At 68.0% G+C, this 54,062-nt stretch carries 45 protein-coding genes, 1 tRNA gene and 4 pseudogenes (1 of these 50 only partly in view); 27 read left to right on the top strand and 23 right to left on the bottom strand.

What is annotated here, in order from left to right; all coding sequences use genetic code 11:
* Both ABD329_RS26065 and ABD329_RS26060 read right to left on the bottom strand, forming a co-directional pair.
* The coding region (locus ABD329_RS26065; protein WP_344316975.1) for an undecaprenyl-diphosphate phosphatase at window positions 1-206 on the bottom strand (206 nt) is incomplete at its 3' end.
* Window positions 207-421: 215 nt separating this feature from the next.
* A pseudogene (locus ABD329_RS26060) lies at window positions 422-1,135 on the bottom strand (glycosyltransferase); the annotation flags it as partial.
* 240 nt (window positions 1,136-1,375) lie between these two features.
* Here ABD329_RS26060 and ABD329_RS26055 point away from each other — a divergent pair.
* The gene (locus ABD329_RS26055) at window positions 1,376-1,753 is read left to right on the top strand and encodes a BlaI/MecI/CopY family transcriptional regulator (protein WP_198277160.1); all 378 of its coding nucleotides are present in this window, start codon (window positions 1,376-1,378) and stop codon (window positions 1,751-1,753) included.
* 15 nt (window positions 1,754-1,768) lie between these two features.
* The gene (locus ABD329_RS26050; RefSeq protein WP_344316974.1) at window positions 1,769-2,701 is read left to right on the top strand and encodes a M56 family metallopeptidase; all 933 of its coding nucleotides are present in this window, start codon (window positions 1,769-1,771) and stop codon (window positions 2,699-2,701) included.
* 59 nt (window positions 2,702-2,760) lie between these two features.
* Here the strand turns inward: ABD329_RS26050 and ABD329_RS26045 are convergent, their stop codons facing one another.
* The 5 genes from ABD329_RS26045 to ABD329_RS26025 form a co-directional block, all read right to left on the bottom strand.
* Window positions 2,761-6,879, bottom strand: a complete 4,119-nt coding sequence (locus tag ABD329_RS26045) for a Pls/PosA family non-ribosomal peptide synthetase (protein WP_198277917.1) — start codon at window positions 6,877-6,879, stop codon at window positions 2,761-2,763.
* Window positions 6,880-6,948: 69 nt separating this feature from the next.
* Window positions 6,949-8,298: an aspartate kinase gene (locus ABD329_RS26040; RefSeq protein WP_198277916.1), complete on the bottom strand. Its 1,350-nt coding sequence runs from the start codon at window positions 8,296-8,298 to the stop codon at window positions 6,949-6,951.
* A gap of 13 nt (window positions 8,299-8,311) precedes the next feature.
* Window positions 8,312-9,676: an aspartate aminotransferase family protein gene (locus tag ABD329_RS26035; protein WP_198277915.1), complete on the bottom strand. Its 1,365-nt coding sequence runs from the start codon at window positions 9,674-9,676 to the stop codon at window positions 8,312-8,314.
* Between the two features lie 411 nt (window positions 9,677-10,087).
* Window positions 10,088-11,509, bottom strand: coding sequence for a sensor histidine kinase (locus ABD329_RS26030; RefSeq protein ID WP_198277914.1), 1,422 nt, complete (start codon window positions 11,507-11,509; stop codon window positions 10,088-10,090).
* 3 nt (window positions 11,510-11,512) lie between these two features.
* Window positions 11,513-12,190, bottom strand: coding sequence for a response regulator transcription factor (locus ABD329_RS26025; protein ID WP_198277913.1), 678 nt, complete (start codon window positions 12,188-12,190; stop codon window positions 11,513-11,515).
* A 206-nt stretch (window positions 12,191-12,396) separates the two neighbouring features.
* On the opposite strand from ABD329_RS26025, the gene ABD329_RS26020 reads away from it, so the two are divergent.
* The gene (locus ABD329_RS26020; RefSeq protein ID WP_198277912.1) at window positions 12,397-12,717 is read left to right on the top strand and encodes a hypothetical protein; all 321 of its coding nucleotides are present in this window, start codon (window positions 12,397-12,399) and stop codon (window positions 12,715-12,717) included.
* A 68-nt stretch (window positions 12,718-12,785) separates the two neighbouring features.
* On the opposite strand, the gene ABD329_RS26015 is transcribed toward ABD329_RS26020, so the two are convergent.
* A complete protein-coding gene (locus ABD329_RS26015) occupies window positions 12,786-14,093 on the bottom strand; it encodes a sensor histidine kinase (RefSeq protein ID WP_246618548.1) in 1,308 nt (435 codons plus the stop codon).
* A gap of 151 nt (window positions 14,094-14,244) precedes the next feature.
* On the opposite strand from ABD329_RS26015, the gene ABD329_RS26010 reads away from it, so the two are divergent.
* The 6 genes from ABD329_RS26010 to ABD329_RS25985 all read left to right on the top strand — a co-directional run bounded on the left by ABD329_RS26010 (window position 14,245) and on the right by ABD329_RS25985 (window position 20,295).
* A complete protein-coding gene (locus ABD329_RS26010; protein ID WP_198277911.1) occupies window positions 14,245-14,871 on the top strand; it encodes a hypothetical protein in 627 nt (208 codons plus the stop codon).
* Complete coding sequence (locus ABD329_RS26005) at window positions 14,871-15,575, top strand: ABC transporter ATP-binding protein (protein WP_198277910.1); 705 nt, start codon at window positions 14,871-14,873, stop codon at window positions 15,573-15,575. Before ABD329_RS26010 ends, ABD329_RS26005 begins: the two co-directional genes overlap by 1 nt.
* Window positions 15,572-16,330: an ABC transporter ATP-binding protein gene (locus ABD329_RS26000; RefSeq protein WP_309142751.1), complete on the top strand. Its 759-nt coding sequence runs from the start codon at window positions 15,572-15,574 to the stop codon at window positions 16,328-16,330. The genes ABD329_RS26005 and ABD329_RS26000 overlap by 4 nt, the downstream gene beginning before the upstream one ends.
* Window positions 16,327-18,987: an ABC transporter permease gene (locus ABD329_RS25995; protein ID WP_198277909.1), complete on the top strand. Its 2,661-nt coding sequence runs from the start codon at window positions 16,327-16,329 to the stop codon at window positions 18,985-18,987. The genes ABD329_RS26000 and ABD329_RS25995 overlap by 4 nt, the downstream gene beginning before the upstream one ends.
* A gap of 52 nt (window positions 18,988-19,039) precedes the next feature.
* Entirely contained in the window at window positions 19,040-19,786 is a 747-nt protein-coding gene (locus ABD329_RS25990) for a response regulator transcription factor (protein WP_344316971.1), read from the top strand.
* 421 nt (window positions 19,787-20,207) lie between these two features.
* Window positions 20,208-20,295 (top strand) — tRNA-Pro (locus ABD329_RS25985).
* Window positions 20,296-20,928: 633 nt separating this feature from the next.
* Here the strand turns inward: ABD329_RS25985 and ABD329_RS25980 are convergent.
* The gene (locus ABD329_RS25980) at window positions 20,929-21,996 is read right to left on the bottom strand and encodes an integrase core domain-containing protein (protein ID WP_309142911.1); all 1,068 of its coding nucleotides are present in this window, start codon (window positions 21,994-21,996) and stop codon (window positions 20,929-20,931) included.
* Window positions 21,997-22,489: 493 nt separating this feature from the next.
* Between ABD329_RS25980 and ABD329_RS25975 the strand changes: the two genes are divergently transcribed.
* Window positions 22,490-23,284 (top strand): hypothetical protein, encoded by a 795-nt coding sequence (locus ABD329_RS25975; protein ID WP_198281119.1) that lies wholly within the window; start codon window positions 22,490-22,492, stop codon window positions 23,282-23,284.
* 296 nt (window positions 23,285-23,580) lie between these two features.
* A protein-coding gene (locus tag ABD329_RS48290) for an IS630 family transposase (protein ID WP_425574381.1) occupies window positions 23,581-24,656 on the top strand; the annotation gives its coding sequence in 2 pieces (ribosomal slippage) (window positions 23,581-24,042 and window positions 24,045-24,656; 1,074 coding nt in all).
* Between the two features lie 46 nt (window positions 24,657-24,702).
* On the opposite strand, the gene ABD329_RS25960 is transcribed toward ABD329_RS48290, so the two are convergent.
* Window positions 24,703-26,112: an IS701 family transposase gene (locus ABD329_RS25960; RefSeq protein ID WP_344316970.1), complete on the bottom strand. Its 1,410-nt coding sequence runs from the start codon at window positions 26,110-26,112 to the stop codon at window positions 24,703-24,705.
* 234 nt (window positions 26,113-26,346) lie between these two features.
* On the opposite strand from ABD329_RS25960, the gene ABD329_RS25955 reads away from it, so the two are divergent.
* The 4 genes from ABD329_RS25955 (at window position 26,347) to ABD329_RS25940 (ending at window position 30,005) form a co-directional block, all read left to right on the top strand.
* The gene (locus ABD329_RS25955) at window positions 26,347-27,021 is read left to right on the top strand and encodes a VMAP-C domain-containing protein (RefSeq protein WP_198275339.1); all 675 of its coding nucleotides are present in this window, start codon (window positions 26,347-26,349) and stop codon (window positions 27,019-27,021) included.
* Window positions 27,011-27,580 (top strand): hypothetical protein, encoded by a 570-nt coding sequence (locus ABD329_RS25950; protein WP_198275338.1) that lies wholly within the window; start codon window positions 27,011-27,013, stop codon window positions 27,578-27,580. Before ABD329_RS25955 ends, ABD329_RS25950 begins: the two co-directional genes overlap by 11 nt.
* Before the next feature lie 598 nt (window positions 27,581-28,178).
* A complete protein-coding gene (locus tag ABD329_RS25945) occupies window positions 28,179-29,291 on the top strand; it encodes an integrase core domain-containing protein (protein ID WP_198275337.1) in 1,113 nt (370 codons plus the stop codon).
* Window positions 29,292-29,612: 321 nt separating this feature from the next.
* Window positions 29,613-30,005, top strand: a complete 393-nt coding sequence (locus ABD329_RS25940) for a hypothetical protein (RefSeq protein WP_198275336.1) — start codon at window positions 29,613-29,615, stop codon at window positions 30,003-30,005.
* A gap of 21 nt (window positions 30,006-30,026) precedes the next feature.
* Here the strand turns inward: ABD329_RS25940 and ABD329_RS25935 are convergent, their stop codons facing one another.
* Together ABD329_RS25935 and ABD329_RS25930 are read right to left on the bottom strand one after the other, a co-directional pair.
* A complete protein-coding gene (locus ABD329_RS25935; RefSeq protein WP_198275335.1) occupies window positions 30,027-30,293 on the bottom strand; it encodes a hypothetical protein in 267 nt (88 codons plus the stop codon).
* A gap of 10 nt (window positions 30,294-30,303) precedes the next feature.
* Window positions 30,304-31,395, bottom strand: a complete 1,092-nt coding sequence (locus ABD329_RS25930) for an integrase core domain-containing protein (protein WP_198275334.1) — start codon at window positions 31,393-31,395, stop codon at window positions 30,304-30,306.
* Between the two features lie 325 nt (window positions 31,396-31,720).
* Here ABD329_RS25930 and ABD329_RS25925 point away from each other — a divergent pair.
* Window positions 31,721-31,861, top strand: a pseudogene (locus ABD329_RS25925) (IS701 family transposase); the annotation flags it as partial.
* Window positions 31,862-31,948: 87 nt separating this feature from the next.
* Here the strand turns inward: ABD329_RS25925 and ABD329_RS25920 are convergent.
* The 7 genes from ABD329_RS25920 to ABD329_RS25890 all read right to left on the bottom strand — a co-directional run bounded on the left by ABD329_RS25920 (window position 31,949) and on the right by ABD329_RS25890 (window position 41,033).
* The gene (locus ABD329_RS25920) at window positions 31,949-32,707 is read right to left on the bottom strand and encodes a hypothetical protein (RefSeq protein WP_198275333.1); all 759 of its coding nucleotides are present in this window, start codon (window positions 32,705-32,707) and stop codon (window positions 31,949-31,951) included.
* A gap of 11 nt (window positions 32,708-32,718) precedes the next feature.
* Window positions 32,719-37,263 (bottom strand): putative T7SS-secreted protein, encoded by a 4,545-nt coding sequence (locus ABD329_RS25915; RefSeq protein ID WP_198275332.1) that lies wholly within the window; start codon window positions 37,261-37,263, stop codon window positions 32,719-32,721.
* A complete protein-coding gene (locus tag ABD329_RS25910) occupies window positions 37,260-37,814 on the bottom strand; it encodes a hypothetical protein (RefSeq protein WP_198275331.1) in 555 nt (184 codons plus the stop codon). The genes ABD329_RS25915 and ABD329_RS25910 overlap by 4 nt, the downstream gene beginning before the upstream one ends.
* Window positions 37,801-38,151: an SseB family protein gene (locus ABD329_RS25905; protein ID WP_198275330.1), complete on the bottom strand. Its 351-nt coding sequence runs from the start codon at window positions 38,149-38,151 to the stop codon at window positions 37,801-37,803. The genes ABD329_RS25910 and ABD329_RS25905 overlap by 14 nt, the downstream gene beginning before the upstream one ends.
* Before the next feature lie 422 nt (window positions 38,152-38,573).
* A complete protein-coding gene (locus tag ABD329_RS25900) occupies window positions 38,574-38,858 on the bottom strand; it encodes a tyrosine-type recombinase/integrase (protein WP_309142607.1) in 285 nt (94 codons plus the stop codon).
* Window positions 38,774-39,826, bottom strand: coding sequence for a site-specific integrase (locus tag ABD329_RS25895; protein WP_198275328.1), 1,053 nt, complete (start codon window positions 39,824-39,826; stop codon window positions 38,774-38,776). The genes ABD329_RS25900 and ABD329_RS25895 overlap by 85 nt, the downstream gene beginning before the upstream one ends.
* Window positions 39,827-39,944: 118 nt before the next feature.
* Window positions 39,945-41,033 (bottom strand): integrase core domain-containing protein, encoded by a 1,089-nt coding sequence (locus ABD329_RS25890; protein ID WP_198275327.1) that lies wholly within the window; start codon window positions 41,031-41,033, stop codon window positions 39,945-39,947.
* Window positions 41,034-41,524: 491 nt separating this feature from the next.
* Here ABD329_RS25890 and ABD329_RS25885 point away from each other — a divergent pair, with 491 nt between their 5' ends.
* Window positions 41,525-41,914 carry a hypothetical protein gene (locus ABD329_RS25885; RefSeq protein WP_198275326.1) on the top strand — a complete coding sequence of 130 codons (390 nt, stop codon included), beginning with the start codon at window positions 41,525-41,527 and terminating at the stop codon, window positions 41,912-41,914.
* A 628-nt stretch (window positions 41,915-42,542) separates the two neighbouring features.
* Window positions 42,543-43,853, top strand: coding sequence for a beta-propeller fold lactonase family protein (locus tag ABD329_RS25880; RefSeq protein ID WP_198275325.1), 1,311 nt, complete (start codon window positions 42,543-42,545; stop codon window positions 43,851-43,853).
* 834 nt (window positions 43,854-44,687) lie between these two features.
* On the opposite strand, the gene ABD329_RS25875 is transcribed toward ABD329_RS25880, so the two are convergent.
* Window positions 44,688-44,981, bottom strand: a complete 294-nt coding sequence (locus ABD329_RS25875) for a hypothetical protein (protein ID WP_198275324.1) — start codon at window positions 44,979-44,981, stop codon at window positions 44,688-44,690.
* A gap of 126 nt (window positions 44,982-45,107) precedes the next feature.
* Here ABD329_RS25875 and ABD329_RS25870 point away from each other — a divergent pair, with 126 nt between their 5' ends.
* Window positions 45,108-45,746: an integrase core domain-containing protein gene (locus tag ABD329_RS25870; protein ID WP_309142606.1), complete on the top strand. Its 639-nt coding sequence runs from the start codon at window positions 45,108-45,110 to the stop codon at window positions 45,744-45,746.
* A 70-nt stretch (window positions 45,747-45,816) separates the two neighbouring features.
* Window positions 45,817-46,491 carry a lytic polysaccharide monooxygenase auxiliary activity family 9 protein gene (locus ABD329_RS25865; RefSeq protein ID WP_179285571.1) on the top strand — a complete coding sequence of 225 codons (675 nt, stop codon included), beginning with the start codon at window positions 45,817-45,819 and terminating at the stop codon, window positions 46,489-46,491.
* Window positions 46,492-46,707: 216 nt separating this feature from the next.
* Here ABD329_RS25865 and ABD329_RS25860 read toward each other — a convergent pair.
* Window positions 46,708-47,153 (bottom strand): annotated as a pseudogene (locus ABD329_RS25860) (integrase); the annotation flags it as partial.
* Between the two features lie 229 nt (window positions 47,154-47,382).
* Here ABD329_RS25860 and ABD329_RS25855 point away from each other — a divergent pair.
* The 4 genes and pseudogenes from ABD329_RS25855 to ABD329_RS25840 form a co-directional block, all read left to right on the top strand.
* Window positions 47,383-47,952, top strand: coding sequence for a TetR/AcrR family transcriptional regulator (locus tag ABD329_RS25855; RefSeq protein WP_198275323.1), 570 nt, complete (start codon window positions 47,383-47,385; stop codon window positions 47,950-47,952).
* Window positions 47,953-48,324: 372 nt separating this feature from the next.
* Window positions 48,325-49,857, top strand: coding sequence for an AMP-binding protein (locus tag ABD329_RS25850; RefSeq protein ID WP_198275322.1), 1,533 nt, complete (start codon window positions 48,325-48,327; stop codon window positions 49,855-49,857).
* A gap of 85 nt (window positions 49,858-49,942) precedes the next feature.
* Window positions 49,943-50,089 carry a hypothetical protein gene (locus ABD329_RS25845; protein WP_198275321.1) on the top strand — a complete coding sequence of 49 codons (147 nt, stop codon included), beginning with the start codon at window positions 49,943-49,945 and terminating at the stop codon, window positions 50,087-50,089.
* Between the two features lie 304 nt (window positions 50,090-50,393).
* A pseudogene (locus tag ABD329_RS25840) lies at window positions 50,394-50,501 on the top strand (integrase core domain-containing protein); the annotation flags it as partial.
* A gap of 453 nt (window positions 50,502-50,954) precedes the next feature.
* On the opposite strand, the gene ABD329_RS25835 reads toward ABD329_RS25840, so the two are convergent.
* Together ABD329_RS25835 and ABD329_RS25830 are read right to left on the bottom strand one after the other, a co-directional pair.
* Window positions 50,955-51,374: a PIN domain nuclease gene (locus ABD329_RS25835; protein WP_198275245.1), complete on the bottom strand. Its 420-nt coding sequence runs from the start codon at window positions 51,372-51,374 to the stop codon at window positions 50,955-50,957.
* Entirely contained in the window at window positions 51,371-51,583 is a 213-nt protein-coding gene (locus tag ABD329_RS25830; RefSeq protein WP_014059306.1) for a type II toxin-antitoxin system VapB family antitoxin, read from the bottom strand. Before ABD329_RS25830 ends, ABD329_RS25835 begins: the two co-directional genes overlap by 4 nt.
* A 685-nt stretch (window positions 51,584-52,268) precedes the next feature.
* Here ABD329_RS25830 and ABD329_RS25825 point away from each other — a divergent pair.
* The 3 genes in view from ABD329_RS25825 to ABD329_RS25815 are tightly spaced (each overlapping or abutting the next) and all read left to right on the top strand, a layout consistent with a single transcriptional unit that may run on beyond the window.
* Window positions 52,269-53,231 carry a tyrosine-type recombinase/integrase gene (locus tag ABD329_RS25825; RefSeq protein WP_198275320.1) on the top strand — a complete coding sequence of 321 codons (963 nt, stop codon included), beginning with the start codon at window positions 52,269-52,271 and terminating at the stop codon, window positions 53,229-53,231.
* Window positions 53,224-53,748: a hypothetical protein gene (locus ABD329_RS25820; protein ID WP_198275319.1), complete on the top strand. Its 525-nt coding sequence runs from the start codon at window positions 53,224-53,226 to the stop codon at window positions 53,746-53,748. The genes ABD329_RS25825 and ABD329_RS25820 overlap by 8 nt, the downstream gene beginning before the upstream one ends.
* Window positions 53,717-54,062, top strand: partial view of a hypothetical protein gene (locus ABD329_RS25815; protein WP_198275343.1) — the 5' portion only. 44 nt of this gene lie beyond the right edge of the window; 346 of the gene's 390 nt are visible here — the first part of the coding sequence; the start codon lies at window positions 53,717-53,719; the stop codon falls past the right edge of the window. Before ABD329_RS25820 ends, ABD329_RS25815 begins: the two co-directional genes overlap by 32 nt.

Genomic DNA, 54,062 nt, shown 5'->3' with positions numbered 1-54,062 from the left:
ATGTCGTTGAAGAAGTACACCAGTACAGCGGCGATCGCGCCGACCTGGATGACGGCGGTGAAGCCGACCACGGAGGTGTCGTCGACCGGGATGCCCAGCAGCCCTTCGGTGATCTTCAGATGGCCGGTGGAGGAGACGGGGAGGAACTCCGTGATGCCTTCGACGATGCCGAGGACGGCCGCCTGGCCGATGCTGATGGCACTCATCTGGATCCGTTTCTGTGATGGCTGGAGCGGGCCGTGTGCGCAGGGGGGAAGCGGCGCGGTGCGGCCGCGGTCGGTGGGGTGGGGGTCAGCGGCGCAGGCGGCGCAGGGCCCGGCCCGCGCGGTTGCGCCAGCGGGCCTTGCGGCGCTGCCAGGCGCGGGCGGAACGGGTGGCGGCGAGGTCGCCGAACAGTTCCTCGTAGGCGTGCGCGACATGGGTAGATGCGCAGCGACCAGTCGGGGTGCTTGGCGGCGACATCGGTGAATGCCTCGATGAGCAGGTCGAAGCGCTTGGCGCGCACCAGTCGTCCGGCCGCGGCGATGACGGGGGCGCCGCCGTCGGTGGGCGGCAGGCCGGGGTCGGGTACGCCGTTGGGGACGGCCAGGATCCGCACGCCCGGCAGCCGCATCCTCGCCCGGTAGACGGCGGCGTCGGCGTCGGTCGTGGTGACCACGGCGTCCAGATCGCGATAGTCCCGGGCGAGCTGGGCGCGCAACTTCTTGGTGTGCATGTCGTGGGTGAGGTGTTCCTGGGCGATGCGCAGCGCCCGGGGCGGGGCGAAGCGGGCCAGGTACACATTGATGCCCGGCCGGGTACCGATGATCACGTCAGCGTCGCAGCTCCGCAGGTACTCCCGCGCCCGCTGGTCGGTGAGGCGGCTGTACTGCTTGTACCGCTTCTCGGCGGTGGGGAAGACCTCGGCCGGTTGATACAGCAGGGGGTCGGCCGGGTCGGCGGCGTCCGCGCGTATGTCGACCAGGGGCTCCACCGTCACCCGTGGATCGATGACGAACCGGGGGTGGGCGCGGTGCCGGAGCATCGACACGACCGTCACCTCGTGCCGGTCGGCGAGCGCCGCGGCGAGATTGAGCGTGGTGCGGATCGTGCCGCCGATCGCGTACACGTTGTGGATCAGGAAGGTGATCTTCACTCGGCGCTCCCCACGGTCGGTTCCGTGGCGGTACGGGTCCGGGCGCGGCGGCCGATCAGGAATGGGGTGGCATCCAGCGGATCGAGGGCCAAACGCACCGTAAGGTCCTTTCCGGCCGTGCGCGCCCAGGGCAGAGTTCTGCCCGGGTATGAGCGCATGGCACACTTGGCAGACAGGTTTTTACACCGGTGTAGGAGTTTTACACGAGTGTAGGAGATAAGGGAGAGGGAGGCCAACCGCATGGGCATCCGCACGCCAGGGCACGGGCCCAAGCGGCCCAACGGCGCACGCGAGGCCGAGATCCTCGAACTGCTACAGCGGGCCGACGGCGCGCTGACCCCCCGCGAGGTCACCGAGCGTCTCGGCAGCGAGCTGGCCTACAACAGCGTGGTGACGATCCTCACCCGCATGCACACCAAGCAGCTGCTCACCCGCACCCCGCGCGGCCGGGCCTACGCCTACGCCCCCGTGACCGACGACCCCGGCTTCGCCGCCCGCCGCATGCGCTCGGTCCTGGAAGAGCGGACCGACCGCCAGGACGTCCTCGCCCGCTTCGCCGACGAACTGTCCACCACCGACGCGGACCTGCTGCGCCAACTGCTCGACCCCGACCAGTAGGAAGAGGCCGCCCGGATGCGCATCGCCGTCTACATCCCCCTGCTGCTCTCCCTGCTCGCCCCCCTCGGCGCACGCCCCCTGGCGGAGCGGTGCGAACCCCGCCTGGCGACCTGGCTGCTCACCGCCTCGGCCCTCGTACTGGGCACGGCGACCACCATCTCGCTGGGGCTGCTGGCCATCACCGGGCTGATCCGCTTCCCTCAGCTGGCCGGCCTCGGCCACTGGTCGGCCCACACCGCGCAGCGCGACGACCCCGCCGAACTGTCCGTCGCCCTGATCGCCGGGCTCCTGCTCGGCGCCGCCGTCCTCATGGCCGCCCGCATGCTCTGGCGGCGCGCCCGCACCCTGACCGCCGCCGCCCTGGAAGCGGCCTGCATGCCCGCCGAAGACGGCCTGGTCGTGATCGATGACGAGGCCCCCAACGCCTTCGCGATCCCCGGCCTGCCCGGCCGCATCGTCGTCTCCACCGGCATGCTGCACACCCTGGACGAAACCGAGCGCCACATCCTCCTCGCCCACGAACGCGCCCACCTGACGGCCCACCACTACGCCTTCGTCGCCCTGACCCAGCTCGGCGCCGCCGCCAACCCCCTGCTCCGCCCCCTCGCCACGGCCGTGACCTACACCATCGAACGGTGGGCCGACGAGAACGCGGCCGCCGCCACCGGCGACCGCAAGCGGGTCGCCCGCACCGTCGGCAAAGCCGCCCTCGCCGCCCACCACACCCCCGGCCGCACTCCGGGCGCCGCGCTGGCCATCCTCGGCCGCCGCACCCCACTCGCCGCCGCCGGCCCCGTGCCCCGCCGCGTCGCCGCCCTCCTCGCTCCCCCCTTCGGACGCCACCCCCTCCTCGCCGCCGCGACAGCCACAGTCCTCGCCACCGTGACCCTGTCCACCGCCGAAGCCGCCCACGACCTCCACCTCCTGCTGGAAACCGTCGGCGCCTGAAAAGCCGGTCGGCAGCCCAGGAATGGGGAACGAACTCAAATGCCAGAGGGGTCGCTCGACTACGGCTTCCCGCGGCAGGCGGCATCGGGGATCAGTTCCGCTGCCGGATTGCCGTGCCATTGGGTGTGTGCCGGTACGTGTTCGCCCTTCATGAGGAAGGAGTCGGCGTCGATGCGGGCGTGGTCGTCGATGACGACGCCGTAGTGCACGAAGGCGCTGGTGCCGATCGTGCAACCGTTGCCGATGGCGATGCGGTCGGATTTGAAGACGCCCTCTTCGAGGGAGTGCGCCTGCAAGATGCTGCCGGCGTTGAGGGCGCAGTCATCGCCGACCTGGGTGAGGGTCCGTTCCAGGATCCGGCAGCCGTCGTCGAAGACCCGGTGGCCCATGCGGACGCCGAGCAGCCGCCAGATGGCGGGTTTGAAGGGGGTGCCGTTGAAGAGGGCGAGGTAGAGGATGGACGGTACCTTCCAGTAGCGCTCGTGCCGCCAGAAGGGCCGCTCGTAGAGGGAGCAGAACCGTGGCCGCAGGGTACGGAAGCCCAGCACGGCCCGTTCGACCAGGACGAAGTAGCCGACGGTGAAGGCGAGTTCGAGGAGGGCGGTGCCGAGCGTCTCCAGCCAGTACAGCCCGCCGTTGCCGGCCAGGGGGAACATCGCGATCAGGAGGAGGCCGTAGACGTACAGGCACCGCACGGCCAGGAACAGGACCATGGTCCATGCGTTGTGGTGGTTCTTGGCCGTGAGTCGGCGCCGGAGTCCGGATCCGGTGGTGAGGTGGTCGAAGCGGTGGTCGCGTTCGACCGACCGGGGGATCTCGATGGGGGGTGAGCCGAGCAGTCCGGTGTTCTCCCTCACCGGGCCGCTGACGGGGATCATGGCCTTGGTGGCCAGCAGGCAGTTGTCGCCGGTCCTGCCGCCGGCCGGATAGACGATGTTGTTGCCCAGGTAGTTGTGACTTCCGATGGCGGCCTGGGCGGTGCGGAACGAGGTGCTGGAGTACTCCGCGTTCGCCATGGACAGTCCGTCGGAGACCATAGTCCCGGTGCCCACGCGGCTGAGGGCGGGCACCTCGTGTGTGAGCATCGTGCCGAAGTTGGATCCGGTCTGCTCGATCGGCGCCAGAGAGCATCCGAGGGCTTTGAGGTAGTGCACGATCGCCGAGCTGTCGCCGAACAGGGCCATGGTGAAGCGGGTATTGGCCAGCCGGGCGACGGCGCGCTGGAGTGTGAATCGCACTCCGTACAGCGGGTACACGGTGTTCGGTCTCAGAGGACGGGACAGTACACGCGACAGGGCCGGCACGAGGATCGTCCCCACGAGGGTGAGGCCGAACACCGTGGCCGCCGCGATCTCCAGGCCGTCGGCGTAGTACGTCCAACTGCCGGGGCCGGCTGCTCCGGTGACGGTGTGGACCAGGGCGGGCCGCGACTCCAGCAGCGCGGCGACGGCCACCTCGGCCACTCCTGCGCTGGCTGTCAGCGTCAGCAGCATGACGAGGGAGTAGCACACTCGCCGCAGGCGGCCGCAGCGGGCTGGCGGAACGGCGAGATACTCACTCCCTGTCGGTGCGAGCTGGGCCGGCGAGCCGTGCCACCGCTGCCCGGCGGGTATGGACTGGCCTTCGTGCAGCGCGGAGGCATGACCGAGCTGAGCGGCGTCGCCGAGGTGTACGCCGATGTCGAGAGTGCTGTGTTCGCCGACGAATGCGCCCGCACCGATGGTGACCGGGCCGGTCTCGATGGAACCGTCGAGTGCTCGGTAACCGTTGAGATAGGTCTCTTTGCGGATCACGGTGTCCGCCCCGATGGTCAGCAGATCGGTACAGACCGGTAGCCACCGGGTGAAGATCAGGGTGCGTGGTCCGATCTTGGCGCCAAGCGCCCGTAGGTACAAGGTGTAGAGCGGTGTTCCGACCGTCAGCCGGGCCAGAGGATTGGCGACGATGAGGGTTCTGACACACCAGAAGCGGACATAGGTCACGCTCCACAGCCGGATGCGCCGCGGTCTCCATCGCCCGATGAGTACCCATTTGACGGCGATTGGGATCAGGCTCGCACCGATCAGCGCCACGGCGCCGAGCCCAACCGCGCGTTCGTAGACACCCAGCCATCCCTGCCCCCGAGCCATCCAGGACGTGCCGGCGTCCAACGCCACCGAAGCGAGACAGACGTAGGCGAGGAACGCCAGGAACTGGAGGGCCGCGCACAGGGCGTACCGGAGCCTGCCCACCACCGGAGCGGTCGGCTGCCGCGGCGCGCGGTCGGGGATGCGAGAGGGCGGCGCCTTGGTCAGGGCTGCGGCGAGCCGGCGCACCGTGGGATGGAGGTAGACGTCCCTCATCGATACATCGGGCAGGTCCGGACGTGCGCGCACGGCCGCGTTGAACCGGGCCATGAGCAGGGAATTGGCGCCGAGGTCGTCGAAGAAGTGGCTGTCCACGGCGACCCGTTCGACCTGGAGGGCCGCGGCCAGCAGTTCGGCCAGCATCCGTTCTGTACTGGTGCGTGGAGCCGTGCCATCGCCCTGTGTGGGCCGGCGCGGCCCAGCTGGTGGTGGCAGGTGCCTGCGGTCGGCCTTCCCGCTGGGCAGCGTCGGAATCGACGTGAGGTGTTCGAGATAGGTGGGGACCATGTAGCCGGGCAGCCGTTCCCGCAGGTGTGCCACGGCCCGCTCGGGATCCACGGTCATGCCCGCGCAGGTGGTGTAGTAGGCGCACAGTTCCACGGTTCCCGGGGTGGTCTCGCGGTCGCTGACCACCGCTTGGGCGATTCCGGGGATGCGCAGCAGCACCGACTCGATCTCGGCCAGTTCCACGCGGTAGCCGCGGATCTTGACCTGGGTGTCGATGCGGCCGTGGTGCTCGATCTCACCGTGGGAGTTGATTTTGCCCAGGTCCCCGGTCCGGTAGATCTTGCCGGACGGGTTCCCGGGGATGCCGAGAAAGTCCGGAATGAAGGCACCTTCGGTCGCCTCGGGCCGGTTGAGGTAGCCGTCGGCGAGCCCGATCCCGCCGATCGCGATCTCTCCCATCGTGTCCGGTGGCAGGGCGGTATCCCGTTCCGGATCGAGGACGGCGACCGAGTACGTGGGCAGCGGGACACCGATCGTCACCGGGCGGTCAGGGGCCAGTGGGCTCCAGGTCGCCGTGACGGTCGCTTCGGTCGGGCCGTAGACGTTGAGGAACCGGCGGCCGGGCCGGTGCCAGCGGGTGACGAGATCGGGCGGACACGGTTCCCCGGATACCAGCAGGAACCGCAGTTCGGACGTGTTCTCGTCCAGGGTGGCCAGCAAGGTGGGAACGCAACACAGGGCCGAGGCCCGCCGCTCCTTCAGGAACGCGTCCAGCTCGGCACCGAGCAGGCTCGGCCCTTCGGGCCTGGGTACCACCGTGGCGCCGAGCATCCAGGGCACCCATATCTCCTCGACGGAGAAGTCGAACGCGATGGTCATCCCCTGGTAGACCCGATCGTCGCGGGTGATGCCGTAGACCTCCGAGGCCACTCGGACGAAGTTGCACACAGCGGGATGCCCGATGGCCACCCCTTTCGGGCGGCCCGTTGATCCCGAGGTGTAGATGACATAACACAGGTCGTCGGCCGGCTCCCCGACAACGGGGCGATCGGGAGACTCCTCCGCGACTCTGGACCGCACCCGGTCCAGATACAACAACTCAGCACGGTCCGCGAGTCGTTGTGCCCGCTCGGAGAGCCGGGACAGTGACAGGACCATGCGTACGGAGGCGTCGGACACGATGTAGCTCAAACGGTCCGAGGGGAATCCGGCATCCAGCGGTACGTACGCGGCGTGTGCTTTGAGCACGGCCAGCATCCCGACGTAGGAGTCCACCGCCTCGTCGAGCAGCAGCCCGATCCGGTCGCCGGGCCGTACTCCCTCGGCGATCAGGAAACGGGCAAGCCGGTTGGCCCTTTCGTCCAGTTGCGGGTAGGTGAGGGTGACGTCGGCAGCGTCCACCGCGAGCCGGTCTCCGTCTCCCCGCGCACGCATCCGGTCGCAGCGCTCCTCGAACAGCCGCTCAAGCCGTTCGCCGTCCCGCCACCGAACCGTACCGTCCCAGCCCGCACAGGCGAGCAGACCATCCGGCCGACTCTGCGACCTCGGCACCCACGGGCACGACGGCCCTTCCCTCATCGCCTCGCTCCGGTCACTTCCCAACATCGCGCTCTCCTCACGCGCACACGGCCACGGTCTTCGCGCACCTGGTCGGTCCGAGGGGCGGGACGGGCTTCAGCGCGATGGCGAAGCGCCGTACGGCCCGGGGAAGCCGGTCGTCCTGCCGATCCGCTGCCTCACAATGGAGAGCAGCCCGCCTTCGCGTACCGGCGAGCCGGGGCTGTCGGCTGGGATCTCCACGAATGCCTTGTGCAGGGCGCGTACGGCGTCCGGCAGCAGAGAGGCACGGCAGAGTACTGAAATGCGGGTGTCCGACACCGACACCGGCTCGAACGGCACGCCCATCCCGTTCAGCGTCTCTTTCAGCTGGAGGAAGATCCCGGCGTGCGACCGGAGTCCGGTCCCGACGAGCGACACGGTCCCGACGTTGTCCTCGCGGGTCAGGGCGTCGTAGTCGATGCCTCGGTGGCAGGTCCGGAGGGCGGCCAGCGCGCCGGGGGCGTCGGCCGTGGGCAGGACCAGCGTGAGCACGCCGTACCTCCCGTCGTCGGCCGGGACGGCAGGGAATTCAGCCGTGCCGATCCCGCTCCCCTCGTCGGCCAGGGCGTGCATCACGCTCGCCATCACCCCCGTGCGGCCCACCACGCCGGACAGGGTGATCTTCGTGCGGGACGCGTCATGGGCCAGGCCGACCACCCGGGCGGGGGATCCGTACGACGGGGGCCGCTCGGGCTCGTCCGAGACGGCGGTACCCGGACGTTCGTCGTAGGACGACCGCACTCGGAGGGGCACCGCGTAACGTTCGGCGTACTCGGCGCCGGACAGCGCCAGCACCCGCGCTCCCCCCGCGGCCAGCTCCCGCATGGCCTCATGGGTGAGGTGGCCGATCGGCCTCGCCTCCGGCACGATCGTGGGATCCGCGGTCAGCACCCCGTCCACATCGGTGCAGATCTCGCAGATGTCGGCCTTGAGGGCCGCCGCCAGGGCGACCGCCGTGGTGTCGGATCCGCCGCGGCCCAGGGTGGTGACCTCGTCGTTTTCCCCGCAAACCCCCTGGAATCCGGTGACCACCGGGATCGTGCCGCGGTCCAGCGCCTCCCGGACCAGGTGAGGCCGCACGTCCACGATCCGGGCCCCGCCATGGGCCGGAGTCGTGACCACCCCGGCCCGGCGGCCCGAGCAGGAGCACGCCGGGGCGCCGAGCGCGTGGATCGCCATCGCGGTCAGTGCGCTGGAGACCTGCTCGCCGACGCTCAGCAAGGTGTCCAGCTCCCGCGGAGAGGGTGCGGTGTCCACATTTCGGGCTAGCGCGAGTAGTTCATTCGTGGCGTCACCCATGGCAGACACCACCACGACCATGCCATGGCCCTCGTCATGGGCCCTGACCACCCGTTCGGCGACCCGCCTGATCCGTTCGGTGGTGGGTATCGAGGAGCCTCCGTACTTCTGGACGATGAGAGCCATCCGATGCCTCCGATCAGTGAACCCGGAAACGATTGGCACTGGTGGACACGGCGTCCACCAGGATCGAGCAGGCCATGTCCACGACCTCGGCGGTGACGTTCAGCGGGGGCAGGAGACGCACCACGGCGTCGTCGCGTCCGCCGCGTTCCACGATGAGGCCGTGGCGCAGCGCGTGGTGCTGGACCGCGGCCGCGACCTCGGTGGCGGGGCGGCCGTCGCTGCGGTCCGCCAGTTCGATCCCCCACATCAGCCCGCGGCCGCGCACCTGGCTGACCCACGGATTGCGGGTCAGCCCGGTCAGCCGGTCCGCGATCCGGTCACCCTGTCGGCGGACGTTCCCGAGGATGTCGTCCCGCCGGATGATGCGGACCGTCTCCGCACCGGCGGCGAAGGCCAGTTGATTGCCGCGGAAGGTCCCGATGTGCGCACCGGGCGCCCAGGTGTCCAGCGCGGTGTCGTACAGGATGAGGGCGACCGGAAGACCGATGCCGCTCAGCGCCTTGGACGCCACGATGACATCCGGTTCGATGCCGTACTGTTCGAAGGCGAACCAGGTGCCGGTGCGTCCGCAGCCGGTCTGTACCTCGTCGACGATCAGGGGAATGCCCAGCGAACGGGTCACCTCGCGCACTGTGCGGACGAAGTCGGTGCGGGCGACGATGTTTCCGCCCTCGCCCTGCACCATCTCCATGATCACCGCGGCAGGGAGCGGAATGCCGCCGTTGCTGTCTCGCAACGCCTGTTCCAGGAGGTCGGCGCCGTTGACGTCGGGGCCGTCCGGGGCCGGGCCGTCGGCGGTGTACGGGAAGAAGTGCACCCCGGGCATGCCGTTGCGCACGGGCGTCTTCTGGGACACCAGTCCGCTGAGCGCCATCGTGGCGTGGGTGCTGCCGTGGAAGGCGCCCCGGAAGGAGATGATGTCACCCCGACCGGTCGCGATCTTGCAGAGCTTGATGGCGGCCTCGACGGCGTTGGCCCCCGTCGGCCCGCAGAAGTGCAGCCGGGTGCGCCTGCGCAACTCCGGCGGCAGCATGGACAGCTGGGCCTGGGTGAAGGTGTCCTTGGCGGGGGTGGGGAAGTCCAGGCCGTGGGTGAGGGAGTCGAGCTGCTGCGAGACGGCCCGCACCAGCTCCGGATGGTTGTGGCCGAGCGACAGCACTCCGGCACCGGCGAGGAAGTCGATGAAGACATTGCCGTCGACGTCCCGGACGAAGCTGCCCGAGCCCTCGGCCAGGGCGATGGGCAGATGGCGCGGGTAGGTCCGCGCGCTGGACTCCCACCGCTCCTGATGGGCCAGCAGGGCGGTGGAGCGGGGGCCGGGCAGATCGCCGCTGACACGGGGAGCCGTCAGCGGAGCGGGCCGGAGGAGCGTTGTCATGAGAAGCCTCCCCAAAGGTGAGCCGGACAGCGGTAGGCGCGGTCGGCGGCTGTCCCGGCGTCGTGACGGGGGCCGGCCGGGGGTGTCCGGTGCGCGAGCTGCTTCGCCCAGCGGTTGAGCGCCGTGTGCCCGAGGTGCCAGCCTTCGCCGGTCACGGCGCTCTGGGACGGGGCAGGGTCACAGGGGCGCTCGAAGTACCTCGCGAGGATTCCGAGTGGGGGCGGCCGGTCGGTGGCGGGCCGCGCCGTCAGGGACTGCCCCTCACCTTCGGGGCCCTTGACATCGACGATGGTGTGCTTGCTCATGACACCCCCGTCCGCGGGTGAACCCTTGATGTCTTCCACGCTAGGAAGGGGGCGGTTAACACCCGGCGCGACGGAGGTCAGACGACGGTAAAACGTGCCGATGGGGTTATGTCGGCAGTGGTAGACGCAGGACCAGCCGGGTCCCCGGGCCGTCGCCCTCCACCGCCACCCGGCCGCCATGATGAGTGGACACGTCCCGCACGATGGCCAGCCCCAGCCCGGAGCCGCCGGCGTCGCGGCTGCGGGCGTCGTCCAGCCGGGTGAACCGTTCGAAGACCCGCTCCCGGTCGACGGGCGCGATACCGGCGCCGTCGTCCTGGACACTCAACACCGCCTCGCCACGCGCGGTGTCCAGGGTGACCTCCACCCGGTGGCGGGCATGCCGGACGGCGTTGTCGAGCAGATTGCGCACGGCCCGGGACAGGGCGTCGGCGTCCCCGCGGACACGGGCGGGGTGGATGCGGCCGCGGACGACGGCCACACCGGGGCGGACGTGCAGTCGCCGCACCTCGGCCCGCACCAGGTCGTCCAGGTCGACATCGGCCGTGAGCGCGGTGGTCGGAGTGGCGTCCAGACGGGCCAGCCGTACGAGGTCGTCGATGAGCCGGCCGAGCCGGACCGTCTCCTCCAGCAGATCGGGCAGCCGGGTGAAGAAGTCGGTGTGGGGGTGGCGGGCGGCGGTCTCGAGTTCGGCCCGTACGGCGGCCACCGGGCTGCGCAGTTCATGCGCGGCGTCGGCCACGAACTGCCGCTGGTGGGCAGTGGCCTCGTCGAGCCGGGCCAGCAGATCGTTGAGAGTGGCCCCAAGCCGCCTCACCTCGTCGGCGGCCGACGGCAGATCCAGCCGGCGGTGCAGGTCGGTGGCGGTGATCTCGGCCGCCTGGCGACGTAGCCGCTCCACCGGGACCAGCGCCCGCCCGGTGATAAGCCATCCGGCGGCGGCGAGGAGGGCCGTCAGTACCGGAAGGCCCACGGCCAGCTCGGCGACGAGCTCATCCACGCTGTGGTCGGCCTGGGCGGTGGCGAGCCCCACGTACACGGTCTCGGGGGCGTGCGCCGAGCCGGCCGACACGACCGCGACACGGTAGGTCCCCTGGTCGCCCAGCGGCACTCCGTGGGCGGTCCGCACCGACGGTTCGCCCCCGGGGACCGGTTTCAGCGTCCGGAACAGCGCGGGTTCTCCCGCGACGTTCCCGGATGCCGCGATCACCCGGCCCCGGTGGTCGACGATCTGGGTCACGTCGTCACCGGTGCCGGAGGCGGGCAGCGGCCGCACCGCCCGGCCCTTGTCCAGGGCGGCTGCGATGATCAGCGCGCGCTGCCGGGCGCTGTCGTCCAGGCTGCGGATCAGCGAGGCGCGCTGGCTGACCACCAGCAGCGCGCCCGCCAGGCACAGACCGAGCGCGCTGACGAGCGTGGCGGCGAGTGTCAGCCGTATCCGCAGGCCCAACCCGCGCCAGCGGGGGAGCCGGGGGCGCGTCCGCGACGAGGCCCTGCGAGAGGCCAGGGGCACGGCGGGGGTTCCCATGGGTCACCTGTCGCTCGACGCGAGGCGGTACCCCGCCCCGCGGACGGTTTCGATGGACCGCGCCCCGAAGGGGGTGTCGATCTTGCGTCGCAGATAGCCGATGTAGACCTCGACGACATTGGGGTCCAGATCGAAGTGCTCGGCCCAGACATGGGTGAGGATCTCCTGTTTGCTGACCACCTGGCCCTCGTGGCGCACCAGATATTCGAGCAGCGAGAACTCCCGGGTGGTCAGCTCGATGGGAGATCCGGCGCGCACGCAGGTGCGGCCCCCCGGGTCCAGGAGGAGGTCGCCGACGCGCAGGACCGGGGGTCTGGGGATGTGGCCGCGCCGGATCAGGGCGTGCAGCCGGGCGGTCAGGACGACGTAGGAGAAGGGTTTGGTGAGGTAGTCGTCCGCGCCGATGTCCAGCCCGTCGGCCTCGTCGTACTCGCCGTCCTTGGCGGTGAGCATCAGTACGGGGGTCCAGTCCTCCGCGGTCCGGAGCCGTCGGCACACGTCGTAGCCGTTGAGCCGCGGCAGCATGATGTCCAGCACGATGGCGTCATAGGAGGTCTCGCCCGCTTTGCGCAGCCCCTCCTCCCCGTCGGCGGCGAGGTCCACGGCGAATCCCTCGGTGGTGAGTCCGTGGACCAGGGCACGCCCCAGCGTGGGATGGTCTTCGACGACGAGGACGCGCATGGTGCGCCTTTCTCTCCCCTTGTGCCCCGAATGTTCTTTTTCAGCCTAAGGGGCTGCGGGGGAAGCAAGCTGAGAGCCCGCTGAGAGGCCCCCGGAGGGTTCCATGACCTCCGTCACCTCGCCTCAGGCTCCTCTCAGCTGCCCCGGCGCAGGATGAGCGCATGCCGGATGGAAGGTCCGTCCGGTATCGAAAGCGAAGGTTGAATATGAACACGCGCAAGAAGGCAGCCGTACTCGCCGCGTCCGCCGCGGCCATCGTCACGACCGTCGTCGGTGGCGGTACCGCCATGGCGGCCGCGCAGCCGTCCCACCCCTCGTCCTCGGTGTCCGCCACGGCGCAGCAGCCCACCCCTCCGGGCCCCTCGACCTCGAAGAGCGGCGGCGAGCACGAGAAGAAGGGCGAGCAGGAGAAGAAGGGCGAAAGCGAGAAGAAGGGCGAGAACGAGCAGGGTGGCCAGGAGGACGGCTCCGGCGGTCACAACGACTCCGGCTCCCAGGCCAACCACGAGTCCGAGGGCAACGAGTAGGAAGAAGCCCCGGACCTCACCCGAGGCGGGCGGTCGTCTTCGGCCGCCCGCCTCACCCCTGTGACCGCTCACCCCGGTGGCGGCGGTGGCTCCGCGACCGGCAGCAGCAAGGTGAAGGTGGTGGGCGCCGTCCGGGCGAGGGTGATCCGCCCTCCGGCCGCCTCGGCCATTTCCCGGGCCAGTGTCAGACCGATGCCACTGCCGGCCCGCGATGTCGTCGCCCCCCGCTCGAAGACGGCCCGCCGGTCGAGCGCCAGCGAACCCTCGTCGGACACGTCCACGGCGGCCGCGCCGCCCATCTCGCGCACCGTGACCTCGACCGTGCCGCGGCCGTGGCGCAGGGCGTTGTCCAGCAGGACGTCCAGGATCTGTTCGGCGGTGCGGTCGGGGATCCGCAGGCCCCCGCCGCCGGGCTCGACGCCGAAGTCCAGACGACGGCCCTCGGCGGCGAAGGTGCCGTACCAGCGGCGCTCCACCCCCTCGACCACCTCGGCGGCGGGCCGGGCGGTCGCGGGAACGCCGGGGCGTGGCGTGGCCCTGGCCAGCCGGAGCACCTCGTCCACGGTCCGCTGAAGATGCCGGACCTGCTCCAGGGCCTCCGTCACCGCCGCTCGCAGATCCGCGTCGGGGCCGGCGGCGGCCGCCTCCAGGCCCAGATGCAGACCGGCGAGCGGGGTGCGCAGCTGATGGGAGGCGTTGGAGGTGAAGTGGCGCTCGTGCTCGAGCCATCGGGCCAGCTGCTCGACCATGGTGTTCTGGGTGCGCGCCACCTGGTCGATCTCGGCGATTGCGCTGCCTTCGGCGCGCGCGGTCAGATCCCCGTCCGCCACCGCTCCCGCCTTAGCCGACAGCGCCTCCAACGGTGCGGTGAGCGTGCGCGCCTGCCGGCGTGCCACCACGATGGCCGTGGCCAGCGCCACCAGGGCGGTGCCGACCAGGCCGAGCCAGGCCAGGATGACGCGATGCCAGACCTGCGGTGTCCCGGTCGAGGCGCGGACCACGCCGATCACCTGTTCCCCGGAGGGGACGGGCACGGCCACCACAATCTGGTGATCGCCGCGCCCCCGGGCCACCGCCCCGCCCTGGGCCAGGCGGGTGATCGCGTCCGCCTTCCTGGGACCGCTGCCGTCGCGCAGCCGCCCGGAGAGGTCGTACACCCCGATGTCGGTTCCCCGCTCATGGGCGGGCAGTTCCACATGGTCGCCCGCCACGAACTGCGGTGGCACATGGACGGCGGCCGCCAGGGCCACGCGCTCCAGCTCATCGCGCTCGTCCGCGAAGAAGGACGTCTGGATCCCGAGCGCCAGCGGGGTGGCGATCAGAACGAGTGCCACCAGCACCGCCATCACGGCCACCCGCATCACGCGCTGTCTCATACGCCCATCATGAGCGCGGGCGCGCCCGGTGAGGCCGAGGCGGGGGCGGCTCCGGCCGGTTTTGCCGTCGTCTAACCGTCGTCGTGGCGAGCGTTTACCGCCTCCTCCCTAGCGTCGGAGACACCAGCGGTTCGCCTATGTGGAGGACACCATGGACAAGCGAGCCATCCTCGCCGTTCCCGCCGCCGTCGCTCTGACCACCGCGGTGGTCGCCGGCTGCTCCGGCTCCGGCGGCGGCTCACACAGCGGTTCCAAGGCCCCTTCCGGCTCGTCGTCCACCCAGCGGACCGGCCCGGCTCCCACCGAGTCCAATCCGCCGGGCGACATCCCCGACAACCAGGTGTACGTCGCCTACCGGCCGCCCGCCGGCGGGTTCACGGTCAAGGTGCCGGAGGGCTGGTCCCGCTCCTCCACCCACGGCACCATCACCTTCAGCGACAAGCTCAACAAGGTCGAGATCTCGCAGAGCTCCGCCGGGTCCGCGCCCACTGTCCAGTCGGTGAAGGAGGGCATGGTCCCCGCCCTCCGCAAGCAGGCCACGCACTTCGCTCTGGGCGGTGTCACGACCGTCCACCGGACGGCCGGGTCGGCCGTCCGGATCACCTACCGGACGGACTCGGCCCCCAATCAGGTGACCGGCAAGAGCGTGCGTGACTCGGTGGAGCGGTATGTGTTCTTCCACAACGGCCATCAGGTGACCCTGACCCTGACCGGTCCGACCGGCGCCGACAACGTCGACCCCTGGCGCATCGTCAGCGATTCGCTCCGGTGGCAGTGATGGCCACCACCTCCACGGCAGCCCCACGGGCCGACGGGGCGACCGCCCTCGACGCCAGGGAGCTCTACCGGTTCTTCCGCACCGGAGAGGAGGAGACCCTCGCGCTGCGCGGGGTGTCCCTCCAGGTCCAGCGCGGCGAGACCGTCGCCGTCGTCGGCCCTTCCGGTTCGGGCAAGTCCACCCTGCTGGCGTGCCTGGCCGGGCTGGATGAACCGGCGGGAGGTTATGTGCACGTCGGCGGGGAGCGGATCAGCCATCGCCCCGAGGCCCAGCGGGCCAGGCTGCGCGCCCGCCGCATCGGTGTCCTGCTTCAGTCCGGCAACCTCATCGCCCATTTGGACGTACGGGAGAACGTCCGCCTCGCCCGGGCGGCCGCCGGACGGCGCCGTGGCGGTGCGTCCGGTATCGCCGCCCTGCTCGACGGGGTGGGGCTGCGCGGCCGGGCCCACGCCCTGCCGCATGAGCTGGCCGGCGGTGAACTGGCCCGCGCGGGGCTGGCCGTCGCCCTGGCCAACGACCCCGATGTGCTCCTGGCCGACGAGCCCACCGGCGAACTGGACGGACGGACCGAACAGCGCGTGCTCGACCTGCTCAAGAGCCGGGCCGAGGCCGGTCGCGGCGTTCTGGTCGTCACTCACAACACCGAGGTCGTCGGCTTCGCCGACCGGGTGCTCGTCCTGCGCGACGGAAGGATCCAGCCGTGAACGCCCCCTCCGGCGCCGACACCACCCTCATCGATACCCTGATCGACTGCCGCGACGCCGCCCGCACCTACGGCCAGGGCGAGCGCGCCGTCGTGGCGGTGCACGGCGCCACCTGCCAGGTGCGGGCCGGTGACCGCATCGCCATCATGGGCCCCTCCGGATCCGGCAAGTCCACGCTGCTGCACCTGATGGCCGGACTGGAACGGCCCACCAGCGGGGAGATCGCCTGGCCGGCCCTCGGCCGTCCCGCCACGGCCCGGGACATCGGCGTGGTCTTCCAGTCCCCGAGCCTGATCCCGGCCCTCGACGTGGTGGAGAACGCCGCACTGCCGCTGGCCCTGTCGGGCACCTCGGAGTCCGAGGCCCGCCGCCGCGCGCTGTCCGCCCTCGACGCCGTCGGCGTCGCGGACCTCGCCGACAAGCTGCCCGAGGAACTCTCCGGCGGGCAGGCGCAGCGGGTGGCGGTGGCCAGGGTGCTCGCGCTGCGACCGAGAGTGGTCCTCGCCGACGAACCCACCGGACAGCTCGACCGCGCCACCGGCCGCCACGTGGTGGACGTCCTGCTGGACACGGCGGCCGAACTGGGCGCCGCGCTCGTGGTGACCACCCACGATCCCACCGTCGGCGAACGCCTCACCGAGCGCTGGCCCATGCACGAGGGGCGGCTGGCCACCACGGTCCCCGCCCCCGCCGCCTCCGGACCGCGCACCGCACCACGGGCGCGGCCGAACGCGACTCGAGGAGAGACGTCGTGATCATCACCTGGCTGTCCGGGCTCGTCCGGCGCCGCAGTGGCCGGCTCCTCGCCGCCGCACTCGGCATCTCGCTCGCCGTGGCGCTGGTCGCCGCGCTCGGCTCCTTTCTGACCGCCTCCAAATCCACCATGACCGACCGCGCGGTGCGTTCGGTCGCGGTCGACTGGCAGGTCCAGGTCCAGCCGGGCGCCCAACCGGCCTCGGTGCTGCACACCGTACGGTCCGCGCCCGGGACGCGCACCGCGCTCCCCGTCGGATTCGCGCACAGCACCGGCTTCCACGCCAGGACCGGCGGGTCCACTCAGAGCACCGGCCCGGGGGTCGTGCTCGGCCTGCCACCCGGCTATCGCTCTGCCTTCCCCGGCGAGATACGGCAGCTCACGGGCAGCGCCTCCGGGGTGCTCATCGCCCAGCAGACCGCGGCCAATCTGCATGTCGCCCCCGGGGACACCGTCACCATCGGCCGCCCGGGAGGCGGACCGGCTCGTGTGAAGGTGGCCGGGGTGGTCGACCTGCCCCAGGCCGATTCCCTCTTCCAGAAGGTCGGCGCCCCACCGCAGACCCAGCCCACCGCGCCCCCCGACAATGTCATCCTGCTGCCCGCCGCACAGTTCACCAGGACCACGGCGCCCATCAAGGCCGCCGACCCGGCCGCGGTCACCACACAGATCCATGTCGCCCGGGACGCCCGGCTGCCCGCCGACCCCGCCGCCGCGTACACTGCGGTGACCGGTGCCGCACACAACGCCGAGGCGCGCACCGCCGGTGGCGGGCTGGTAGGCGACAATCTCGGCGCCGCGCTCGACAGCGCACGCCAGGACGCCCTCTACGCCCAGATCCTCTTCCTCTTCCTCGGCGTGCCCGGGGCGGTGCTGGCCGCCCTGCTGACGGCGGCGGTGGCCGGCGCCGGAGCCGACCGGCGACGGCGCGAACAGGCCCTCCTGCGCACCCGCGGACTCGGCGTCCGCCAGGTCGTCGGCCTGGCGGCGACCGAGGCGGCCGGCGTCGGTGTGGCGGGTGGTCTGCTGGGCCTCGGCATCGCCGCGGGTGTGGGCCGGGCCGCCTTCGGTACGGTGTCCTTCGGCTCCACCGCCACATCAGCGGCCGGCTGGTTCGCCCTCGCCCTGCTGCTGGGACTGGTCATCGCTGCGGCGGCCGTCCTGGTGCCCGCTGTGCGCGATCTGCGGCAGGGCACCGTGGCCGAGGCCCGACGGGTGGTGGGCCGGGCGGGCGCCCCGCGCTGGATGAAGTTCTACCCCGACCTCATCCTGCTGGCCGTCTCCTACTTCGTCTTCCGCGCCTCCAGCTCCAACAACTACTCCCTGGTCCTGGCCCCGGAAGGCGTCCCCACCATCTCCGTGTCCTACTGGGCCTTCCTGGGACCGGCCCTCCTTTGGCTCGGTTCCGCCCTGCTGCTGTGGCGGCTGGTGACCCTCGCTCTGACCCACGGACGCCGCCCCCTCGCCTGGCTGGTCCGGCCGCTGACCGGCACCATGGCCGGAACGACCGCCGCCAGCCTGTCCCGGCAGCGCCGCCCGCTGGCCCGGGCCATCGTGCTGCTCGCGCTGGCCCTCTCCTTCGCTGTGTCCACCGCGTCCTTCAACTCCACCTACCGGCAGCAGGCCGAGGTCGACGCCCGGCTCACCAACGGCGCCGATGTGACGGTGACCCAGTCACCCGGCTCCCGTGTCGGACCCAGCGCTGCCAACCCTCTGGCGGCGATCCCGGGGGTGCGCCACGTGGAACCGCTTCAGCACCGGTTCGCCTACGTCGGAGCGGATCTCCAGGACCTGTACGGGGTCCGGCCCTCCACCGTCGCCTCCGCCACCTCCTTGCAGAACGCCTACTTCGCCGGTGGCAGCGCCAAGAGCCTGATGTCCAAACTGGCCGCCCGGCCGGACTCCCTCCTGGTCAGCGAGGAGACCGTCAAGGACTTCCAGCTGGCCCCCGGCGACACGCTCAAGCTGCGGCTCCAGGACGCCCGCACCAAGACGTTCCACACCGTGCCGTTCCACTACGCGGGCATCGTCAGGGAATTCCCCACCGCACCACGCGACAGCTTCTTCGTCGCCAACGCCGGCTACATCGCCAAGACCACCGGCAGCGACGCGGTCGGCACCTTCCTGGTCGACACCGGAGGCGGCAACCAGAAGGCCGTCGCCGCGCGGCTGCGCCACCAGCTCGGCACCACCGCGAAGGTCACCGACATCACCCAGACCCGGTCCCAGGTCGGATCCAGCCTCACCTCCGTGGACCTGTCCGGGCTCACCCGGATCGAACTCGCCTTCGCGGTCCTGCTGGCAGCCGGCGCGGGCGGCATCGTCCTGGCCCTCGGCCTCGCCGAACGCCGCCGCACCTTCGCCATCGCCACCGTCCTCGGCGCCACCCGACGGCAGCTCAAAGGACTCGTGTTCAGCGAGGCCGCCACGCTGACCGCGGCCGGGCTGACCGGAGGCGCACTCATCGGCTGGGCCCTGACCCAGATGCTCGTCAAGGTGCTCACCGGTGTCTTCGATCCACCACCGGAAGCCGTGGCCGTGCCCTGGCCGTATCTGGCCCTGACCCTGGCGGCGGCCCTCGCGGCCATCGTCGGCGCGGCCCTGAGCGGCGTCCGCAGATCCACCCGGCCGGCCGTGGAAGAGCTGCGTGAACTCTGACAGCGGACCGCCCGCGCGCCCCCGGACAGCCACCCGCCTTACGCTTCGGAGCATGCGGACGACAGGGGCCAAGGACACGGTATCCGTACTGGTCATCGAGGACGACGAGGTCATCGGGCGGCATGTGGAGGCAGGTCTGCGCTCCCACGGCTACGCGGTGACCTGGACCCGGACCGGCGGCTCCGGCCTGGCCGAGACCGCCCGGCTCCCCACAGACGTCGTCCTGCTCGACCTCGGCCTCCCCGACATGGACGGCATCGACGTCGCCCGGCAACTACGCGACGAGCACCCCGATGTCCTCATCCTCATCCTGACCGCCCGCAGCGAGGAGATCGACGTCATCGTGGGCCTGGACGCGGGCGCCGACGACTATCTGGTCAAACCCTTCAGCCTGACCGTACTGCTCGCCCGCCTCCGCGCCCACCTCCGCCGCCGCCCGCCCGCCCCGGCGGGACCGGGCGAACCCGTCCGCATCGGGGATCTGACCGTGGACATCGCCGCGCGCCGCTGCCGACTCGGTGACCGAGAGGTCGAACTGCGCCCCAAGGAGTTCGAACTCCTCGCCGTCCTCGTCCGGCACCCGGGGGAGGCCGTCTCCCGCGAATCGCTCATGGCGGAGGTGTGGGACGAGAACTGGTTCGGGCCGACCAAGACCCTGGACGTCACCATGTCCTCCCTGCGCCGCCGATTGCAGGCGGCCGCGTCCGCCGCACAGGCGCCCGTCGCCCTGCCCGACCTCACCACCCTGCGCGGACATGGCTACCGGCTCGACCCACCCAGGCCGCTGGACGGCAACTGACCCGTCTTTGGCGCTCCAGTTGCAGTTCAATGACGTTCTGTCTGCCCGGACCTGTGGGGGGGGATCGTTGTACATCGCTGCACTTCAGGTGGCGCACAATTGTGCGTGCACCAAACCGACGCAAGATGCCCTTGCAACGGCATTGGTGTATTGGCTGGCCTTGGCCGGAGGCGTTCGCTCCTGGGCTTCGCGAGGTTCCTGGTCCCGGACGGTGGAGTAAAGACGTTCGGCCACGGGGTAGGCCGGGATGCACCCGCACAACCCTCTCTCCTGTGGTGGGTTTTGTCGAATGTCGCCAAGCGGTGCATGATGGAGTGGAAACGAAGGTGGCTTATGGAGGCACTGTCGTGGGGACCATTTGGGGACCACACGGTGTGCGCGACCCCGCACAACCCAGCCTTTCCCGCACGTGTTTCACCTGCGGAAAGCGCCGCAATTCCGGGGAATTCGGCGCTTGCACTTGACTGGGGGTCAAGGGGTCGCAGGTTCAAATCCTGTCGTCCCGACCAGCGTTTTCGCAGGTCGAAGGCCGTTTCCGCGGATAGCGGAGGCGGCCTTAACCGTTTCCCGGATGGGAGCGATGGGGAGCCCTCTGGGAGCCCTCGTGCTCCCAACTCGCAGACCTGTCAACGGTGCCCGATTCGTCCGTCACCCGATCCGGTAGACGTGCGGTGCCGTACCGCGCTCCTATGCGCCGTTGTCAACCACAGGGCACCAAGGTCACCCCACCGCTATGGATGCTCTCGGCATCGAGAGGCATAAGGACCCCTTGTCGGCGCTCGACCCCCTTTCGGGGTGGGAGCACGTCGTCGTGCTCCCCATGCGACAGGAGGGGAGCTGTGGGCTGATGACCTTGGCCGACGTGTTTCCGCAGGCGGCCGACGCTCGGGTGTTGCGGCCGCGAGGTGCCTGCCGGGTCAAGGCGAGGCAAAGCCCCTTGGCGTCTGCCGGCAGACGGGGCACTCCCAGGGCGTGAGCACCGTATCGGGCTCTGTGGCGCAGTAGCGAGACGGTCGGTTGGGGGCTTCGGCGTGAATAATAGTGTGCCAAGCAGGCCAGCTCCCGTAGGTCCACTTCCGTGTCACCAGACGCGTAGCGCTTTAAAACGGCTTCACTGGTTGTGAGCTGGATTTTCCTTATGGTCAGCTGGCTTGGTGGTACTCGTTGATGAGGCCTGCGATGGCTTGTCGGCGTTTGATCCGGGCTGTAGGCAGGGGGATGACGTTCGGATTGTCGCTGGGCGCGAGTTGGTCTCGGCCTTGGTGTGGTCGGTGGCTGTTGAAGTGGTGTGCGTAGTCGTGGGGGATCTTCTCGGCGTGGCCACGGTCGAAGAGCAGGACACGGTCGGTGCACTCTTCCCGTGCTGAGCGGATGAAGCGTTCTGCGTGTGGGTTGCAGTTGGGGCTGCGTGGAGGGATCTTGGCCACAGTGATGTCCTCGCTGGTGAACACGGCGTCGAAGGCGGCGGTGAATTTCGCGTCCCGGTCGCCGATGAGGTGAGTGAATTCGGCGGCGCGATCGCCGTGTTGCCACAGGAACTGCCGGGCCTGCTGAGTGGCCCATGCGGTGGTGGGGTGGGCGGTGACGCCGGGGATGTGGATGGTGCGGGTGCGCACCTCCATGATGAATAGCGCGTAGAGGCGCTGCAGGCTGATGGTGTCGACATGGAAGAGATCGGTGGCGAGCAGGCCGCTGGCCTGGGCTTTGAGGAAGACAGCCCACTTACCGCGCGTCGGCTGGCGACGCGGCGCGGGACCGGGACCGGCGGCACGCAGCACAGGCCGGGCGGTGGCGGGGCTGGCCTTGTGCCCGGTGCGACGCAGTTTGTCGTGCACGCGTCGGAAGCCCCATCGGGGATTCTCGGTGCCGAGCCGGATGATCAGGTTGCGGATTTCCTCCGGCAGGGGCGGTCGCCCGGTAGACAGCGGCTGCGTCCACTTCTGCTTCACCAGACGCCGGTGCCAGGCCAGCAGGGTGCGCGGTGAGACGATCCGGCGTTCGCGCAGGGCTTGGGGGATCAGCCGGGTCACAACGGCGAGCAGCGCGCGCTCCGGCCAGCCGGGCTTGGGCGCGGTGACCTGTCGACGCAGAACCGCGAGCTCGTGTCGCAGGATCAGTATCTCCGCATTCTTGGCCGCAGAAGATCGAGACATCAGGAACAGCCACGCGAAGATTCGCGTGGCGATGAGGTAGACAAGTCGAACCAGCACGAGGACTGATCATGCCGGGTACCTGCTGGTCAGGTGCGTTGCCTCAGGACAAACCCGGTGAAGCCGTTATGGAGCGCTACGGGTAGGAGTCGGTGCCGGTCTCGATGATGTTACCGCCCGAGAGTGAGGCGGTCCGGTGCCCGCTCAATGAGTGGCGCGCTGCTGTCGTCGGGTTCACAAAGGACTGAGCCCGTCGGCGGGGGCCTTATCGGTGCGCTTGACCACGGCCGGGGCGGTTTCGTAGGAGAGCTGGACCTCGCACCCGAGCTGCAGCCCGTTTTCACCGTGGATGAGGACGTCGGTGCGCCTCCGCCCGTCCGGAGCGCACGCTTCGAGGTCCGGGCGAGCCCGGCGGTCTCCGCCGCCCGCGCGATGGGCCGTCGGTGGAAGCCCAGGGATGGCGGAAGTGAACCGTTCCATTGGATGCGCGGCGGTCCACCTGCCATCGTGTTGATCGTTTCGGCAATTTCGATGGTGATGGAGTGTTGGGCTGATGTTGCGTATGAACGGGTGGAATCGAGCGATGATGTGGGGCACCAGCGGCGTTGCCGCTGCCGTGCTCGCCCTGACCGCTTGTTCGGCGTCCAGTGGAGACGACGACACCGAGGGGGCTGGCAAAAGCGAGAAAAGCGGAGCCGCCACTGCGCCCCGACACCAGACTAAGCCGGGCTCCAGCGCCCCGGACGAGTGGGCCCAGTCGAAGCAGTGGGCGGCGCTGCCGCACGGCAAGCGCACCGACAGCAACGGCAACGAGGTTCTGTTCCCGCACACCGCCGAAGGGGCCGTCAGCATGCTGTCCGCCGCGAACTCGACGACCGTACAGGGCAGTCGGGACATGGTGGACGAGCAGATGGGCGTCTACGACTCCTACCTGGCCGCAGCCGACCAGACGCCGACGAACAAGGAGAAGGTCAAGCAGCGGGCGATCCAGACGGACGCCGCCTTGCGTGAAAAGTTCGGAATCCCGGCCAAGGGCGACATGCCGCCGCGCGCATATTCACGAGTTCGCACCATCGGCTTCAAGACCATCAAAAAGTCGAAGGACGAGGTCAGCGTCTATATTCTCGCCCGCGTCACCATGAAAGCCGGGGCGATCGAGAAGACGCACAGCTCCTACACCCGCACTCTCCTGGCCGCCGAGTGGGATGGGAGCGACTGGAAGATGAGCTCTGCTGCGACCCTCCGTGCCGCGCAGCAAGTCGAAGGAAAGCCGCGGCCCGCCATGGCCCTCCCAGGGACCAAGAAGTTCAACCGCGCCGGTTGGACCGCCCCCAGGGGAACATCATGAGACGTCGGTTCGCTGCTCGCCGCTGTCCATGGGCGTCGGGGCCCTTCGGCGGTTACAAGTCGGGTGCTCACCGATAGTGCGATAACCCATTCGACCTCATAGAGGCGCAGACCGCCTAGTAGGACTCCGTTAGGTCTGCGTGTCGCCCGTGTTCGGGGGCATGAGGGTTGCGTGGATTCTGTGGAATCTGATTTGTCAAGTAGTTCAGTCTTTGCCCTGCGTGGGACGCCATTACTGATCTTTTCGGGTTGCCTTCGGGTGGTGACGTTGGGTGATCCCTGCGGTATGCCGGAGCTATGCGGTATGCGGATGGAGGAGGCCTGACGGCTGAGCGGCGGGCTGCGCGTGAAGGGATCCGGCTTGAGGCCGGGCATCGGTTCGCGCGAGGTGACAAAACGTCGGACATCGCCAAGGACCTGCGGGTGAGCGAGCGTTCGGTGGAGCAATGGCGCCGCAACTGGCGTGAGGGCGGCATGGAGAGTCTGAAGTCGAAGGGACCCGCGAAGCTGCCGAAGCTGTCGGATGAGCGGTTCGCTGTGCTGGAGGAGGAGCTGGCCAAAGGGCCAGCTGCGCATGGCTGGGAGGACGAGCGGTGGACGCTGGAACGCGTCCGGACGCTGATCGGCCGCCAGTTCCACGTCAGCTGCTCCATCGCAGGAGTGTGGAGGCTCCTGCACCGCCACGGCTGGTCCTGGCAGAGCCCGGCCCGTCGCGCGTTGGAACGCGACGAACACGCGGTCGAGTTGTGGAAGAAGGACGTGTGGCCGCAGGTGGAAGGACAGCGGCGGCGCTCGGGGCCTGGATCGTCTTCGAGGACGAAGCCGGGTTCGCGATGACGCCGCCACGAGCGCGCACCTGGGGCCGGCGCGGACACACTCCGGTGGTCCGGGTGCGGGGACGGTCCCAGCGTCGGATCTCGGTCGCCGCGATGTGCTGCTACCGGCCCGGCGAGAGGTCCCGGATGATCTACCGGCCCCGCTTCCACTCCCTCCTCAAAGGCGCACGCAGGAGCTTCTCCTGGCAGGACTACCGCGACCTCCTGGTCCGCGCCCACCTGCAACTCGGCGCCCCGATCATCGTCGTCTGGGACAATCTCAACACCCATCGCACCGCGGGACTGCGTGACTACGCCGCGGACCACGACTGGCTCACGATCATCCAGCTTCCCTCCTACAGCCCGGACTTGAATCCGGTGGAAGGAGTCTGGTCTCTGTTACGGCGAGGCCCGATGGCCAACACCGCATTTACCGACCCCGACCACCTCACCGGCACCCTCCGTCGAAGCCTCGCCCACATCCAGCGCCACCCCGAACTCGTCGACGGCTGCCTCAGCGAAACCGGACTACCCCTCACCCAGACCACCCGAAGCTAATCCGACAAGGTCAGTAACGGTAGTTCGTTACATCCGGCAGTAGAGATCAAGACCGTGTCCGGTGGTGACCGCGTCGATCAGGGCTTGGAGCTCGGTGGGTGGGTCCGTGTCCGTCCAGGCTCGCCACCATCGGTTGAGGGTGACGGCGGGGGTGAGCCAGGAACGGATGGCCCGTAAAGCTCTGGGCCAGCAGGGCGGTTGGGGCTGGTGGGGTTCGGCTGGGCCCCCTCTCTGGCCCCTCGTCGGGGCACGGGTCCGGTGCGGTGGCGTCCAGGGGCCCGGGTGGGGCGAACCACTGGTCCCAGCAGAAGGAGAAGGCGCAGTTGACCAAGGTGTGGTGGCGGCGGATGGCGCGGTCGGAGCGGACTTGGAAGTCTGCCCAGCCGAGTTCGTCCTTGATCTGCTTGTAGCTCTGCTCGATCCATGGCCGCAGGCCGTAGAGGCGGATGATCTCGGCGAGATCGGCCGGCGGGTGCGGGCTGGTGGTGGCGTGGGGTGCTTCGGGGTGGGGCAGGTTGGTGGCCAGGTACCAGGTGGCCTTCTCCGGCAGGCCGGCTGGGTCGGCGGTGGCCACGACCAGCCGACAGGGTGAGTTCGGTCCGTAGCCGCCCAGGCGGGCATCGGCCGCCCACCAGGTCTCGGTGTGCCCGTCGCGGAAGTGACGTTCCACGGGTGTCCAGTCGCCTGGCCGCTTAGCATTCTTCCAGGTCAGGGCGTGGGCGGCTTCGATGGGGGTGTGCGGCTGGTCGGCCGGAGCCCAGGTGCCGCGATGCGGCTTGAGCGCGACCACGTAGGCCAGGCCGGCCTCGCGCAGCGCGAGATACCAGTCGTCGCTGACGGAGTAGGCACAGTCGGCGACCACCGCCCGGCAGCCGAAGCCCGCTTCCTTTCCGCGGGCCGCGAGGTGGGCGGCCAGCTGCGGTTTGGTGCGGAAGGCCGGATCCGAGCGGCCCCGGGCGAAGTGGTGGGCAGGGGGGTAGGGAGTGGTGTGCAGCGGGTAGTACACGCGGCCGTCGGTCCATACCGTGGTCACCGTGACGATGCCGTTGTCGGTCTTTCCCAGCCGGCCCAGCCACTGCCGGCCCACGTGCGCGGTCGCGGTGCCGTCCTTGCGGTCTCCGGAATCGTCGACCACGATGACCCCGCCGTCGTGGGGAGCCGTCGCCGGCTGCTCGCGCAGCAGCTCAAGGCGCCGGTCGTTGACCTGCTCGGCCTCCCAGGGCGACTCGGACAGGAAGAACTGCAGCCGCTGGACCCCCGGCATTCCCGCACCTGCCACCGGTTCCGCCCCTGCCAGGCAGGTGATCGTCTTGTTCCGCTCCCGCGGTGCCAGCAGTCCGGTCAGGTACTCGCGAAACCCTCGCCGCTGGGCCAGGCTGAAGAAGAGGTCGTCGAACCGGGCCGCGTAGTCCTCCAGTGGCCCTGGCGCAGGCGGACAGGGACGGCGAGCGGTCATTTTCAGCCCCCAGCAAGGCAGTTGACTCCTACCACCGGCCTACGACCAACCCGACCGGCCGTCAACCCACACCACAACCGGATTTAACGAACTACCGGTAATTACGAGCTGTCGTCCTGGTACCGGTACGACCCCCGCCGGCTGGCATGCGTTTGCCCGTGACCCCGGGCGCTCTTCTTCTACGCTTCGAGTGCTTGGTCGTTCTGGAGCCGCTGGCGTGTCTCGTGGGGCGTGATGTACCGGGCGGCCGAGGAGTGGGACGACGCCCGGGCGATCCACATGGAGTTCATGCTCGGCCCGGATGACCTGAATCTGCCGGTCCACCGCTGGCGTCTGGAGCTCGACAGCGAGTTGCCGATCCCGCTGTACATGGAACGTCCGGTGGTCGTACGGAGCCTGGAGCGCAGCTGGACCAGGCGCTGGCACCGGGAGTGGAAGCACCGCTTGAACCGCTTCGACCAGCAGCCCGAGCGCGCCAAGCAGCTCGTCGTGGACGGCGAGGACCCGGACAGCCCGCGCTCCGGCGACCCCACCGCCCTGCTGGCCCGGCTCAAGACCGATTCGCAGGTGATCGCCCTGGTCCAGGCATCGCCCCCGGGCACCACCCCCGAGGGCACCTCACAGGCGCTGACCGCCTGGCGGGCCGGGATTCCGGTGGTCGCCTGGGACGGCCGGGCGACCCGGGACCCCGGCTTCGTCCAGCGCTTGAGACAAAAACAGGCCGACGCCAGCGGGAACCTGGCACGGCCCCGCGAAGCCGCGACAGAGTTACGTCTGGAGCCCATCCGATCGGCTCCGCGCAGGGGAAAGTCACCTTGGACAGCATGTGGTGCTCGTTTGGGACGACCCGACCCCGGTGGAACCGCGAGGGCGTATGACGGGCCGGACGAGGGGGTGGATGTCCGTTGACAGAAGCCTCCTGGACGACTGGGCTGCGGGCTGGAAGCCGGTGCTGATGCTGCGCGATCAGGCGCTTTCCGGGCCCTACCTGGAGGGTGCGCGCTCCTCCTTTCGCGCCCTTGGCCTGGCCCATCAGGCGCTCGCCCGCTCGGGAGAAAGCTCACCCGGTCCAGTTGAAGACGCACCACACAGGGGAAAATCTGCGGGCTCCGAGGCGGTTGCGGCCATGACTGACTCCACGACTCCCCGAACAGACCCGCTGTCCCAGATCGACGATTCACCACCCTTCCCGCCGCACGGCACGCCAGGTGCGGCGGGCGGAGCATCTGACAGCCAGAGGAGGACAACCCAGATGACAACGAATCAGCAGTCACGGCCGCCCCAGGGCGAACCGCCGGAGCACCTTTTGGTAACGGTGGTGGTGCTCACCGTGATGGTGGTGATCTTGGTCTGCACGGCCACGGTGTACGTGCTGTATCAGCATCCCTCTCTGACGGCTCCGGTGGGTGTGGGGGTCGGACTCCTGGCCGTACTTGTCCCCCTGGCGGTCGCCGCGTGTCGCCGTTGATGAACACGCGGTGAACCCGCCAGCAGATCTCAGCGACAGGAACCAATGAGGACGTCGAAGAGGTGCAGCTCGCCGTGCGGACTGCCTCACGTCAAGGGGGCTCGCCGGTGCACGAGACGATCAGGGTGGACCGGAAGGCCACCGGACCCGACAGCTGCCGGGTCGCGGTGTCGGGGGAGCTTGACCTTGTCAGCACCGTCGTGCCGCTCAACCCATCTCCCAAGTCCGTGGTTGCACCCAGAGAACATGATCACCGGGACAGATTCCACGTAACTGCGGTGAGGGCGAGCATCTCGAGGGCGTTGCCCGGGAGTCGAGCAGGGCGGTGGCCTTTTGCAGATTACCGGGAGGAACATCCGGCTTCGGGAGAGCCGGTCGGCGAGCACGCCGCCCATGTTCAGGGAGCCGATCGTCGGATGGGTGCTCTCTCTCAACAGGTGTGTCGGTAGGGGACGTTCGGGAGGTAGGTTTTCCAGCCGCGTTTCGAGAGGCCGGAGCCGGTGCGTTTGCAGACCTGGGCGTGAAGGGTGTCTTTATTGCCGTACGGTGGTTGACCTGCGGCTTTGCGGTCGTCTATGTGTGGGCATGATCTATGATTGTGGATCTGCGACTGCTCTACCTGATCTTCTCTCGACTACTGGGCTGCTTACTCTTGCTGGGCCGGTCGACCGCCGCGAACAATGCTGAGATCCTCGTGCTTCGCCATGAAGTCGCGGTGCTTCGCCGGCAGGTCGAGCGGCCGCGGTTTTCGTGGGCTGATCGCGCCGTGCTCTCCGCTCTCGCGCGGCACCTGCCATGCGCCTTGCGCCGCCATCGACTGGTCACCCCGGGCACGCTGCTGACCTGGCACCGGCGCCTGGCGCGCTGGAAGTGGCGCCAGACGGCGGTCGGCCCCGGTCGGCCACCGTTGCCGGAAGAGACGGTCGCACTCATCCAGCGCTTGGCGCGAGAGAACCCGACCTGGGGCTACATCAGAATCCAAGGGGTGCTCCGACGGCTCGGGCATCGGGTCGCCGCCGCCACGATCCGGCGCGTCCTGCGCCGCTCCGGCCTACCGCCCGCACCGCAGCGCGCCTCCCAGCAGACCTGGCGCTCGTTCCTGCGCTCACAGGCCCACACACTGCTCGCCTGCGATTTCATGCACGTGGAGACCGTCTTCCTCAAACGACTCTACGTCTTCTTCGTCATGGAGATCACCACCCGGCGCGTCCATGTCCTGGGCGTCACCGCACGCCCTACCGGCGCATGGGTCACCCAACTCGCCCGCAACCTGCTCATGGACCTCGGCGACACGGCCGGGCGCTTCCGATTCCTCATCCGTGACAGGGACAGCAAGTTCACCGCCGCCTTCGACGCCGTCTTCGCCGGCAACGGCACAGGGGTCATCCCAACACCGCCGCAGAGTCCCCGGTCAAACGCGTTCGCCGAACGATGGATACGCACAGCCCGCGCCGAGTGCACCGACCGCCTCCTCATCACCGGCGAACGACATCTGCGCACCGTCCTCACCACGTATGCCGAGCATTACAACACGGGACGGCCCCACCGCAGCCTGGACCTACGAGCCCCAGGCGACGACCCGAACATCATCCCCCTACCTGCTGTCACAATCAGGCGCCGCCAGGTACTTGGTGGACTGCTCAACGAGTATCACACCACGCCACTCCGATTGACTCACCATCGACAGAGAACACCCAGCTCAGCAGCCTGATTGGAATATTGACACCCTTCAGGGGCGGTGGCGCCTGCCGGCCGCCGTGGTTGGAGCAGCGGCTCCGGTGGCCGCGACCGCCTCGGGCGCAGCGCAGGGCCCGCTGGGAGTAGTCGGGGCGCCCCTGGGGCCGTCAGACACTTGGCAGCGCACGGCAGGGGGCGGCGGCGGTGTGGCGGCCCCCTCTGCGTCGTCCGGCCCGGCCGCTCGGAGGATTCGGCGGGCTTCCCCGGCGTATCGAGGACCAGCGACAGGCTCCTCGGACCGGCCATCGCAGTGGGCTCGCCCATGGCCACGTGGAAGAATCGTGAGAGGAGGACGGTGCCACTGAAGGGACCGACGCCGACCAGCAACGAGGCCGGGGCGGTCGGCGTCACGGTGCGGTTCCGGGCGATGCTCAGCGGGACGATCGGCTCGAGGGTCCGGGACACGACCCGGGAGACCGCCGCCGGCAGCAGCGTCCCGCCACCGACCAAGGTGGCCGTCTGCCAGGAGAACCAGTTGAACGTGCTGCCCGCCATCGAGACTCAGATGGGGCCCAGCGAGCGTCGCCTGACGGTGGATACGCGGAGGGATCGGCAACGGGCGGCATCCCATCCGGCGCCGGTGGCTCGACCTGCTATCCGGCCTGTGTCACACACGGCGAACAGCGCGGAAGGCCGGCTCATACGTTTGCCGAACATGACGCCAGATGCCGGTTTTTGTGCGGTCTGAGGGTGTCGTCGCGTGCGGATCTCAGGTCGTAGCCGCGTCCCCCACCTCGCCTCCCGTGACGCTGCGGACCGCCTGGGCCAGGAGCCGGTGCGCATGTGCGAACTGGCGCACGTCGGCACCGCCGAGCAGGGCCTCGCTGATCTCCTCGTTGACGACCCGTAGGGCGCCCGAGGCGGCCGCCGCGTGCATCTGCACCCTGATGTCGTCGGCCGGCAGGTCAAGTCGGCCGGCGATGCTCCCGGCCAGTTCGCGTTCTACCTGGTCACAGTGCGGGTGCCGAATAATCATCCCGTCCTGGTCAAGCGGCGTGGTGGTACTCGTGGAGGGTGCCGCCGAGTCGATCTCGTCGGCGGATCTTCAGGTGTGTGATCTGTCCTGGTGCGGTGATCGGTTCGGGCAGGGAGCGGAGCGGGGCGGCTTGGCCCAGGGCCCGATGAGGCCGGTGCCTGTTGTAGAAGGACTCGAAATCGCGTAGGGCGTGGAGGAGGTGGCGCTGGTTCCAGATCAAGGTGTGGTCCAGCAGCTCGCGCCGACAGGTCTGGATCCACCGTTCCATGATGGAGTTCATCCGGGGCATCCGGTTGCCGCTGAGGACGACCTGCAGCCCGGCATCGGCCAGCACCGCGTCGAAGGCCTGCGTGAACCTCGAGTCCCGGTCGCGGATCAAGAACCTGGCCTTGCTGCCCGCGTCCTCCAGGTCCATGGCGAGGTTGCGTCCGAGCTGTACCACCCAGTCCGCGGTGGGGTGTGCGGTTGCGCCCAGGATCCGGATCCTCCGGGTGGCGTGCTCGATCACGGCGAAGACGTACACCCGCGCCCCGGTCAGGGTGCGGGTCTCGAAGAAGTCGCAGGCGAGCAGCGCGTCCGCCTGGCTACGCAGGAAGTCGGCCCAGGTCGTGCTCCCGCGTTCGGGGGCAGGCGGGATGCCGTGCTCGCGGAGGATCTCCCAGACGGTGGAGGCGGCGACCTTGACGCCCAGCGTGGCGAGCTCACCGTGGATGCGCCGATACCCCCAGGAGCTGTTCTCGCGGGCCAAGCGCAGGACCAGGGCGCGGATCGATCGGACGGTGGGCGGTCGTCCGCGCCGCCGGGGTGCGCAGTGCGCAGCGTGGCGGCGTTTGAGCAGGTCGCGGTGCCAGCGCAGGATGGTGTCGGGGCGCACCAGCAGCAAGAGTTGGCGCAGCTTGTCGATCGGGAGGTGGTGGAGCAAACCGGCGAGGACTGCGCGGTCGGTGTCGGTGAACACGGGCTTGCCGACCTGGCGCTGCAGGACCAGCAGCTGGTGCCGCAGCGCGAGGATCTCAATGTCTTTGCCCCGCTCGCTCCTCAGTAGCAGGCGCAGGAGAGTGAAGGTGTTGGTCACGGCGAGGTAGGCCAGGCGCAGCAGCACGACAGATCATGATGCCGTCGGGGCCTTGTGCAGGTGAAGACGCCGGGGTGAGCATCGGCCAAAGTCGAAGATCTCTGATCAAGCTCTCACCTGCGTGGATGATTTACCGGCACCCGCAATGTCCCGGCGTAGCAGCACCGCCGGGACCCTGAGCAGCTTCCGAGTCATCTGGTATACGAGCGAAACGATCACCGGACAGGGTTCCAGCAGACGGTGATGGCGCGCCAGACCACCCGCGAGCAGGAGGGATGAGTTTCCGAACGGCACAGGGTTCCGGCGGAAAAGCTTGCAGGTCACGTCCAGAATCGTGTTTCCGAGCGGGACACGCTCCTGGACCGGCTGGCACCACCACGCCACCCTGGTCACCGCCGCCCACGCCTTCCTCACCGAACAGCGACTGGCCCCAAAAGCCGACACACCGGCCTCACCCTCTACCAGACCCTCGACGCCCTCCAGGGCCTGCTGAACTGCTGGACCGGCACCTGCACCACCTGCCACCAACCCCTGCCCAGCAGAACCACACCAAGATCAAGACAGACCTAACGGAGTCCTACTAGGAATCGTAGTCCTCGATCAGACGACTGATGACCCGGTGCATGATGGTCGCGCGGTTCCGGTCGTCCTGTTGGTCGTGTAGGGCGTGCTCGATTGCCCGGAGCCTGCGCCAGGTGTCTGCGTCCTGGTCCATGACCTCGTCGATGAGCGGCGCGGTGACCAGGTTGAGACACTCGGCCAGCCGGAGCCGGGTGGTTTGAGAGGGCGGCGTGGCCTCAGGGTCTGCGAAACCATCTGTCAGATACCGCGCGGGATCGGTGAGGCTCCAGCCGGCTACCTCTCCTTCCTTGACGAGGAGGCTCACGTCGGGGGCGATGCCGATCAGGGCGTCCGGCTCTCCGTCGAGAGCACTGAGGTCCCGGTAGCACCGCAACTCGGACGCTTCAGGGTCGCAGCAGAAGATCGTTGCCTGGGGGAGGGCGAAGTTCTGCGTGGTGTCCGTACGCAGCCCGCCGGGCAGTCTCTGTGGCATGTGGGGCGCGTTGTGGCAGAGGGGGGAGGGAGCGGATTCCCGGGGCACGTAGAACGTGGCGTGGGACAGCTCCCGGCTGCCCTGGTCGAACCGGAACTCGTCATTCTCCGACCACAGCCACTGCATGCTGCCGAAGGTGTGGGCCAGATGCTGCTCGCGCTCGTTCGGGTCCGTATACGATGCGACGATCACCTGAAGATCAATGAAATCGAATCGCGGAGTAAATGTCAGCGGGTTCCGCGTGGTTTCAGCATTCACGGTGTCGCCGACCGAGAACCTCACCATGAATGTCGCCCTCATCGGATCTGCTTGGCGGGCGCCATGTGGCCACCCCTGGTGTCTGGGATTTTACCGTTCACGATGTCGTCATGGGTTACCGGGTGTCCGGGATCGGTAGGTGATCCGCCCAGCGCTTCGGCTCCGGATTCGCCCTTGACCCCGGATGGGCCGTAGCCGGTGATGACATCGCCTGCGCCAGCACCTGCCCCCTTTGTGACCACGATGTCATCGCCTTGCCTGAAAATGAGATTTCCGCGGCTTCCTTCGGATAGGTATACCGCGTCCGGGTTCTTCAGGATCTCCAAGACTCGTTCGTCGTTGTCGAAATGTGGATGGTAGTTGGTGGACTTTCTCAGCTTGCCCTCTTGGGCGCGCTCGATGATCTTGTCCACGGCAGCCTTGGCCTTCGCTACAGGGCACTTGGGTGCGAGGCCGAGCGGGTCGCTCCACGTGTACGGGTTGTGCACGTAGGCGCCGGGATTGGATGCCGGTTTGAGACCGAGGGGATCCTGGGTGATGTAGCGGGCGGTTTCCGGGTCGTAGTAGCGGAAGTGGTTGTAGCTTAGGCCGGTTTCCGGGTCTGCGTACTGGCCGGGGAAACGGAGTGGGCACTCCAGGTCGTTTCGTGGTGCGGGCAGAGGTGTGCCCCAGACGGTGGTGCGGAGTTGCCAAACAAGCGCGCCGTCGGGCGCGACTAGTTCGGTGGGCGTGCCGACCATGTCCGTGATGATCGCGTGGAACCGGGTGTCGTATTCGGACTGGGGGGTGTCGGAGAACGCAAGGGGTGAGTGGGTGTTATCCGGAGCGGCTGCAGGTCCCTGGTGGGTGGATTGGGATATCGGGCGGTCGGTTCCGGGCGCGTAGTCCCAGGTCGTCGCTGTTCCATCCGAAGTGGTTTGTTCAACCAGGCGAGTAGTGTCCCAGGCGAAGTGAATGGCCTCGGTGACCGTGCCATCGTTTTGGAGGAGCTGTTTTGAGGTGCGGCGGCCGAGGGGGTCGTAGGTGTACTGCCAGCGGTCGCCCTGCGGGGTGGTGACCTTGGTGAGGCGGTTTTCGGCGTTCCAGATGTACGTCCAGGTACGCGTCTGGCCGTTGAGCAGCTTGCGGGTGCGGCGGACCAGGCGGCCGACGGCGTCGTGTTCGTAGATGGTGCGCCCCGCACGGCGGATGATGGTGCCTTCGTAGACTCGGTCGCCCGCCGCGGCGTGGTCGGGTGCGGTGGCGTGGGTTTGGTTGCCTGCTATGTCGAAAGCGTACTTCTCCGTCCAGCCGTGTGCCTGGACTCCCGTCACTCGTCCCATGGGGTCGACCGTGAAGTTGCGTGTCCCGGTGGTGAGTTCGCGGACTTGGGTGACGTATCCGTCAGGACGGTAGGTGTAGGTGCGGTGCTGGAGCAGGTCATGAGGCGAGACAGCGAGGCTTTGGGCCGTAAGGCGATTCGCTACGTCCCAGCCTTGGGTGAGGGCGACTTTTCCTGTGGTGCGTTGAGTTTCACGGCCGGCGGCGTCGTGCGTGAAGGTGAGGGTGTGGCCGGCGGTGGTGAGGGTGGACGGGCGGCTTGCTGCGTCCCAGGACCAGGTGGAGGTCAGCCCCGTGGGGGTGGTGCGAAGAGTGCGTCGGCCCAGGGCGTCGTATCGGTGGGCCGTGGTGTGGCCGTTGATTGTCTCCGAGATGACGCGCCCGAGTTGATCGTGTTTCCGGGTTAGTTCCGTGGTTGGTGTTGCCGCATGGACCAGGGCGCCGTTTGCGTCATAGGTGTAGGTCGTCTGCTCGCCGGTGGTCTCATCGTTCTGCGCGATGATGCGTCCGGCGGCATCGAGGGTGTACCGCAGGGTTTCGCCGAGAGCATTGGATCGGGCAGTGAGGCGCCCCGCGGCATCGCGCTCGTAGGTGTGTGTCGCACCGTTGAAGTCGGTCTCCGTAACCAGATGCCCTGCGGCGTCGTACGTGTACTGCCACTGCCTGCCCTGGGAGTTGGTGACGGTGGTGAGGCGTAGTTCGGTGTCGTAGGTGAAGGCGTAGTGGGCGCCGTCGGGGTCGGTGCGGGTGGCGGGCTGATCGAAGTGGGTGTGGGTGTAGGTGGTGGTGTGTCCAGCTTGGTCGGTGTGCTGGGCGAGGTTGCCTTCGGTGTCCCATTGCCATATTTCGCGGTAGCCGTCGGGACTCTCGCGCCAGGCAGGTTTGCCTTCGATGGTCCAGCCGTGGCGGGTGGTGTGACCTAGGGGGTCGGTGATGGCCGTAACCTGGCCGTGGGGGCCTCGGCGGAAGTGGGTGGTGTGGCCCAGGGGGTCGGTGATGGCGACTGGGAGGCCAGCAGCGTTGGTGGCGACGTGGGTGGTGTGGCCCAGGGCGTCGGTGATCGCTGAGAGGTGGCCATTCCCGTCGTATGCATAATGAGTCGTGGCACCTGTTGGATCGGTGGTGGCCGTGCGAGCTCCGCGGTCGTCGTAAACGTGACGCCATACTGAGCCGCCGGGCTCACGAATCTCGACAGGTAGCCCTTGGCCGTCGTAAGCGGCTTCGGTCACGGTGCCGTCGGGGCGCTCGACGGCGATCAGTCGACCCTGGTCGTCGTAGCGGTAGCGGGTGGTGTGGCCAAGGGGGTCGGTCACGGCGATGGGGTGGCCGTTGGTTTCGTCCCATTCGGTGCGGGTGGTGTTGCCCAGCGGGTCGGTCTCAGCGATGACCTTGTAGGCATCGTTGCAGACGTAGGTGGTGGTGTTGCCCTGTGAGTCGGTGTAGCGCGTGGTCCGGGCATGCGTGTCGTAGTGCAGGCGGCCGGAGAGGATGCCGTCCGGTCCGATGCCGCGCAGTACGCGGCCTCTGTGGTCGTAGACGTATGCATAGGAGGTGCCGTTGCGGTCCGTCCATGATGTGACGCGGTGTTCTTTGTCGTACTGGTACCGGAGGGGCTTGCCGGTGGAGTTGATGACTTCTGCCAGGTCCCCGGCTGTGTTGTAGCCGAAGGAGATCAGGGTGGTGCTGTGCTCGTGGTCTTCGCCGTGCAGCAGGCGCAGGGCCGTGATCCGCAGCAGTTTTGGATCGGTGTCGACCGCGATGTGATAGCCACCGGAGTGCACGATTCCCGTGGGGGCGCCTTGTGGGTTGTAGGTGACGTCGATGCGGTCGCCTGCGCCGGTCCGGTCGGTGATCGCCGTCAGAGCCAGCTCTCGGCCGCCTCCTGGCAGTGGGGCGAAGTGGAGGGTTCGGTTGCGCTCCGGGATGGTGATGGTGAAGGTGCCGTCGGGTTTGCCGTCCCAGCACAGTGGCCAGCGGGGGCCGGAGCTTGGCAGGGTCGGTACGTCGGATTCCGGTATCGGGTAGGTCAGGAGCATGCCGTCGTCGGTGATGTAGACGACGCCCGCGTCGTCGATTTCGAGACGCTGGTCGAGCGTGCCGGCCCAGGTGCGGCCGAACCAGCCCCCGCACGGGTGCCCGGAGACGTAGTGCCGTTCCAGGATCAGCGGCAGGGCGCCGGGCAGGGTGACGTCGGTGTCGGACATGACCATCTCACCGGTGGCCACGTCGATCGGTTCACCGGTTTTGGGTCGCTCCTCGTTGGGTGTGTTGTTCTTGTCCGGATCGGCGTCGGTGCGCTTGCGGGCGCTGCCGTCGCGGCGGAGTGCGCGTTCGCGGTTGAGTAGGCGTTGTGTGGCGTTCTTGGCTGCGTTGGCGCCGCGGCGTGCGGCGCCGGTGCCGCCGGTGGCCAGGGCGAGGAGGAGGTCGGGGGTGAGTTGGCCGGCGGCGCGGGCGGGGTTGCGCTGCCATTCGTCCCAGTTGGTGACGGCCTTGGCGAACTCCTTGGGGTGTTCGGCGGCGTAGGCCACGCCGTCCACGGTGCTTGCCAGCCGCAGGCCGGCACCATCGGGCCCGTCGTGGACGAGGTCATCAAAATCGTCGTACCAGCCGGTCAGGGTGTCGGCGGTACCGCCGGCGTAGTCCCCGAGGGTCTGTTTGAACTTGTCCCAGCCTTTGGGGGCCGGGGGCTTGTCCGGGGCCTCCTTGGCAGCCTTGGCGAGTTTGCGTTTGGCCGCGTCGATGACGAGTTGGAGCTCGCTCTCCAGCGTGTCCAGCCGGCTGTAGCAGCCTTCCAGTGCCGCCAGGCCCGGGTCGTTCTCCGGTGGACGTTCCGGCAGCGGGTCGTCCTTCCGGTCGACGGCGGCGTTGTAGTCGGTGACTTTGTTCCAGTAGCGCTTGGATGCGGCCCGGGCGTCGTCCGCGTCCTCGATGATCGGCTTGACGCGGTTGTGGACCGAGCGCAGCTTTTCGGCGTAGTCGTCCAGGGCGTTCGCGGCTGCTTTGAAGTAGGTCTGGGCGGATTCCAGTTCCCTGGGGAGCTTGCGGGTCGCGTCCTGGAAACCCTCAGCACCGGCCCCGGTCCAGTCCATCAGGGACAGGACGTCCAGCTTGTCCTGCCCGTCCTTGAACGCGCCGGCGTATGCGCGCAGCTTGACCGCCAGGTCCTCGATATCCGACGGGCTGCCGTAGATAACCTCTGATGGCTTGGCATTCGGTGGTATCCGCTCGGTCGTGCCGCCCTCTGTGGCGTCGCGCTGGGTCATGCGATCGTTCCCTTCGATCCGCCGTCGACTCCCCATCCGCCGTCGTAGCGCTTGCGGGGGTTGGTGGGCACGTCCTGGGTGCCGCCGGTCCCGCCGTCGTCGAGCCACGGCTCCTGATAGATCTCAGGCGGCGGATCGAACTTCGGCCGCGACCCCGCCTGCCACGCCTTCAGACCCGCCTCTCCGAAGGGCAGCTTGGCCATGTTGTCCGCGGTCGGCGTGAAGTCCTTGATGCGGAGCAGGTCGGCCATGATGTAGGCGGCGATGACCTGCCGGAGTGTCTCGACCACAGTGCTCGTGTGCTCGGCCACGCGCCCCATGCCGAAACCCCAGGACGAGAGCATCTTCTCGGCCGAGTCGTAGATGTCGAAGTCGGCCGAGTTCTGGATGGTCTCGGCCAGAGTCTTCCAGTCGCCCTTGATCTTGCGGGCGGCGACGACGGACTCCTCCAGCGGCTGCAGTACCTTACGCACCGACGCGATCTCGATCTTGTAGCCATCACCCGGCTTCGGTCCACCGGAGCTCGATGCTCCCCCGTCATGCTCCGTCATCGTGCTCCCCCTGACCATCGGTGGACTGGAGCGCTTCGGTATCCAGCACGAACGCCCGTGGGCCCAGCGGGTCCCCCAACGCGCGCACGCCCTCGGGCAGCAGTTCCGCCAGATCCGCCACGGTGGTCGACGCCCACCCGCACGGCCCGGCGAACAACGCGAGCCGTTCCAAGGAGGTGAAAACCGGCACCACCGGCCCGTGCTCCGTATCCGAGACCAGGAAGCCCGGCTCATCCGGCCGCTGAAAATACAGCCGCGCCAACCGCATCGCCGCCAGCCGCTCCGAACGAGGCCTCGACGCGGCCATTTCGTCACGGATCAGATCACGTAACGACAACTCTTCCCTCCCCGGCCCACTCGGGTCGTCACTGAATGAACACCCGCCGCGAATCCTCGCACACACGTCCCACATTCCCTGTGAGTCCACGCCAGCGGGGACGCACGGGGTTGCCAGTTGACGACTGCAGCGTATGACCTCGTATGGAGCTTGACGGCGCGAAAGCTCCGCGAGAGTCTTAAACTGGGGTTAGGAGGCGAATTGCCGCTGGGGGTCAAGGGGTCGCAGGTTCAAATCCTGTCGTCCCGACGGTGTGACCAGCGGGTTTGCCAGTAATGGCAGACCCGCTGATTGCGTTCGTGTGACACGTGATGGCGACGTGATGACACCCGGTGAACGCTGAGGTGCCACCGCCACGGTGCCCCTGGCCAGGGGCACCGCAGCAGAGAGAATCCCAAGCGGGCGCGGGGCGGACGAAAGGTTCAGGCCGCCCACTGTTCTGACGCTCCGCCAGGATCGCCGGTGGCGTGTTTCCGGTCGGCGCGTTCCAGGGCTGTGCCGATGGCGGCGACGGCGTCGCGGGCGGCGTGGGGGAGCAGGTGGCCGTAGAGGTTGACCGTGGTGGCCAGTGTCGAGTGGCGCAGCGTCTTGGAGACCACCGCTAGTGGCACCCGCGAGCTGATCATGATGGTGGCGGCGGTGTGCCGCAGGTCGTGCACGCCGATCCGTGGCAGGCCGAGCTCGGCGGCGCGCCGCCGCAGCTCCACCAGCACCCCCTGCGGACGCAGCGGCGACCCGTCCGGACGGCAGAAGACCAGCCCTTCCAGCGGCGTCCCCTGGGTTGGCCGGCCCGGGCGAGCGCCGCCTGGCGCTCGAGGGCGGCAACCACGCGCGGCGCCAGGCTCACCCAGTTCCGGCTGGCCTTGGTTTTGGGGTGGTCGAGGTAGAGGTGGTTGTTGTTCACGGCCGTCAGGCTCCAGCGCACCAGCAGCATCCGCTCGGCGAGGTGGACGTCTGTCCAGTGCAGCCCCAGGGACTCACCTCGCCGCATACCGGTGCCCAGCAGCAGCTCGAACAGGTCGGCCATCTGATCGCCGTAGTGAGCATGGTTGTGCCGCAGAAACGCTGCGGCTTGCGCGGGATTCCAGCAGATCCGCTCCGGCGCGACTGGACGGGGCAGCAGAACGTATCGGCACGGGTTGGCCGCGATCACACGTGTGCGCACAGCATGGCTGAGCGCGCTGGAGAAGGTGGCTCCGATCCGGTAGACGGCGGTGCGCCCGCGTCCGCGGGCGAGTTCGGCCTCACTCCAGGCGGTGATGTGCCGGGCTCGCAGATCGGTCAGGGGCAGTCGGCCGAAGGACGGGATGAGGTCCGCGTGTACGTGGTCGCGGTAGCGGGCGTACGTGGTGGGCTTGAGCGCCTTTTCCTTGAGTCGCACCCACTCCGCCAGATATGTGGCGATGGTGAGATCTTCGCTGCAGTCCAGGCCGGTGCGCTCGGATTCCAGAGCGCGCTCGAGTGCTGTCTCGGCGGCCTTCTGAGTGGCGGATCCGCTACGGCAGAGCGGATGGCGCTTGTCGTCGGCTGAGGGCAGGTCGACGGCGAAGGCCCAAGAGCCGTGCCTTGAACCATCGTGGAGCTTGGGGCAGCGGGCGCCGTACTGTCGGCCGTCGGGGCGACGGCAGCCGCAACGCCGGTACACCCGGCCGCGTTCAGGAGACTGAGAAGCCATCGTGCTCACCTCCGTGGGGGGAGTTAACTCCACCGTGAAGGTGCCGACGCCTGGCGCGTTAGATGGCTGATCATGGCGTAACCGGGGCGTGTGCCGTTCAGAAATCTGTCGCTGCAGGTCAGGCCGCGTGTTTGTACTCGTTGATCAGGCCGCCGAGGACGCGAGTCTGGAGCAGTCGTCGCGGAGTGCTCGAGTCGGTCAACGGTGCGGTCCGGCTGTCGGTAAGGGGCGGACGTTGCTCTCGAGCCTGATGGGGGCGATGGCCGTTGTAGTGCCGGGCGTAGACATCGAGGACGTGGCGAGCGTGGGTCTCGTTCCAGATCAGCACGTGATCGAGGAGTTCACGCCGCAGTGTCCCGATGACTCTCTCGCAGTGCGCGTTCATCCACGGGGCCCGCGGGGCGGTCCTGACGGTTTCGATGCCCTCAGCTTCGAAGACCGCGTCGAAGGATTCTGTGTACTTGCTGTCCCGGTCGCGGATCAAGAAGCGCAACGACTCGAGGCGCACGTCCACCTCAAGAGCAAGGTTGCGGGCCTGCTGGGCCGTCCACTGCGCAGTCGGATGAGCGGTGACGCCGGCGATGTGGAGGCGGCGCGTGCCATGCTCAAGGAAGACCAGCGCGTAGACCCGGCGAAGGCTTGCCAGGTCGATGTGCGGGAAGTCGCAGGCGATGATGGCCTCGGCCTGGGATGTCAGGAACTCGCGCCATGTCGGCCCGCCGCGGCGGGGAGCCGGATCGACACCAGCTGCCGTCAAGATCTTCCAGACGGTGGAGGCGCCGATCCTGTGGCCCAGCCGGGCGAGTTCCCCCTGGATCCTGCGGCATCCCCAACGCGGGTTCTCCCGCGCCAGCCGCAGCACCAACTCCTTCACAACTTCCACTGTCGCCGGCCGGCCCGGCCTGGTCCGGCACTCGCTGTAGTCCCACCTGCGTGCAACGAGACGCCGATGCCAACGGAGCAACGTCCCTGGCGTAACAGGGAACACTTGCGCCCAGCGACGCCGGGGTATCAGCGAGGACAATGCCGCGAACCACAACCGGTCCGCCCACTGATACCGCACCGGACTCGCAAGTTGCCTGCGCAGCACCGCGTTCTCGTGCTGGAGCACGAGCAATTCAGCATCTCTGGACGTCCGCCGACGCAGCAACACCGCAGGAACCGAGAGCAGTTTCCGTGTGACCTGATACACCAGTGACACGATCACCTGGACATGGTCCCAGCACGCCCGCTGATCCCACCAGACCGCCTACGACCTGCAACGACGCATTCCTGAACGGCACAGCCCCGGCCCTTTGCGGGCGAAGGCACTTGGGCGAATGTCGAGGAGAACCGAAGATCCGTGATCAGGCTCCCGACCTGCGTGGATGATTTATCGGCACCCGCAGCGCTGGAAATGGCGCCAACCCCCGACCGGACCCGGGCGCAGACGGGCAAGCGCTCACGGATTTCGACATCGTGACCAGGAACGCCGTGGTTCAAGACGGGTTCGGGTAAGGGTGCGCTGAAGCAGGCTTTGAGGACTCAGAGCCTGACGGACTATCCGGTCATTGTTTACCTCCCGCAAGGGCGAGGAAGCGTGATCAAGAGCCTTGAGCAAGCTGGCATTATGGTCACTCGAGACAAGAATGATCTGTTGGATGTCTTGGCTCCATAGTCCAAGACTCGGCATAAGCGCCCGTCACGACAGGAAGATCCATGCGGCCTACTATCGTTCTTCTCAGTCCTCCAGGGGATCATCAGCGCATCCTGGCCCGCCTGCAGCAGGTTGGCGCCTACAGTGAAGGTGAAACCTTCGATCGGCTGGATCGAGGAGAATGTAGATTCGGCGTAGACGCATCCGGCGACGTCCTCGATGAGTTCGATGAAGAAGAAGTGGGTGAGATTCGTCAGAAGATCGGCGAGTTCCAGGCGATCACACTTGAATATTCCGGAGTATCTTGCATTCGTGATCTTCTGGGTGAAGTGATCGATGGGCTGTCAGGAATGCTGGATACGAATTACGGTGAACTCATCGAATACAGAGAGGCTCTAGCGCGGTTTCGGAGGGAACCTCTGTGGGATTGGCGATTCGCGGCTGGCGAATAGTCTCCGCAGGTGGGCGCGGGAAATCGCGAGTGGGGGCAGATTAATGACCTGCCCCCTCTTCCCGTGGCTCGCGACCTTGTTTTCACTCGCCACGCCGTGGTTGCCCCGAGCACCTCACGGGCTCCTGCACGATCCGCGCAACGAGCACCTGGCCTTCGAGGTCTGGTTTGCCGATGTCCGGCTCGACGGACCACACGAACTGCGGGCCCTCGGCCGTGGCATGCGCCCTGACTGGGCCACCATCCTCTCAACTCTGGACACCACCCACACTTCATGGGCCGTGGAGAGTAGCGTTATGAGAATGAATCTGTTGAAGAGGCAGATGTACAGCCGGGCCAACTTCGACCTCTTGCGGCGACGCATACTCCATTCGCCCTGATCGCCTAGCGAACCCCCAAATCAGCGACCGGCAAGTGAGACTGAACCACTTTTCAGCCGCCGCCGACGGGACTAGGACTTGTCCGGTCGATCAGATGCGAAGTCAGATCACGAAGGCCGCAGCGAGTCCGTGCCCTGACGTCCGCTCCGCAACGCGATCATTCTGCGGGGCCAATGTCATTGCAGGTCACTACAGTTGCTCCGCCGACCGTGACCATGCGGCCGGATCCGTTCTCGAAGGAGTTCCTACATGCGTATACGAAGACGTGCGGCAGGTGTCGCTCTGGTCCTGGCGGCCGCGTCGTTCAATCTGCTCGGTGCCCCCGGCACGGCAGCGGCACAGACCCGGGGCGGCACCGTTCTGCCGGTGCGGTCCCACTGGCAGACCCTCGCCGACAGCCGCCATGTGTACGTCAGCGCGCCCGAAGACGACGCGGTGCTGGCCACCGACCACGACGGGCAGGTCGTGAAGAAGGTGGAAGGTCTGGACGGGGCGCGGGGCATGGCCGAGTCCGCCGACGAGTCCACCCTGTACGTTGCGCTCCCGGACGCTGACGCGATCTCCGTCATCGACACCACGACCTTGGCCGAGACGCGGCGCATCTCAACCGGGGCCGACACCGAACCGGAGAGCCTCGCCCTCGCCGGCGACCGGCTGTTCTTCGGCTACCAGGCCACCATCTTCGACGCCGGCATCGGATCGATCGCCATCGCCGAGGCGACCCCGACCGTCCGCCTGGACGACAACCCCGTCTGGTATTTCAAGCCGCGACTCGCCTCGTCGCCGGGTGCGCCGGACCGGCTCGTGGCCGCGGAGAGCCAGAGCGCGCAGGGCATGCGTGTGTACGACGTGGGCTCTGGCACGCTTCGGGAGACCGCTTACAGCGACGCGCTCGGCGCTGTCGAGGATATGGTGGTGACGCCGGATGGCAGCAGTGTGATCACCGCGATCGGCTCCAACTACTACCACCAGCGCTGGCGCCTGTCGGACCTGACGCAGGAGGCCCAGTACGACACCGGCCCCTACCCCAACTCCGTCGCTGTCGACTCCCACGGCACGGTCGCCGCGGGGATCGTGGCGGGAGGGCAGTGGGACGCCTACGTCTACCGCCCGGGAGAGACCACGGCATACCGCACGGTCGCGTTGTCGCCGGGGTACGCGGATCTGCTCGACCGAGGCGTGGCCTGGGCGCCCGACGGCAACAGGCTGTTCACCACCCGCTTCCCCTACTCGCACGAGGTCGTTCTCGACATCGTCACCGATGTCGCCAAGGCATCCAGCACGATCAATCTGTCCGCCCCGCCGACGAACCCCGTCGGCACACCGGTCACCGTGACGGGGAAACTGACCTCGCTGGTCCCCTTTCCTGAGCACAGAGCGGTCACGGTGACACGCGACGGCGTGGAGCTGCCGGATGCGAAGGTCGGACGGGACGGCACCTTCAGCTTCAGTGACACCCCGCCTGACTGGAACACCTATCCCCAGTACACGGTCACCTACGCGGGCGACGCCCGGCATGTGCTCGGCACGGCGACTGTCATGGTCGAATTCGTCGGCTGACCAGGCCGGACACCCCCGCTGGAACTCAACCCGCTGAATATGCCGCACACCGTGCGGATCGAGGCCGGGCGGCGGCGCATGGGACGTGCCCCGGGCGGTCAGGTTCGGAGCCGGGTACCGAGTGCTGCGGCGGTGACGGTGCCGAGGAAGAGGTGACCGCGCTTGTTGTAGCGGGTGGTGACGGCTTTGGCGTAGCGCTCGTCGTCGAAGCCTGGCGGCCGTCCACAGCGTGAGACTTTTCGTAGGCGGGTGTGCCCTTGCCGGAAATCTCATCCGTGCAGGTCACGTTGCATGTCGGTATGCGTGGAGGATGCCTCCGAAGAGATCGTGCCGATGTATGTTGAGGCGGGCTATTGTGTCCGGCTCGTCGATCGGCAGGGGCAAGGGGGAGCGGTCTGGCGTTGGCGATGCCGGTACCTGGTTTTCTGTCGGCTGCTGGGCTGCTTTCTTTTGCTGGGCCGATCGACCGCCGCGAACAATGCCGGGATCCTCGTGCTTCGGCATGAGGTCGCTGTGCTGCGTCGGAAGGTAGAGCGGCCGAGGCTCTCAACCCGCGCAGAGTGCACCGACCGACTCCTGATCACCGGTGAACGCCACCTGCGTACGGTCCTCAACCAGTATGCGGAGCACGACAACACGGGACGGGCCCACCGAAGCCATGGCCTTCGAGTCCCCGACGACGACTCGAAGGTCATCCCCCTGCCCGCTGCCGCGGTCAGGCGTCGCCAGGTACTTGGCGGACTGCTCAGCGCGTACCACACCACGGCGCCCCGGCCGCCTCACCATCCACAGGAAACGCCCAGCTCAGCAGCCTCAATGGAATATTGACACCCTTCAGGCATGGCGGCGCGCGATGAGGGTGCGGTGCCAACGCAGCACCGTGTCGGGGCGTACAAGCAGCCGTAATCTTCGCAGGACGTGCAGTGGCAGCCGGTGCAGCAGCGCCGCCAGGAATGCTCGATCGCTCGGCGTGAACCGAACCTTGTCCTTGCCGAGTTGGCGTTCCAGCACGGTGATCTGGTGGCGCAGGGCGAGGATCTCGGCGTCCTTGTCCCGGTCGGGCATCGGCAGCAGGCGAAGCATCGCGAACGCGTTCGACACACCCAGGTAAGCCAGTCGCGGCAGCACGATCGATCATCATGACGCGCTGACGACAGCTGCGCGAGAGCGCCAACTCACGTGACGGTGGCCAGATTTCGGGAAGCACGATGCACCGGCTCCCACCAGGACGGATGAGGTTTCCGGCAAGGCCATGTGGAGACCGTCTTCCTCAGACGTCTCTACGTCTTCTTCGTCATGGAGATCGCCACGCGGCGCGTCCATGTCCTGGGCGTCACCGCCCGCCCGACCGGTGCATGGGTCACGCAACTCGCCCGCAATCTGCTCATGGACCTCGAGGGCAGAGCCGGGTGCTTCCGGTTCCTCATCCGGGACCGGGACAGCAAGTTCACCGCGGCATTCGAGGCCGTCTTCGTCGGCAACGGCACTGCCGTCATCCCTACTCCGCCGCAAGGCCCACGGTCCAACGCCTACGCGGAACGATGGATACGCACAGCCCGCACCGAGTGCACCGACCGACTCCTCATCACCGGTGAACGACACCTGCGGATGGTCCTCGACCAGTACGCCGAGCACTACAACGCCGGACGAGCCCACCGCGGCCTGGACCTACGTGCCCCAGACGACGACCCGAACGTCATCCCCCTGCCCGCCGCCACGGTCAGGCGCCGTCAGGTACTCGGCGGACTGCTCAACGACTACCACCCGACGCCCCCCGGCCGCCTTACCGTCCGCAGGAAACACCCAGCTCAGCAGCCTGATCGGAATATTGACACCCTTCAAGATTCCTTGATCGCCGCCCACCCCTGTAATCAACTCCGTTTGTTTCATTGACATTTCACTCAGAAGTCATACGTTGGGAGCGCTCCCATGGCGCCTTTCAACTGGAAGGAGTTCCCCCCACATGCGCAAACAGAGCCCTTTAACCGGGCGTTCCCGGTCGGCCCTCCGTCGGCCTCTCCAGGCGCTCGCCATGCTGTTCGCCGTGGTTGTCGGCGCACTGACCTGGTCGGCCCCCGCCCAGGCTCACGGCTCCGTCGTCGGCCCCGCCTCCCGCGCGTACCACTGCTGGGAAAGGTGGGGTAACGACCACATGAACCCGGCCATGCAGACCGAAGACCCCATGTGTTGGCAGGCCTTCCAGGCCAACCCCGACACCATGTGGAACTGGATGAGCGCACTCCGTGACGGCCTCGGTGGCCAGTTCCAGTCGCAGACCCCCAACGGGACGCTCTGCAGCAACAACCTCTCGAGGAACGCCAGTCTGAACAAGCCCGGGCAGTGGAAGACGACCACCGTCGGCAACAACTTCTCGGTTCACGTGCACGACCAGGCGTCCCACGGTGCCGACTACTTCACGGCCTACGTGAGCAAGCAGGGCTTCGACCCCAAGACCCAGACCCTGGGCTGGGGCAACCTCGACTTCATCACGCAGACCGGCCGCTTCGGCCCGGCGACGGACTACACGTTCAACGTCAGCACCTCCGGCTACACCGGACACCACATCCTGTTCGTGATCTGGCAGGCCTCGCACCTCGACCAGGCCTACATGTGGTGCAGCGACGTGAACTTCGGCTGAGCAGGGGAGCGCCGCACACGGCACCGGTCTCTGCCGGGCGCCGGTACCCGCCGCCCGGCTGGCCGAGCTCCGGTGGGGCAGGGGACCCATTTGGCCACCCTGCCCCGCCGGGGCTCCCTTCGCTCCTGGTGTGAATGCGCCCGATCGCACGGCAGTCGCACGGGCCGACTCCCCACCATCCCATCGTACGACTCCAGCACTCAACGGCCATTGAGACTCCCAGACGGTAGATGCGGCGACCTTGATCCCCAGCGCTGCGAGTTCGCCGTGGATCCGGCGATATCCCCATGAGGCGTTCTCTCTGGCCAGGCGCAGGACCAGGGCGCGGATCGAGCGGATGGTGCGTGGGCGTCCGCGTCGCCTGGGTGCGCAGGTTGCGGCATGGCGTCGCCTGAGCAGGTCGCGATGCCAGCGCAAGACTGTGTCGGGGCGGACCAGCAGCAGAAGGCGCCGCAATCTGTCTTTGGGGAGGTGGTGGAGCAGGCCGGCGAGGATGGCGCGGTCAGTGTCGGTGAAGGTCGGCTTGCCGACCTGGCGTTGCAGGACCAGCAGTTGTGCCGGAGTACGAGGATCTCGACGTCCTTGTCTCTGTCGCTCATCGGCAGGAGGCGTAGGAACGCCAGGGCGTTGGTCGCGGCGAGGTAGGCCAGGCGCAGTAGCACGACAGATCATGATGCCGCCGGGGCCTTGCACAAGTGAAGACGCTGTGACGAGCGTCGGCCAAAGTCGAAGACCTCTGATCAAGCTCTCACCTGCGTGGATGAATTACCGGCACCTTGCAGAGTCGACGGCCCGGTGGCGTCAGCGGTACGGAAGTGGAGCCGGGAACAGATTTGCCTGAAAGCTTCAGGTAATTGCATGATGGCCTTCGCTGAGGCGGAGGAGCACATCATGGCCCGAGCAGGACTGAACCTGGACAGACTGGCCCAGGTCGGCGCCGAACTGGCCGACGAGGTCGGCTTCGACCAGGTGACCCCGTCGGCCCTCGCCCGGCATGTCGGCGTGAAGGTCCAGAGTCTGTACGCCCATGTGGCGAACGCGCAGGATCTGAAGACCCGTATCTGCCTGCTTGCCCTGGAGGAGATGGCCGACCGGGCCGCCGACGCGGCGGCGGGGCGCTCCGGAAGGGACGCCCTGGCCGCACTCACTGCCGTGTACCGCGACTACGCCCGGCAGCACCCGGGCCGGTATCAAGCCGCCCGCTTCCATCTCGACTCGCAGACCGCGGCCTCCAGCGCCGCGGTGCGGCACTCGCAGATGATGCGGGCCGTCCTGCGCGGCTACGGCCTGCCCGAGCCCGAGCAGACCCATGCGGTCCGCCTGCTCGGGGCCGTCCTCCATGGCTTCACCGACCTGGAGCTCGCCGGATCCTACGCCCACAGCAGCCCCGATCCCGGCGAGTCGTGGACCTGGACCATCGATTCCCTCGACCGTCTTCTCCGTACCTGGTCCACCGCCTGACCGCTGCTCCCATCCCCCGCCGGGGGTGGGCAGGGCTCACAGATCGTTAGGGAAGCAATGACAAGAACGAACGTCCGGCGCACGGTTACCACTGGTGCCGTTGTCACCACCGCAGTCGCGGCGACCGTCGCTGTCGGCCTCGGGGCCTCGGCGGCGCAGACCACGGGCAAGCCCGCCGCCCCGGGTCGTCGCTTCCTGGAGCACCCGGCCCGCGAGCCCTGTACCGGGCCGAGAACCAGGAGCTCTTCGGTCTTCGCCAAGCAGAGCAGTGACGGATGTGATGCACCAGCGCAGCAGCTCGCCCACCCTGCTCGCCGTCGTGCTCGGGTGAGTGCGCAAGAACAGCACAACGCACGTCAGGAGGAAATTGATATGTCCGTTACTGCCCCGCCTTTCCGTTCGTTCGTGGATGACATCCTGGATTCGCTCGGGGCCGCCCCCGCACACGAGGCGCTGGTTCACCAAGGCCGACGGATCACCGCCGGGCAACTCCGCGACCTGGTCCACCGGTTGGCACACGCACTGCGCGCCCGGGGCCTTGGGCGCGGGCAGACCGTGACGCTGCTCAGCGGCAATCTCCCCGAGGCCCTGGCCGCCCGCTATGCCGCCAACCTGGTCGGCTGCCAGGTCAACCACCTCTACAACAAGCTCTCCGCCGACGCCCAGGCCGCCATCGTGCGCGACGTGGAGACCCAGGCGCTGATCGTCGATCCCGCTTACGCCGAGCAGGCCGCCGAGGTCATCGCCCAGGCCCCGGTACCGCACGTCCTGACGCTCGGCGTCAGCAAGCTGGGCACCGACCTGCTGGAGCTGGCCGCCGCCGAGTCCGCTGAGCCGATATCGGGCCTGGCCCGTCCCGGGGACATCTGTTCCATCCGCCACACCGGCGGCACCACCGGCCACCCCAAGGGCATCTGCACCAGCTTCGAGAGAGCCGGCCGGATGCCCCGCACGCCCGGCGGGGAAGAGGCCGCCCCGCCCCGGCAGTTGGTGGCCACCACCCTCGCGCACGGTGCCGGGCTGATCGCTGACCACCTGCTGGCCGAAGGCGGCACCGTGGTCCTGCTGGAGGCCTTCGACCCGGGCCAGGTGCTCGCGGCGATCGAACGCGAGCGCATCACCCACCTCTACTTGCTGCCGCCGCTGCTGTACCGGCTCGTGGATCACCCGGACGCGGGCCGTACCGACACCTCAAGCCTGCGTCAGCTGATGTACGGCGGCTGCCAGGCGTCCCCGGCCCGCATCGCCGACGCGATACGCCGCTTCGGCCCCGTCCTCCTGCAGGGCTACGGCCAGACCGAGTCCGGCAGCATCAGCGTCCTCGGGCCCCAGGACCACGACCCGGACCGCCCCGAACGGCTGCGCTCCGCGGGCAGGGTCCTCGACGGCGTCGAGGTGGCCATCCGCGACACGGACGGCCACGACCTGCCCCACGGCGAACACGGCGAGATCTGCGTCCGCTCCCAGCACGTCATGCAGGGCTACTGGAAGCAGCCCGAACTCACAGCCGAGGTACTGCGGGACGGCTGGCTGCACACCGGCGACGTCGGATTCCTGGACAACGAGGGCTACTTGACCATCGTCGACCGGATCAAGGACATGATCGTCGTGGTCGGAGGCCACGTCTACACCACCGAACTGGAGGACCTCCTCAACTCCCACCCCCAGGTACTGCAGAGCGCGGTCTTCGGCGTGCGCGACAGCGACCGGACGGAACAGGTGCACGCGGTGGTGGTGCGGGCCCCCGAGGCCGAGGTGGACGCAGGCGAACTGCGGGCCCTGGTCCGCAAACAGCGCGGAGCGATGTACGAACCGGCGCGCATCACCTTCGCCGAACAACTGCCGCTGACGGACGCAGGCAAGCCGGACAAGAAGCTGCTGCGGACGCGCGCCGCACGGGCATAACGAGGCCGGCCCGCTCTCCATCGAGGAACAGGCTTTCGTCCTGGGCCGTCAGTGGCCCCAGCCGGGACGCAGCACCGATGACTTTGTGGCCGCCGAGGCGGTGGCAGCCATCACCCGCATCACCAACGGCAACTTCCGCCTGACCACCCGCCTCGTCGACCAGATCGAACGCGTCCTGGAGATCAACGAGATGACCGCCGTCACCAAGGAAGTCGTCGAGGCCGCCCGCTAGAACCTCGTCATCGGCGCCATGTGACCCTCACTCACGAGCGCCGCCGCACGCCCTTGACGGTAGGGCCATGCGACGGAGCTCCGGCCGTTCCACAACCCGTCTCCCGCACCGGCAGAACCACAACCGAGGACATGTCAAATACGGCTGAGTATCCACACCACCAACCCTAAAAGGTCACAGCCGGAGACGTCGCCCGACCCGCGATTTGGCGGTTCAGCAGGCGCGGAATCTCACCGCCGACCTGGGCATACGCATACAGGCCCTGCGCGGCGAGGCGTTCGATGCCGTCTTTCGGGCCGAGGAGATGAAGATCATCAACAGTGCGCCACAGGCTCCCCGCATACACGCGGACTGCGAACGCATCATCGGCAGCATTCGACGCGAAGCCTTCGACCACGTCCTCATCGCGAACGAGGCCCACGCCCGCCACGTTCTCGCGGCCTACGAGCGGCACTACAACGAGCACCGACCCACCAAGCGCGCAATCAGTTACCACCCGACGCCCCTGAACAACCTGCCGTGGCGCATGACCTCACCACTCACAAAGTCCTGCGTACCCGGATCCTCGGCGGCCTCCTCAGCCGCTATGCCGCCTGATCAGCCGCGATGGCTTTTCGAGCGGCACAGCGTCGCGAACGCGTTTGTCACACTCAGGTACGCCAGTCCCAGCAGCGCGGTCGATCATCATGACGCGCTGACAGTGACTGTGCGACAGGCTGGCTCGAGCGCCTGCGGCCAAGATCTCGGGAACCTGATGAACCGGCCCTCATCAGGGTGGATGAGATTTCCGGCAAGGACAGTGCTCAGGTTCCTCTTCGAGTGGCACGCGCGCCGCTTGGCAGCGGGGTCGTCCTGGGCAGTGAAGTCAGTGGTCCGCTGTGCCTGCTTCGGTGACCCACTTCATGGGCTGGCCTGTTATGGCGGCGATCATGTCGTAGTCCTGGTCGTAGTGCAGCACGGTCACCGCATGTCGTTCGGCTGCTGCGGCGATCAGCAGGTCGGGCATGGACAGTGCGCGGTGGTTGCCTTTGGTGATGGCCTGTCGCTGGATGTCTTTGGCCCGGTCCCACACTTCGTCGGGCATCGGCAGGTAGTCGAAGCCGGACAGGAACCAGTGCAGGCGCTTCGCGTCGTTGTCGTTGCGTGCGGAGTACATCACCTCCATCTCGACCGGTCCGCACACAGCTAGTACGCCATCCTCGTGGAGTGGGTCGAGGACTTCGGCCACGTTCGGCTTGCGCCATCGCTGGAGGGCGGAGTTGTCGATCAGGAAGCGCTCACTCACGCCACGTTCCTGCTGTCGGGCTCCGTCCGGCTGTCGTAGGTCAGGTCCAGGTCACCGGACTTGATCGCGTCGATGCCCTCCTGTCGCAGCCGACGCTTGACAGCTTCCTCCATGGCCATGCGCACAGCCTTGGCCTTTGTCTTCACGCCGTACAGGCGCATGGCGTGTTCCACCATCTCATCGTCGAGATCGATCATGGTGCGAGACATCGAAAACTCCTCTCGTCGGGGACGGCGGCCTTCAAAATGATATCAGTATGAGGCGTTGAAGTGGTGTCGTTTGAGGGTCGATGGTCGTGCGGGTGTCGCTGCGGCCTGGACGTATGAATTGCTGGCACTCACGGTGTTCGTTGGGTGCGCCGCACTCCGTGCATCGTCCAGGGGTTCGGTTTCCTCGACTCCTGCTCGGGGAGCGCGTGGGATGACTTCCGCGAGGTGCTGAGGATGGTGGGCGGGTGTGATTTCAAGCTGGTGATGTCGGAAGAGGGGCGATCGGATTCGGGGCGGCTACATGTTCCCCCCGGGGGTGTTGTGTGGCGTGAAGGTGTGCGGTTCATGACGGAGTCCGGGTCGTTGGATGGTCATGGTGTTGGCGTGAAGCGTTGTGGTGGCAGGAGGGGTGTGTTCGGGAGTCGGGCTTTGGGGGCGGTGTTCTCTTGCTCTGTACGGCGGTGTACGACTTCAAGGTGGTCTGCTACAGACCGATACCGACCGTTGCGGAGAGTTGCCACGCCGCTGGGGGTCAAGGGGTCGCAGGTTCAAATCCTGTCGTCCCGACGGTGCAGAGGGTCTTCGCAGGTCAACACCTGTGAGGGCCCTCTTTTCGCGCTCCTGTTTCCGGCGTCGAGGTCGAGCACGCCGCTCACCGACACCTTGACTCGGAGGGTCTCTCTCCATGCCGCTTCTGGACCTCGACAAGATCACCGCAGGGCTCCCCAAAACCTGGGAGGGTTTCCTGCGCGACTGGGACCGCTCCCTGCGGGCGGGCAACTACCCGGAGACCACCCGCTACAACTATCTCCTCGCCGCCGCCCAGCTCGCCCGTTACCTGAACGAGAACGCGACGCCCGACCTCGGGGCGGAGGACGCGGCCGAGGACCCCACCGAGGTCACCCGCGCCCACATCGAAGCCTTCCAGGGCTGGATGATCGAGACCCGGTCGGCATCGACCGCGCTGAACAAGCACAAGGGACTTCAGCAGTTCTTCAAGTGGCTGATGCTGGACGAGGAGGAGATCGACCGCTCCCCGATGGACCGCGTCCGCCAGCCCAAGACCGTGAAGAAACTGATCCCGGTCATCCGGGACGACGACACCAAGAAGGTGCTGGCCGCCTGCAAGGGCAAGGCGTTCCTCCAGCTGCGGGACGAGGCCATCATCCGCCTCTACTACAACACCGGCGCCCGCCTGTCCGAGGTCGGCAACCTCACCCTGGAGGACATCGACCTGACCACCGACTCGGTGCACTACCACGGCAAGGGCAGCCGCGACCGCCGCGTGCGGTTCGGCCCGAAGACGGCCCGGGCGGTGAGCCGGTATCTGCGGGCACGGGCGAAGCACAAGGGCGCCGAGCTGCCGGATCTGTGGCTGGCCGACCGCGGCGGGCGACGGCTGGCGCCCAACGGCATCAAGATCATGATCAAGCGCCGCGGCCTGTCCGCCGGGGTGAAGGGCGTGCATGCCCACCGGTGGCGGCACAACTTCGCCCACGAGTGGAAACGGGCAGGCGGGGACTCCGGTGACCTGATGCTGCTGATGGGCTGGATCTCCGAAGACATGCCCCGCCACTACGGCGCCAGCGCGGCCGCCGAGCGCGCCCAGGAGACCCACCAGCGGATGGGAATCGGCGAGAATGTCTGAACCCGTCACCTACAACATGGGCCCTGACGGAACATCGGACGGCGCGGCCACGGTGCGGGCGGTGACCGGCATGATGGCGGCCGTCGTCAGCCTGACCTTCCTCTTCGGCTTCGGCAACGTATGGAACCTGGCGCTGCGGCTGGGCGTCCCGGCATGGGTGGCCCCGCTGGTCGCCCCGGCGGTCGACCTGTCCATCCTCGGCCTGCTGCTCGGTATCCGGTACCTCGCCCTGCACGGTGCACCGGTGGAGCAGTTGCGTCCGGCCCGGCGGCTGCTGGTGCTCTCCAGCAGCATGACCCTGGCCTTGAACACCGCCGACCCACTGATCGCGGGAGACCTGGGCAAGGCCGCCTTCGACGCGGTCGGCCCCGTCCTTCTGATCGGATGGGCCGAGGTCGGACCCGGACTCCTCCACGCACTCGCCACCAGCCAACCCAGGCCGGCACCACGCCCATCCGCGACGCCGCAGACGACGTTTCTCCCCGATGGCAGCATTGCGCACATCAAGTTCAAGTGAGGATGATCCGATGGAATCGGATGCTTGCGAGGCACTGACCGGCCTGATTCGCTGGGAATCATCGCTGGATGGCCTGATCGACGCTGCCAACCGATGCGATCTGCGCGAGGGACCTTGTGTACGTCTGAATCGTGATGCCGTAAGAGATGTTCTGCAGCGGTGTATTTCCGGAGAGCTAGACGTTCTCGAATTGCCGCGATGGGCTGGAGCGGTTCACATGCTGGATCGTGTCGAGATCGATGAAGCGGACGTTGAGATGCTCAGTCAATTCCTCTTCGAGGCGTCGAGTCCTGAACTGTTCGAGCCGATCAATG

It is taken from the genome of Streptomyces javensis (genome assembly GCF_039525925.1).
GTDB lineage: Bacteria > Actinomycetota > Actinomycetes > Streptomycetales > Streptomycetaceae > Streptomyces > Streptomyces asiaticus.
This window is presented reverse-complemented; position numbering and strand designations above follow the sequence as displayed.

What these genes read in the sequence shown, in the direction of transcription:
- ABD329_RS26055 (WP_198277160.1), top strand. Translation starts at nt 1,376, where the DNA reads ATGGGCATCCGCACGCCAGGGCACGGGCCCAAGCGGCCCAACGGCGCA.
- ABD329_RS26050 (WP_344316974.1), top strand. Translation starts at nt 1,769, where the DNA reads ATGCGCATCGCCGTCTACATCCCCCTGCTGCTCTCCCTGCTCGCCCCC.
- ABD329_RS26045 (WP_198277917.1), bottom strand. Translation starts at nt 6,879, where the DNA reads ATGTTGGGAAGTGACCGGAGCGAGGCGATGAGGGAAGGGCCGTCGTGC.
- ABD329_RS26040 (WP_198277916.1), bottom strand. Translation starts at nt 8,298, where the DNA reads ATGGCTCTCATCGTCCAGAAGTACGGAGGCTCCTCGATACCCACCACC.
- ABD329_RS26035 (WP_198277915.1), bottom strand. Translation starts at nt 9,676, where the DNA reads ATGACAACGCTCCTCCGGCCCGCTCCGCTGACGGCTCCCCGTGTCAGC.
- ABD329_RS26030 (WP_198277914.1), bottom strand. Translation starts at nt 11,509, where the DNA reads ATGGGAACCCCCGCCGTGCCCCTGGCCTCTCGCAGGGCCTCGTCGCGG.
- ABD329_RS26025 (WP_198277913.1), bottom strand. Translation starts at nt 12,190, where the DNA reads ATGCGCGTCCTCGTCGTCGAAGACCATCCCACGCTGGGGCGTGCCCTG.
- ABD329_RS26020 (WP_198277912.1), top strand. Translation starts at nt 12,397, where the DNA reads ATGAACACGCGCAAGAAGGCAGCCGTACTCGCCGCGTCCGCCGCGGCC.
- ABD329_RS26015 (WP_246618548.1), bottom strand. Translation starts at nt 14,093, where the DNA reads ATGAGACAGCGCGTGATGCGGGTGGCCGTGATGGCGGTGCTGGTGGCA.
- ABD329_RS26010 (WP_198277911.1), top strand. Translation starts at nt 14,245, where the DNA reads ATGGACAAGCGAGCCATCCTCGCCGTTCCCGCCGCCGTCGCTCTGACC.
- ABD329_RS26005 (WP_198277910.1), top strand. Translation starts at nt 14,871, where the DNA reads ATGGCCACCACCTCCACGGCAGCCCCACGGGCCGACGGGGCGACCGCC.
- ABD329_RS25990 (WP_344316971.1), top strand. Translation starts at nt 19,040, where the DNA reads ATGCGGACGACAGGGGCCAAGGACACGGTATCCGTACTGGTCATCGAG.
- ABD329_RS25975 (WP_198281119.1), top strand. Translation starts at nt 22,490, where the DNA reads ATGTTGCGTATGAACGGGTGGAATCGAGCGATGATGTGGGGCACCAGC.
- ABD329_RS25960 (WP_344316970.1), bottom strand. Translation starts at nt 26,112, where the DNA reads ATGACCGCTCGCCGTCCCTGTCCGCCTGCGCCAGGGCCACTGGAGGAC.
- ABD329_RS25955 (WP_198275339.1), top strand. Translation starts at nt 26,347, where the DNA reads ATGTACCGGGCGGCCGAGGAGTGGGACGACGCCCGGGCGATCCACATG.
- ABD329_RS25950 (WP_198275338.1), top strand. Translation starts at nt 27,011, where the DNA reads ATGTCCGTTGACAGAAGCCTCCTGGACGACTGGGCTGCGGGCTGGAAG.
- ABD329_RS25935 (WP_198275335.1), bottom strand. Translation starts at nt 30,293, where the DNA reads ATGATTATTCGGCACCCGCACTGTGACCAGGTAGAACGCGAACTGGCC.
- ABD329_RS25920 (WP_198275333.1), bottom strand. Translation starts at nt 32,707, where the DNA reads ATGGTGAGGTTCTCGGTCGGCGACACCGTGAATGCTGAAACCACGCGG.
- ABD329_RS25915 (WP_198275332.1), bottom strand. Translation starts at nt 37,263, where the DNA reads ATGACCCAGCGCGACGCCACAGAGGGCGGCACGACCGAGCGGATACCA.
- ABD329_RS25910 (WP_198275331.1), bottom strand. Translation starts at nt 37,814, where the DNA reads ATGACGGAGCATGACGGGGGAGCATCGAGCTCCGGTGGACCGAAGCCG.
- ABD329_RS25895 (WP_198275328.1), bottom strand. Translation starts at nt 39,826, where the DNA reads ATGGCTTCTCAGTCTCCTGAACGCGGCCGGGTGTACCGGCGTTGCGGC.
- ABD329_RS25885 (WP_198275326.1), top strand. Translation starts at nt 41,525, where the DNA reads ATGCGGCCTACTATCGTTCTTCTCAGTCCTCCAGGGGATCATCAGCGC.
- ABD329_RS25880 (WP_198275325.1), top strand. Translation starts at nt 42,543, where the DNA reads ATGCGTATACGAAGACGTGCGGCAGGTGTCGCTCTGGTCCTGGCGGCC.
- ABD329_RS25865 (WP_179285571.1), top strand. Translation starts at nt 45,817, where the DNA reads ATGCGCAAACAGAGCCCTTTAACCGGGCGTTCCCGGTCGGCCCTCCGT.
- ABD329_RS25855 (WP_198275323.1), top strand. Translation starts at nt 47,383, where the DNA reads ATGGCCCGAGCAGGACTGAACCTGGACAGACTGGCCCAGGTCGGCGCC.
- ABD329_RS25850 (WP_198275322.1), top strand. Translation starts at nt 48,325, where the DNA reads ATGTCCGTTACTGCCCCGCCTTTCCGTTCGTTCGTGGATGACATCCTG.
- ABD329_RS25830 (WP_014059306.1), bottom strand. Translation starts at nt 51,583, where the DNA reads ATGTCTCGCACCATGATCGATCTCGACGATGAGATGGTGGAACACGCC.
- ABD329_RS25825 (WP_198275320.1), top strand. Translation starts at nt 52,269, where the DNA reads ATGCCGCTTCTGGACCTCGACAAGATCACCGCAGGGCTCCCCAAAACC.
- ABD329_RS25820 (WP_198275319.1), top strand. Translation starts at nt 53,224, where the DNA reads ATGTCTGAACCCGTCACCTACAACATGGGCCCTGACGGAACATCGGAC.